At 73.1% G+C, this 57,671-nt stretch carries 39 protein-coding genes (1 of these 39 running past the window's edge); 15 read left to right on the top strand and 24 right to left on the bottom strand.

Annotated elements, in window-relative coordinates:
- The coding region (locus tag AB0I91_RS11105) for a hypothetical protein (protein WP_499636554.1) at positions 1–685 on the bottom strand (685 nt) is incomplete at its 3' end.
- Between the two features lie 66 nt (positions 686–751).
- On the opposite strand from AB0I91_RS11105, the gene AB0I91_RS11110 reads away from it, so the two are divergent.
- The 4 genes from AB0I91_RS11110 (at position 752) to AB0I91_RS11125 (ending at position 4,087) form a co-directional block, all read left to right on the top strand.
- Positions 752–1,093: a hypothetical protein gene (locus AB0I91_RS11110; RefSeq protein ID WP_498776065.1), complete on the top strand. Its 342-nt coding sequence runs from the start codon at positions 752–754 to the stop codon at positions 1,091–1,093.
- Complete coding sequence (locus AB0I91_RS11115) at positions 1,090–1,887, top strand: hypothetical protein (RefSeq protein WP_499636556.1); 798 nt, start codon at positions 1,090–1,092, stop codon at positions 1,885–1,887. Before AB0I91_RS11110 ends, AB0I91_RS11115 begins: the two co-directional genes overlap by 4 nt.
- Before the next feature lie 192 nt (positions 1,888–2,079).
- Entirely contained in the window at positions 2,080–3,417 is a 1,338-nt protein-coding gene (locus AB0I91_RS11120) for a HEAT repeat domain-containing protein (protein WP_499636558.1), read from the top strand.
- Between the two features lie 271 nt (positions 3,418–3,688).
- Positions 3,689–4,087 carry a hypothetical protein gene (locus tag AB0I91_RS11125; RefSeq protein WP_498776059.1) on the top strand — a complete coding sequence of 133 codons (399 nt, stop codon included), beginning with the start codon at positions 3,689–3,691 and terminating at the stop codon, positions 4,085–4,087.
- Between the two features lie 100 nt (positions 4,088–4,187).
- Here the strand turns inward: AB0I91_RS11125 and AB0I91_RS11130 are convergent, their stop codons facing one another.
- The gene (locus tag AB0I91_RS11130; protein WP_498776139.1) at positions 4,188–4,337 is read right to left on the bottom strand and encodes a hypothetical protein; all 150 of its coding nucleotides are present in this window, start codon (positions 4,335–4,337) and stop codon (positions 4,188–4,190) included.
- Between the two features lie 593 nt (positions 4,338–4,930).
- Between AB0I91_RS11130 and AB0I91_RS11135 the strand changes: the two genes are divergently transcribed.
- Together AB0I91_RS11135 and AB0I91_RS11140 are read left to right on the top strand one after the other, a co-directional pair.
- On the top strand, positions 4,931–7,492 hold the full coding sequence (locus AB0I91_RS11135) for a glycosyltransferase 87 family protein (RefSeq protein ID WP_499636560.1): 2,562 nt from the start codon (positions 4,931–4,933) through the stop codon (positions 7,490–7,492).
- Between the two features lie 344 nt (positions 7,493–7,836).
- A complete protein-coding gene (locus AB0I91_RS11140) occupies positions 7,837–10,785 on the top strand; it encodes a tetratricopeptide repeat protein (protein WP_499636562.1) in 2,949 nt (982 codons plus the stop codon).
- Positions 10,786–10,901: 116 nt separating this feature from the next.
- On the opposite strand, the gene AB0I91_RS11145 is transcribed toward AB0I91_RS11140, so the two are convergent.
- Positions 10,902–11,444, bottom strand: a complete 543-nt coding sequence (locus AB0I91_RS11145) for a hypothetical protein (protein ID WP_499618813.1) — start codon at positions 11,442–11,444, stop codon at positions 10,902–10,904.
- Positions 11,444–12,400, bottom strand: a complete 957-nt coding sequence (locus AB0I91_RS11150; protein ID WP_499636564.1) for a hypothetical protein — start codon at positions 12,398–12,400, stop codon at positions 11,444–11,446. Before AB0I91_RS11150 ends, AB0I91_RS11145 begins: the two co-directional genes overlap by 1 nt.
- A gap of 682 nt (positions 12,401–13,082) precedes the next feature.
- Between AB0I91_RS11150 and AB0I91_RS11155 the strand changes: the two genes are divergently transcribed.
- From AB0I91_RS11155 to AB0I91_RS11165, 3 genes are all read left to right on the top strand, one after another.
- Entirely contained in the window at positions 13,083–13,586 is a 504-nt protein-coding gene (locus AB0I91_RS11155) for a SigE family RNA polymerase sigma factor (RefSeq protein ID WP_498776039.1), read from the top strand.
- The gene (locus AB0I91_RS11160; protein ID WP_499618816.1) at positions 13,583–14,659 is read left to right on the top strand and encodes an LCP family protein; all 1,077 of its coding nucleotides are present in this window, start codon (positions 13,583–13,585) and stop codon (positions 14,657–14,659) included. Before AB0I91_RS11155 ends, AB0I91_RS11160 begins: the two co-directional genes overlap by 4 nt.
- 235 nt (positions 14,660–14,894) lie before the next feature.
- Positions 14,895–15,800 (top strand): hypothetical protein, encoded by a 906-nt coding sequence (locus tag AB0I91_RS11165; protein WP_499636566.1) that lies wholly within the window; start codon positions 14,895–14,897, stop codon positions 15,798–15,800.
- 14 nt (positions 15,801–15,814) lie between these two features.
- Here the strand turns inward: AB0I91_RS11165 and AB0I91_RS11170 are convergent, their stop codons facing one another.
- The 11 genes from AB0I91_RS11170 to sbnB all read right to left on the bottom strand — a co-directional run bounded on the left by AB0I91_RS11170 (position 15,815) and on the right by sbnB (position 37,951).
- Positions 15,815–16,405, bottom strand: coding sequence for a hypothetical protein (locus AB0I91_RS11170; RefSeq protein ID WP_498776031.1), 591 nt, complete (start codon positions 16,403–16,405; stop codon positions 15,815–15,817).
- An 83-nt stretch (positions 16,406–16,488) separates the two neighbouring features.
- A complete protein-coding gene (locus AB0I91_RS11175; RefSeq protein WP_498776028.1) occupies positions 16,489–16,998 on the bottom strand; it encodes a flavin reductase family protein in 510 nt (169 codons plus the stop codon).
- The gene (locus tag AB0I91_RS11180) at positions 16,995–18,245 is read right to left on the bottom strand and encodes a cation:proton antiporter (RefSeq protein WP_499636568.1); all 1,251 of its coding nucleotides are present in this window, start codon (positions 18,243–18,245) and stop codon (positions 16,995–16,997) included. The genes AB0I91_RS11175 and AB0I91_RS11180 overlap by 4 nt, the downstream gene beginning before the upstream one ends.
- 344 nt (positions 18,246–18,589) lie before the next feature.
- The gene (locus AB0I91_RS11185; RefSeq protein WP_499636570.1) at positions 18,590–19,534 is read right to left on the bottom strand and encodes an ATP-binding cassette domain-containing protein; all 945 of its coding nucleotides are present in this window, start codon (positions 19,532–19,534) and stop codon (positions 18,590–18,592) included.
- Between the two features lies 1 nt (position 19,535).
- Positions 19,536–19,739, bottom strand: a complete 204-nt coding sequence (locus AB0I91_RS11190; RefSeq protein ID WP_498776019.1) for an MbtH family protein — start codon at positions 19,737–19,739, stop codon at positions 19,536–19,538.
- 192 nt (positions 19,740–19,931) lie between these two features.
- The gene (locus AB0I91_RS11195) at positions 19,932–22,112 is read right to left on the bottom strand and encodes an MMPL family transporter (protein ID WP_499636572.1); all 2,181 of its coding nucleotides are present in this window, start codon (positions 22,110–22,112) and stop codon (positions 19,932–19,934) included.
- Between the two features lie 213 nt (positions 22,113–22,325).
- Positions 22,326–23,537, bottom strand: coding sequence for a cytochrome P450 (locus tag AB0I91_RS11200; RefSeq protein ID WP_498776015.1), 1,212 nt, complete (start codon positions 23,535–23,537; stop codon positions 22,326–22,328).
- 13 nt (positions 23,538–23,550) lie between these two features.
- Positions 23,551–24,366, bottom strand: a complete 816-nt coding sequence (locus AB0I91_RS11205) for an ABC transporter permease (RefSeq protein ID WP_498776012.1) — start codon at positions 24,364–24,366, stop codon at positions 23,551–23,553.
- Positions 24,363–35,912 carry an amino acid adenylation domain-containing protein gene (locus AB0I91_RS11210; RefSeq protein WP_499636574.1) on the bottom strand — a complete coding sequence of 3,850 codons (11,550 nt, stop codon included), beginning with the start codon at positions 35,910–35,912 and terminating at the stop codon, positions 24,363–24,365. The genes AB0I91_RS11205 and AB0I91_RS11210 overlap by 4 nt, the downstream gene beginning before the upstream one ends.
- Positions 35,909–36,892, bottom strand: a complete 984-nt coding sequence (gene sbnA, locus AB0I91_RS11215) for a 2,3-diaminopropionate biosynthesis protein SbnA (RefSeq protein ID WP_498776008.1) — start codon at positions 36,890–36,892, stop codon at positions 35,909–35,911. The genes AB0I91_RS11210 and sbnA overlap by 4 nt, the downstream gene beginning before the upstream one ends.
- 36 nt (positions 36,893–36,928) lie before the next feature.
- Positions 36,929–37,951, bottom strand: coding sequence for a 2,3-diaminopropionate biosynthesis protein SbnB (gene sbnB / locus AB0I91_RS11220; protein ID WP_499636576.1), 1,023 nt, complete (start codon positions 37,949–37,951; stop codon positions 36,929–36,931).
- A gap of 261 nt (positions 37,952–38,212) precedes the next feature.
- Here sbnB and AB0I91_RS11225 point away from each other — a divergent pair, with 261 nt between their 5' ends.
- The 3 genes from AB0I91_RS11225 (at position 38,213) to AB0I91_RS11235 (ending at position 42,881) form a co-directional block, all read left to right on the top strand.
- Positions 38,213–39,805, top strand: coding sequence for a tryptophan halogenase family protein (locus tag AB0I91_RS11225; protein WP_498776004.1), 1,593 nt, complete (start codon positions 38,213–38,215; stop codon positions 39,803–39,805).
- Between the two features lie 179 nt (positions 39,806–39,984).
- A complete protein-coding gene (locus tag AB0I91_RS11230; RefSeq protein ID WP_499636578.1) occupies positions 39,985–42,270 on the top strand; it encodes an RCC1 domain-containing protein in 2,286 nt (761 codons plus the stop codon).
- 38 nt (positions 42,271–42,308) lie between these two features.
- Positions 42,309–42,881 (top strand): P-loop NTPase family protein, encoded by a 573-nt coding sequence (locus AB0I91_RS11235; protein WP_499612674.1) that lies wholly within the window; start codon positions 42,309–42,311, stop codon positions 42,879–42,881.
- Here the strand turns inward: AB0I91_RS11235 and AB0I91_RS11240 are convergent.
- The 8 genes from AB0I91_RS11240 to AB0I91_RS11275 all read right to left on the bottom strand — a co-directional run bounded on the left by AB0I91_RS11240 (position 42,823) and on the right by AB0I91_RS11275 (position 51,165).
- Positions 42,823–44,010: an acyl-CoA dehydrogenase family protein gene (locus AB0I91_RS11240; RefSeq protein WP_498775997.1), complete on the bottom strand. Its 1,188-nt coding sequence runs from the start codon at positions 44,008–44,010 to the stop codon at positions 42,823–42,825. The two genes, AB0I91_RS11235 and AB0I91_RS11240, sit on opposite strands and share 59 nt — an antisense overlap.
- The gene (locus AB0I91_RS11245; protein ID WP_499636580.1) at positions 44,007–45,224 is read right to left on the bottom strand and encodes a hypothetical protein; all 1,218 of its coding nucleotides are present in this window, start codon (positions 45,222–45,224) and stop codon (positions 44,007–44,009) included. The genes AB0I91_RS11240 and AB0I91_RS11245 overlap by 4 nt, the downstream gene beginning before the upstream one ends.
- Positions 45,221–46,051, bottom strand: a complete 831-nt coding sequence (locus AB0I91_RS11250; protein ID WP_498775993.1) for a hypothetical protein — start codon at positions 46,049–46,051, stop codon at positions 45,221–45,223. Before AB0I91_RS11250 ends, AB0I91_RS11245 begins: the two co-directional genes overlap by 4 nt.
- A 2-nt stretch (positions 46,052–46,053) precedes the next feature.
- On the bottom strand, positions 46,054–46,326 hold the full coding sequence (locus AB0I91_RS11255; RefSeq protein ID WP_498775991.1) for an acyl carrier protein: 273 nt from the start codon (positions 46,324–46,326) through the stop codon (positions 46,054–46,056).
- Positions 46,323–47,624 carry a type III PLP-dependent enzyme gene (locus tag AB0I91_RS11260; protein ID WP_498775989.1) on the bottom strand — a complete coding sequence of 434 codons (1,302 nt, stop codon included), beginning with the start codon at positions 47,622–47,624 and terminating at the stop codon, positions 46,323–46,325. The genes AB0I91_RS11255 and AB0I91_RS11260 overlap by 4 nt, the downstream gene beginning before the upstream one ends.
- Positions 47,621–48,979 (bottom strand): preATP grasp domain-containing protein, encoded by a 1,359-nt coding sequence (locus tag AB0I91_RS11265; protein WP_499636582.1) that lies wholly within the window; start codon positions 48,977–48,979, stop codon positions 47,621–47,623. Before AB0I91_RS11265 ends, AB0I91_RS11260 begins: the two co-directional genes overlap by 4 nt.
- A 1-nt stretch (position 48,980) precedes the next feature.
- Complete coding sequence (locus tag AB0I91_RS11270; RefSeq protein ID WP_498775983.1) at positions 48,981–49,907, bottom strand: 3-oxoacyl-[acyl-carrier-protein] synthase III C-terminal domain-containing protein; 927 nt, start codon at positions 49,905–49,907, stop codon at positions 48,981–48,983.
- A 223-nt stretch (positions 49,908–50,130) separates the two neighbouring features.
- Positions 50,131–51,165 (bottom strand): LysR family transcriptional regulator, encoded by a 1,035-nt coding sequence (locus tag AB0I91_RS11275; protein ID WP_498775981.1) that lies wholly within the window; start codon positions 51,163–51,165, stop codon positions 50,131–50,133.
- Between the two features lie 357 nt (positions 51,166–51,522).
- On the opposite strand from AB0I91_RS11275, the gene AB0I91_RS11280 reads away from it, so the two are divergent.
- Both AB0I91_RS11280 and AB0I91_RS11285 read left to right on the top strand, forming a co-directional pair.
- Positions 51,523–52,329: an ABC transporter ATP-binding protein gene (locus tag AB0I91_RS11280; RefSeq protein ID WP_498775979.1), complete on the top strand. Its 807-nt coding sequence runs from the start codon at positions 51,523–51,525 to the stop codon at positions 52,327–52,329.
- Positions 52,329–54,767, top strand: a complete 2,439-nt coding sequence (locus tag AB0I91_RS11285; protein WP_499636584.1) for an FtsX-like permease family protein — start codon at positions 52,329–52,331, stop codon at positions 54,765–54,767. Before AB0I91_RS11280 ends, AB0I91_RS11285 begins: the two co-directional genes overlap by 1 nt.
- A 4-nt stretch (positions 54,768–54,771) precedes the next feature.
- Here AB0I91_RS11285 and AB0I91_RS11290 read toward each other — a convergent pair whose 3' ends face one another.
- Positions 54,772–55,758, bottom strand: coding sequence for a Gfo/Idh/MocA family protein (locus AB0I91_RS11290; protein WP_498775975.1), 987 nt, complete (start codon positions 55,756–55,758; stop codon positions 54,772–54,774).
- A 154-nt stretch (positions 55,759–55,912) separates the two neighbouring features.
- Here AB0I91_RS11290 and AB0I91_RS11295 point away from each other — a divergent pair, with 154 nt between their 5' ends.
- Positions 55,913–57,671: the 5' portion of a hypothetical protein gene (locus AB0I91_RS11295; protein WP_499636586.1), read on the top strand. It continues 992 nt past the right edge of the window; the window shows 1,759 of its 2,751 coding nt (coding positions 1–1,759); its start codon is at positions 55,913–55,915; its stop codon lies beyond the right edge, outside the window.

The following is a 57,671-nucleotide window of genomic DNA, read 5'->3' on the forward strand; positions in this document are numbered from 1 at the left end:
TCTGCGGGCGCTCGACCGGGCGCCGATCGCCGAACCGGCGGGTGAGCGGCTGGCGGAGCTGGCGATCAGCGCCACGAAGCGGACCTCCTGACGATAGTTCGGCACGGGCCGCCGGCGTGGCGTCGGTGGGCTCCGCGTCGAGGACGCGCTGCGCGGCGACCTGGGCGGTCGTCAACGCTTCGGCATCGCCGGTGTGCCAGGACAGCAGGCGTGCGGCGGCGGCGAGCACGACACCGCACCCGGCGGCGAACGGGTCGGCCGGATCGTTGGCCGTCGGGGCGAGGACGTCGACGGCGACGAGGAACGCGGTCGGGTTGCCGAGCACCATGCCGACCCGCACCAACGCGGACCCGAGGTCGCGCCGACGCCGGCCCTCCGGGGCCGCGGGGTCGCCCTCCCAGATCGGCGGCGCGAGGTCGGGGCGGAGCAGGAAGACCGGCGCGAGCAGAATCTCGGCTAGGGTGTGCGACTCGGTCGCCGCCGGTCCTTCCCGCCACATCGAACGCGCCAGGTGCAGGGTGCCGACGACGTGCAGCACCTCGAAGTCGAGCTTGCCCTCCGGGGACAGGAACGCCAACAACGCCTCTCCCGCCGCCTCCGCCTCCGCAGCGAGCACCGCCTCCGCGTCGCCGTCGTCGGCGCGCGCGATCCGGCCGAGAACGTCCTGGACCAGCTCGTCCCGCACCCATCCACCTCGATCTCCGTGTATTCCTGACAGGCTGGGGAGTCCCCGACGAAGAGGAGGAACGTCGTGCCGCACGCCGACGAACACCTCGCCGCCTTCTGCACCACCTTGCCCGAACTGCGCGCCGCCGTGACGCGCCAGGGGTTGGGGCGGGTGCTGGACGACGTACTGGCGAGGGTGCGCGCGGGTCACCCGCTGCAGGACGAGTTACCGCGCCTGGGCATCCCCGCCGACGTGCTGCGCGGCCGCGACCTGGTGCTGCCCGGGATGCGGGGTCGGCCGTTCGGCGAGGTGTACGCGTGCCCGTCGGACGCGTGCGCGCGGCAGGTGCCCCGGGAGCCGGGCGGTCCGGTGCCGGCGGAGCGGTGCTGGTTGCGCGACGAGCCGCTGAGGCGGCGACCGGCGTGAACGCGTTCTTCGGCGAGCTGGGCAAGCGGGTGGCCGAGCGGTGGGTGTCGCTGCTCGTGCTGCCCGGCGTGCTGTTCCTCGCCACCGCGGCGGTGGGCGCGCTGCTGGGGCACGCGCACGCGCTGGACGTGACGAGGTTGGTCGCCCGGGTGGACGGGGTCACCCGCGACCTCGGCACCCGGCCGCCGGCGGCCCAACTCCTCGCGCTGGCCGCCGTGCTGCTGGGATCGGTGGCGGCGGGGCTCGTGGTGCGGGCGCTGTGCCCGGTGACGTGGCGCTGCTTCCTCGGCACGCGCCCGCGTTGGGCGGCACGGAGCCGGCGGCGGCGATGGGTGCGGGCGCACGAACGGGGTGAGGCGGCGAAGCGCAACCGGATCGCGCTCGCCTCGCCGACCAGGGCGACGTGGACCGGCGACCGGCTGGCGGCCGTCGAGGACCGGGTGCACCACCAGTACGCCGTCGATCTCAAGTCGTGGTGGGCGCGGTTGTGGTTGGTGCTCGACGACTCCGGGCGGGCCGAGCTGCGGGCGGCACGTGCGGAGGCGGATGCAGCGGTCGCGACGACCACGTGGTGCGTGCCCTACGCGGTCGTCGGGGCGTTCTGGTGGCCGGCGGTGGTGGTGGCGGTGTGCGTCGCGGTCGTCGGATGGGTGCGGGTGCGCGGAGCGGTCGAGGTGTACGCGGACCTGCTGGAAGCGGTCGTCGACGTGCACGCGGGCCGCCTGGCGCGCGAGCTCGGCGCACCGTTGACCACCGGCGAGGAGGTCACGGCAGCGTTCCGCAAGGGAACCTGAGAGAACACGGCCAACACCGCCGATATCCGCCGGCGCAACGCTCGTTCACGTGATGACCGACATCCGCTCGTGCCGCGGACCGAGCGCCGCGACGGACGTCCGCTCCTGCCGATGAGCGGATGTCGGGCGGGGGTCGTCTGCCACGATGGCGGCGTGGCGGTGGACTTGGATTGGCCTGGGTTCGAACGGGCCGTGCACGAGGGCGTGGTGCGGTCCGTCATCTCGGCGATGGGTGATCATCCAGGCGAGCGGCTCTACGTGGCGGTGCTGGATCACCTCTACCGGGAGGAAGACGGTCCGATCGCACTCCCGCTACTCGGGATCAACAGCGTCGAGGCGTTGGCTCGAGAGCCCGCCGAGCACCAGGCGGACCTGCGCTGGAGTGCCCCGGACTGGGGCACCTACCACGACCGCTGGCTCCCGGAGGACTCGACCGGACGCTGGGAGAAGGCGCTCACCGCGGAGGCGCGCTCCGGAACGACCCGCCAGTGGCGGACGACCTTCGACCGGTACCTGACGATGCTGGTTCGCGTCTGCCGGCAAGCACGGACGACGCTGCGACAGAACGAGGACGTCCACCCGGACTTCGTGGTGCTGCTCCTCGACGACGAATACCACGAAACGCTGATCAGGCGCGTCTTGACGACCACCGAGGTGCGTCGCCACTTCCCTGAACTGGACGAGCGGTCGGCCGCGGCGGCCGCCATCGCCGCGCTCCCGCCCGCCGAGCGCGCCGCACACCTGGCTTCCCTGCTGGGAACGTTCGACGGTCTCCTCGACCCCGACACCGTCGAATCGACTCTGCGTGATCTCGGCCCGGCGGGCTTCCCGTCCCTGATCTCCCTGCTCGGCACGCCGGACCGCGCGTGGCAGGCGGCGAAGCTGTTGGCCGACATCGGCCGACCCGATGACGACGTCATCCGAGCGTTGCGAGCCGGCCTGAGGCAGACCGACGGGCCGAACCAGGAGTGGATCGCGGTGGCGCTGTCCCGCCTCGGTCGGCTCGACCTCGTTCTCGACCAGGTCGGAAGTCTCCCACCGGACGTGGTGGTGAGCGCTGTCGCCGCGCCGTACACCAGCTTCCGCGACGACGCGGTCACCCCGCCGTCGCTGGACTACCGGCCCCTGGCGGAGTTCATCGAGCGTTGGCCGGCATACCTGCCGGCGCTGAATCGGCGGCTCGAGCCCGGGCACGGATACTGCGACATCGCGGCGGACGAGGTGGACGCCGCGGTTGTCGGCTTGACCTCGCCGCACGTCATCGTCCGCCGGCACGCCGTGACCGTCCTCGGCCGACGCCGGCTCGGTCAGGACGTCGGCCGGCGGGTGTTGCCGCTGCTCTGCCAGAGCATTCGGCAGGACCCGGACGCCTCCGTACGGCGCCTGGCGATTCTGTCGCTGCTGTGGTGGCGCAGGGATTCCCGGCACGTGGCGGACGTCGTCCGCGAGGCATTGGAGGACCCGGTGGCGGAGGTACGTGAAGAAGCTGCGGCTTGGCTGCGCGAACAGGGCTCGGACGAGCCGGCCTGACGGTATGCGCTCATGCGGGGATCGGGACGACGCTCGCCGCGGATAGGCTCGAGGCGTCGGTTGGGCGGAGTTCGCTTGTCTCGCGGTTCGGTTCGGGCATGACGGGGGGCGCGTCGGTGTGCCAGGTGGATGGCGGGGCCGCCGCGGCGGCGATCGCGGCTCTGACAGCGGCGTGCCCGCACTTCGCACAGGAGGCTCTCCGCATCCGGCGTTGGCCGGTTGTGACGATGTGGCGTGGTCGGCGATCCCCGGCTGCCCGGAGGGGGTCCCGGTGTTGCTGCGCGGTCTGCTCGACCCCGATGCGGCCGAGGAAGCCGAACGGGTGTTGGGGTGGCTGGTGATGTCGGGGCCCATGCACATCAGCGCCGTGATGCCGGCGGTGGTGCCGTTCCTGTTGCGCTTGGCGGCCGATCCCTCGGTGCCCCGGCGGGGCGAGCTGTTCGGTCTGGTGCTGGTGGCCGCTGCCCTGTCCGAGCCGACCGACCCCGAGAACGCGGCGGCCCTGGCGATCAGCGGTCGTGAGGAAGACCACCCCGAACGAGCCCTGTGCCGGTCGGCGTTCGCCGCCGACGCGAACTGGGTGAGCCGGCTGCTGGCCGACACCAGCCTGCCGGGAGCCGAGTTGCGCGACTACGAACGCGCCTACCTGCTCAAGGCCGCCGGACTGTGACCCGAGCTACCTGTTGCCCTGAACTCCCGCGCTGACCGCTACTGCCGATGAGCGGTGGTTCCACGCCGGCGGCCGGTCCGTAGCCGCGAGGCGTGAGCGTTCACGACGATCTCGCGGTTCTCAGGCTTGACCGGATCGTCCTGGTCGTGGAGTGGTCGGGTCCCCGCACCCGCTCGCTGTCGGCGACGGCAGCCTCGTACAGCCGGATCGCCCGACCCAGGTCGCCGACCGACATGGAGGCGTGGGCCAGGTTGCCGCGTCGAGCTGGGGCACGAGAACGCTCGGATCACGGAGCGGGCCGCAAATCACTGCCGGCACCTGCGGTTCGTGGAGTTCGGCGGACGCAAGACGCTGGCCGAGATGATCGGGCTGCCGTTGAACGCGCGGCGGGTGAAGTGCCCAGACCACGTCTCACGTGGTGACTTCAGCGAGTCGTTTGAAGCAGGTCAGTGTTCGGCGAGGGCTCCGCACCGCAGCAGCAGCTGCGGATCCCCGCAGCGGTCAGACCGGTCTGGAACGCCATCGACCTTTGGGGCCGCGCACGGGCCCGATGGCGGAGGACTCCACGACCTGGTCCACGCTGGGCGTGATCAGCGAGCGCAGGAACTCCCCCAGCCGTGCGCCCAGGGCGGTGGCACGGGCGACCGCCGCGCGAGCGGGTGCGCCTGGTCGTGCTCCACGCCGCGACGGCGCGGGCGCCGAGCTCGCCGACCACGAGTACGCGGTGCGCCGCGCCCGGCTCGCGGCGTCGACGTGCGCTGCACATTCCGCACTCCAGAACAAGTTTCCCCACCGCGACCGGAGCTACGGTTGACGCCGCGGCATTTGCGGAGAGGTGCGGACATGGATGGTCCCCTGCCGGAGCAACTGCCCCTGTCCGGCGAAGAGCCGGCGCCGTCCGACGTCCCGTCGAGCGCTCCCCTCGTCACCACCACCGTCGAGATCATCATTCCGGTTTTCGACGAGGAGCGCGCGTTACCCGGTTGCGTCGCCACGTTGCACGATTTCCTGACCGCGCGGATGCCGTTCGACTGGACGATCACCATCGTCGACAACGCCAGCACCGACGGCACGCTGCTGGTCGCGAAGAGGCTGGCCAAGCAGTGGCCCCGGGTGCGCGTCATGTCCGTGGAGCTACGCGGCAAGGGAAACGCGGTGCGGGCCGCCTGGTCGGCCAGTCGGGCCGACGTCGTCGCCTACATGGACGTGGACCTGTCCACCGCCCTCGACGCGACCATTCCGCTGGTGGCCGCATTGGCCGTCGGCCATTCGGACATCGCCATCGGATCGCGACTGGCGCCGGGGGCCCGTGCGGTGCGGAGCATCAAACGGGAACTGGCCTCCCGCGGCTACAACACGCTTCTCCGACTCACCCACGGAGCCCAGTTCCGGGACGCGCAATGCGGTTTCAAGGCAGCCAGGGCCGAGGTGGTGCGCCCACTGCTCCAACGGGTCGAGGACAACACGTGGTTCTTCGACACCGAACTGCTCCTGCTGGCCGAGCACAACGGCCTGCGGGTGCTCGAAATACCCGTCGACTGGGTGGAGGACGTGGACAGTCGCGTGAACGTCACCGGCACCGCCGCGACGAACCTGCGCGGCCTGATCCGGATGGTGTGGACCAAGCTCTCCGGTGGCGCGGACATCGCGGAGCTGGCACCCCGGCCCGAGCCCAACGCGGTCCACCCCGACGCCGTGCTGGCCGTGCGGGACACCCCGCGGCTGCGCCACCTGGTGATGTTCTCCGTGATCGGCCTCATGGCCACCGTGACGACCCTGGTGCTGTACACCGTGTTCCGCACCTGGTGGCCGCCGTTGGCGGCGAACCTGGTCGCGATGACGCTGAGCCTGCTGCTGAACACCGAGGCGAACCGGCGGCTCACCTTCCGGGACCGGCCGCGTGGGCCGCTCGTGCTGGTGCACCTGCAGTCCCTGGTCGTGTTCGCCCTGTACTGCGGGTTTCACCTCCGGAGCGCTGCTGGTGCTCGACGCCGTCACCGACCGCCCGTCGAGGCTGGTCGAACTGGTGGTGCTCCTGGCCTCGTCGGCCCTGGGCACGCTCGGCCGGTTCGTCCTGCTCAACACGTGGATCTTCCGGCTGCGGCCGGTATCGATCCCCGCACCCAGGAAGGAACCCCGGACATGACCGCGGCAGGCGCACCAGCGCGTTCGGCGCGACCCCACCGGCCACCGCCCGGCATGGTGCTCGCGGCGGTCGCCATCGCGGCGATGGTGACCGCCGCCCTCGCGGCCACCATCCCGATCGGCGGCTCGATCTGGATGCTGGAGGTGGACTTCAAGGTCTACGACATCACCGGCTCGGCCGTGCTCGACGGCGTCTCGCCCTACGACATCGCCACCGACAACGGGTTCCAGTTCATCTACCCGCCGTTCGCCGCGCTGCTGTTCATCCCGCTCGCGCTGACCAGCCTGCACGTCGGGTTCGTCCTCTGGACGTTCCTCTCGGTGCTCGCGCTGGAAGCGGCGGCCTGGCTCGCGATGGGACTGGTGGAACGGGAGTCACCGCGCCGTCGGGCCAAGTACGCCCTGTTGGCCACGGTCGTCGCCCTGCCGTCAGGCGCGCTGGTGATGCACCTCAACGTCGGCCAGGTGAGCGTGTTCCTCATGCTCCTGGTCCTCGCCGACCTGGCCCGGCGGCCGGGGCGCTTCCGGGGCGTCGGCATCGGCATCGCGGCCGGGATCAAGCTGACCCCGCTCATCTTCATCGTCTACCTCGTGCTCACCCGCCGGTTCCGCGCCGCCGCGGTGTCCACGGCGTCGTTCCTGGGCACGGTGCTCGTCGGCTTCGTCGTGCTGCCCGGACCGTCCGTCGCCTGGTGGGGCGGGCTCATGCTGGCCACCGAGCGGACCGAGATGACCGGCCCGGCCGGCGCCTTCAACCAGTCGCTGAAGGGCGTGCTCGGGCAATTGCCAGGAGTGCTGTCCGCGCAGGGGCTGTGGCTCCTGCTGGCGGCCGTGGTGGGCGTCGCCGGGCTGGCGATCGCGACGTGGGCCAGTCGGCGTGGTGTGGAGGCCGCCGGTGTCCTGGCCTGTGCCGTGACCGGTTTGCTGGTGTCCCCGCTCTCGTGGCCGCAGCACTGGGTCTGGCTGGTCCCCGGGTTCGCGATGTGGATGTGGTGGGCCAGGCGGCGCGGCGTGGCGCACCGGGTGGGGTTGGCCGCCCTGTGGCTGACGTCGTCCGCCGCGGGCGTGCTGACGTACGTCATCGTGGTCGTCTCACCGGACCTGTCCGTGGCGAACACCGTGCTGCCGGGCAGCCTGACGACCATCGTGCTGCTGCACGCCGTGCAGTTGCTCGCCGCCATCGGCTTCCTCTGCGCGCTCGCCGTCGTCCTGCGACGGACCGGCCGATCCGTCGCGGAGGCGGCCACGCGGTCGGGCTGACCAGGTCTCAGCGGTCGGTGAGGCGGTCCAGACGCGTCCTGCGGTGCGCGCCGAGCCTGCCGGTCCGCCCACACGGCCTGTCGCGACCGGGCCGCGCCACGCGCCGGACGTCCCGCAAAGCACGACCTCGCCCCGCGCGGCACGGCGAGCCAAGAACGTCGACTTGCCGGATCTGCGCGGGTGCCTGACGACCCGAGGTCGCATCGGCGTCGGCGAGCGTCGTGGTCCTTCGGGTCCGGTGTCACATCACGAGGACTGGAGCGATGTGATCCAGGGCGGGTGTTCTCCGACGGCCGCGCCCGGGACAGGCCGGTTCGGGCGGTCGCGACGGCGAGGGGTGATCGGTGAGCACAGCGGACGGGTTCTACGGCAACCGGTTCTTCGGGGTGGCGCACTCGGTGGTGCAGGCCGGCGTGATCAGCGGTGACGTGAACATCTACGCCGCGCCGCGCGATCCCCTGCCGCTACCGCACCGCTGGGGTGCGTTCCCGCCTCTGGCGCACTGCTTCCAGCGCCGGCCGCTGTCGTGGCCGGACGACCGGATGGTGGTGCTGACCGGGCTCGGCGGCGTGGGCAAGACCCAGCTGGCCGTCGACTTGGCCATGGGTGTTTGGGGACGCCGGGAGGCGGACCTGGTGGCGTGGCTGCCCGCGCGGTCCCGAGCGGAAGTGGTCGCGGGGTTCGCGGCGCTGGCCGCCGACCTCGACGGCCGGCACGATCCCGACGCCGAGGCGGGCGCGCGCCGGCTGCTGGGGTGGCTGGCGGGTGACCGGCGGTGGCTGCTGGTCCTGGACGACGTGCGCGACCCGGCCGACCTCGCCGGGCTGTGGCCACCGGTCGACGCGGCCGGCACGACCGTCGTCACGACCCGGCGCCGCGACGCGGCGCTGTCCGGACCGGGCCGCAGGACCGTCGAGCTTGGCTGTTACACGGCGGAGGAGTCCCTCTCCTACCTCGTCGCGCGCCTGCCCGACCGGGTGACGACCGACGGGGTGGGCACGCTCTGGTCACTGGCGGCCGAGTTGGGCCACCTGCCGCTCGCACTGGCCCACGCCGCCGCGTACCTCGCCCACCAACCGCTGTTGACCTGCGAGGAGTACCTGAACCTGCTCGCCGACCGCCGGCGCGCCCTGGCCCGGTTGCTGCCCGCCGACCCGCCGCCGGACGACTACCACGCCGCCGTGGCCGTCACCTGGTCCCTGTCGGTGGAGCTGGCCGACCGGCTGACCCCGCCGGGCCTGGCCCGACCGACGCTGGAGCTGGCCGCGCTGCTCGACCCGGACGGGATGCCCAGGTCCGTGTTCACCCACCAGCTGAGCCGCGAGTTCCTCTCGGTGGCCGCCGGGTCGCCCGTGGACGAGCACGACGCCGTGACCGCGTTGGGCAACCTGAGCAGGCTGAGCCTGCTGGACCTGGACAGCACCGACCCGCACCGCGCGGTGCGCACGCACGTGCTCGTCCAGCGGGCGACGAGGGAGCACCTCGAGCGGGCGGACCAGACCCGGTTCGCCGCGTCGGCGATGAGCGCCGCGGGGGCGCTGCACGACCTCTGGCCCGCCGTCGAACGTGATCGCGACGAGTCCAGAGCCCTGCGCGCCAACGCGGAGCGCCTGCTGGGCAACGCGGGCCCCGCGCTGTGGGGAGGTGGCCTGCACCCCCTGCTGACCGACGTCGGTCCGAGCTACTTCGCCGCCGGCCAAGCGCGGGCCGCGGCGGAGTTCGCCGACCGGCTGCACTCCCTCTCCCTGGACCACCTCGGACCGCACCACCCCGACACCGACCGCGCGCACGTGGACGCCGTGACGGCGCGCGCGAACCTCGACCGGTCCGCCGCGGCCATGGCCCGGCTGCGCGACGTCCTGCTGGAGCGCTTGCGGCGGTTACCCGCCGACCACCCCGACACACTCCAGACCAGGTTCAACCTGGCCCAGGCGCGGGGCGCGCTCGGAGAAGCCGCCCAGGCGGCCCGGGAACTGGGCGAGGTGGTGGCCGAGCACGAGCGCCGCTTCGGCCCGCACCACCCGCTCTCCCTGACGTTGCGCGTCGGCCACGCCCACTGGGTCGGCAAGGCGGGCGACGTCGCGGGCGCGGTCCGCTTGCTCACCGAACTGCTAACGCAACACCCACGCGCGGCCGACCCGGGCGACCCCGACGTGCTGGGCGCTCGACACGAGTTGGCGACGTGGACGGCGTCCGCCGAGGACTCGGCCGCCGTGCTCGGTCGCCTCACCGAGGCACTCGGCGAGGAACACCCCCAGGTCCTCAGCGCGCGGAACAACCTCGCGTTGCAGCGATCGGAAGCCGGTGATCACGCCGGAGCGGTCGCGGAGTTCACCGACCTCGTCACCGACCTGACCCGCAGCCACGGTCCACGCCACCCCCACACCCTGATCACCCGGACCAACCTCGCGCAGGCACGCGGGCGCACCGACCCGGCGGCCGCCGCCCGGGAGATGACCGCGATCGCCGAGGACCTGGCCGAGGTCGTCGGTCCCGACCACCCGGACACCCTGACCGCGCGCAACAACGCGGCGTCGTTCCTCGGCGCCGCCGGCGACACGCGTGCCGCACGTGCTGCCTTCGAACGACTTGCCGCCGACCGCCTGCGGGTCCAGGGCGACGAGCACCCGGACACCATCGCCGCCTTCCACAACCTCGCCGACGCCCGGGGCGAGGACGGCGACCCGGCAGCCGCCGCGATGCTGTTCACCAAGGTCACCGCCGAGCGTGAACGCCTGTCCGGCGTCGACCACCCGCAGACGATCCAGGCCCGCGCCCAACTCGCCCGGTGGCTCGGTCGCGCCGGCGACGCACGCGCCGCTGCCGCCACCTGCAAAGCCCTCGCCGCAACCAGCCTCCGCGTCAACGGCCCTCACCACGAGGACACCCACCACTGGCACATGGAGCTCGCGCACTGGGCAGGCACGACGGGCGACCACACCACCGCGGTCGACGCCCTTGCCGTCGTCGCCGATTCCTTGTCGGCACACCGTCGCCCCGACAACCCGGAGCTCTTGGCCGTCCGCGCCAACCTGGCGTTCTGGCAAGGACGAACCGGCGATCCCGGCCACCTGCGCGCGCTGGTACCGGAACTGGCCCGAACTCTCGGCGCTGACCACCCCACGACACTGGCGTCGCGCCACAACCTGGCCACGGTGGTCGGCGAATCCGGAGACCGCGCGACGGCGACGACGATCCTGACCGCCCTGCTCCGCGACATGCGGGCCGTCCACGGCGACGACCACCCGGAAACCGCCCGCGTCCGCCGAAACCTCGACCTGTGGTCAAGCTGACGGCCTCGCTGCGGCGCCCACCTGTTGCTTCGCTCCTCACACACCGCCGCGCCCTGCGCACCGTGGGCGAGGTGTGCCGACGAACCAGGTAGGTGGTCAGCGGCCTGGACGTGCCGTCAGGCTGGGCAGAGTCCTTCGGTCATGCCAGTCGGCCGTGTGGTGAACGCTGTCAGGCCACCCGGGCGGTCATGGGTTCCGCGTCCGAAGACCGCAGCGGCGCCGGTTGGCGCGCAGTAGGTGTGGCCGCCCTGGTTCGTGCGTGGAGCCGTTTCCAAGGTGAGGGCGAGGGATGCCCTGGCCCCGGGGTCTGTCTGCAGTCGTTCGAGGGTCGGTTCGGGGAGCTCGTGGCCTGGTGAGGTGAGGATGTCGAGCAATGTGCGGGGGTCCGTTCGACACGCTGCCTCGTGAATCGCGCGGGCCTGGGCGAGCAGGGCCGCGGGCACTGGTCGGCCGTCCGCGTCCACGCTCTTGATCTCGCCGCACGTCCGGCCGGCGGGTGGGGTGGTCGTCGACGACGGTGTCGTGGTCGTTGGTGCTTGTCCTTGCCCGGTGTCCGGGGAGTCGAGCGAGGAACGGACGGCCAGGGCGGCCAGGATGATCAGCACGGCGGCAACGATGCTCACCACGAGCCGGTTGCGGTTGGCGTCGGGCGTGGTCATCAGCAGCGGATCGGGCCGAGATCGATGCGAGCGGGGTCGAACTCGGCGACCACGCTCAAGCCGGTGACCAACCCATAGGCGGCTTGGTAGCTCGCGACGTGTTCGCTGCTGCACGAGCGACCGGCGACCCGGAACGGTTGGCCGTTGTTGTCGACCACGGTCTCCCGGATCTCGGTCCCGGTCTGATAGGTGATCGTGAGGTCGTACTCGTAACTGCGGGACCGCGCAATGGTGGTCAGCACGACCTCATGCGTTTCACCGGCGGCGAGGTTGATCGTGTGCCCGGGGAAGTACGGGCCAGTGGGTATCCGACGGCCCGCCTCGCCCGGCGGGGGTGACGGCATCGGTTCGGAGCTCTGCAGCACCGGGAACCCCTCGTCCAGCAGCAGCAGTACTTCCGAGGACTCCTCACTGCCTTGGGGCGGCACGTGGACGAGGCTTCCGGAGGGCGGCGGTGCCGTCCGCCGGACGACCGGCCGGATGTCAGTCACCCTCGTGCCCCCGACGGGGCCCACCAGGTGCAGCCGGACCAGGTGGCGGTGGAGGCTGATCGCCCCGTCCGACGTGCGGATCTCCCGCACCAGGTCACGATCCACCGCGGCCATCGGTTCGGCCAGCCGGCGGACGATGGCGCGGCCGGGGAAGTCGGGGGACTCGGAGACGTACCCCCACGGGGCCTGGTCGTTGTGGGACATGTCGACCACTACGCCCAACTCCGCGGGCGCACCGGTCGCGGGCTCGTCCGACGACCTCGGCCAGGCGATGATCAACGCTCCGACGATCACCGCCACGGCGAGCACCGCGGCGGGCGCCCACGAACGCGGCAGTGAAGGCGTGTCCAGCCGGACGTCGCCGTGGATGTCCCGTGCCTGCACGACGTTGCCCGCCGCACCGCTCTGCGTGTTCGCCGTCGCGGCACGACTCTCAACCCCGTCGTCGGGTGAAGCATCGATCATCCAGACCCCCAAGCCGACGTCACGATAGCGACGACCTCGAAACCTCATGCGCACAAACCGGCAAACCACGCCGTCCCGATGATCGCCGACCCCGGTGCGGCGTAGCCACTGCGGAGTCACCCGGCTGTGACGATCGCCGTTCCGGCGAGGCCGGCCCGGCCGACCGCCCCAGCGCCGCGCCGGCGGCCCACCGCTGCTCCCGGAGGTCGTGGTCCGGATCGAGCGGGCCGCACGAGGACCGGGCCCGGCATGGCCACCACCGGCGGAAACGCCGCCCGACCACTTCCTGCGCGGAGCGGGCACCGACGGCGACCGAACCGCTCCAGGTTCTTCGGCGTGTCCGAAGTGTCGAAAGTGGGCGCCGTGACCGCCGGCAACTCGCAGGGTCGGGTCCGCGCTCAAAACGCTCATGCTGTGACTCGCCGGCACGAAGCGGCCCGACTCGTCACCGCCCACGCCAGGCGGATGTGAGCTTGGGACCCCGCCGCGTCCTGCGAGGCCGGTTCGCCCGGCAGGTGCACGTTGATCTTCGACAGGACGCCCGTCCCTCGATCCCGACCAACCCGAATGAGGGGCGATGGACGACATGTGTCGGAGATCACACCCAAGTGGCTCAACGTGAGACGTCCTCTGAAGGGTTTCCCGTCCGCAACGGAAACCGACAGCGGAGGAAAGGGGCGACGTGCCGGCCGACTACGACCAGTTCGTCACCGAGCGTCTTGATCGACTGCTGCGCTACGCCACGGCGTTGACGTGCGACAAGCACCTGGCCCAGGACATCGTCCAGGACGTGCTGCTGCGCGCGCGGCAGAAGTGGGCGCGGATCGGCGCGGTCGACGTGCCCTACCTGTACGTCAAGCGGATGGTGACCAACGAGTACCTGTCGTGGCGTCGCCGCCGGGCGGCCCGGGACGTGTCCTCGACCCACGTCGTGCTCGACGACCTCGCGCCCTCGGTCGCCGACCCGGCCGTGCGCCACGCCGAACGGGACGAGATGCGCGCCCGGATCGCCGTGCTGCCGCGCAAGCAGCGGGCCGCGCTGGTGCTGCGCTACTACGAGGACAGCACCGACGCCGAGATCGCCGAAATCCTGGGCTGCGCGGAGGGAACCGTCCGCAGCCACATCTCCCGCGCGCTGCACACGCTGCGGGTCAACGAGAACACGCCCTCGGAGGTGCTGCGATGACCGACACCCGGCAGGAAGCCCTCATCCGCGAGGCGATCGCGGCCGAGGCCGACCAGGCCGTCGACCACCGGACCGTGCTGGCGAACCTGCACGGCGCGCGGTCCCGGCGGCGTCCCCTCGCGTTGTTCGCCGCGACCGGGCTGACCGCCGTCGCCGCGGCCGTCGCGGTGATCGTGCCGCTGGCCGTGGACCGGAGCGCGGCGCCGTCGCAGGTCGACCCGGCCGCACCGCCGGCGACCGCGCAGACCGTGCTGCTGATCGGCCTGGACGGGTCGGCGAACACCGACTCCGTCGTGCTGGCGCGCGTCGGCGCCGACGGCGCGGTCAGCGCGGCGTCGCTGCCCCGCGACTCCCTGGTCGACATCCCCGGCGTCGGCCAGGGGAAGCTGAACTCGGCGTACGCGCGGGCCCACCAGGCGGCCGAGGCCGAGGGGCGTGACGGCGACGAGGCCGGCGTGGAGTCGCTCACCCGGACCGTCGAGGCGCTGACCGGCGTGGAGGTCGACCACTACGCGTCGGTCGACATGGCCGCGTTCAGCACGCTGTCCGAGGCGGTCGGCGGCGTCGAGGTCTGCCTCAAGCGCGCGTCGCGCGACCCGCTCTCCGGCGCCGACCTGCGCGCCGGGCCGCAGTCGCTCTCGGGCGCGCAGGCGCTGGCGTTCCTGCGGCAGCGCCACGGCCTCGAGAACGGCGAGCTGGACCGGATCGTGCGGCAGCAGACGTTCCTGCGCGCCTTGGCGAAGAAGGTGGTCGCGAGCGACCCCGCGCAGGTCGCCGACCTGGCCCGGGTGGCGGCGCGGCACCTGCGCGTCGACCCGGGGTGGAACCTGGTGGAGTTCGCCGCGCGGCTCACCCCGACCGTGCGGACCGCGATCGTCCCGCTCGGCGAGGTGGTCGACTCCGAGCAGGGCCAGGCCCTGTCGGTCGACCCGGCCGCGGTGCGGGAGTTCCTGGCGGGGTTCTTCGCCGACGGCGCCACCGGCGCTCCCACCGGCGGCTTCTCCGTGCCGCTGCCCGCCACGGAGACCCAGAAGCCCGGCCGGACGCCGCAGGACGGCGACTGCGTGCGCTAGCGCGTCCACCACGGACGTCCACCGGGTCGCGGGCGGGATCCCCGGAACCGGGTCGTCGTGATCCCGTGCTCGGCGGTGACGGTGGTCGCCGCCGAGCACGACGACAGGGCGACGACGCGCTCCTGCCGCTGAACGAGGACTCCGCTTCACTCGTTCCGAGGACGACACCCACCGACAGCTCTGGCAGAGTCACACGGGCGAATTCCGATTACCCCGGTAGCCCAAGGAGATCATCGTGGCCTGGACGGGCTGGGCAGTCGTGCCCGGAAATCAGCCGAACGGCGCGGGAAACAATGCGCTGGCCGCAGTGGACCACTTCAACAAAGTATATCTTTTCGCCGTGGACGGCGTCGCGAAGCAAGCGCACTGGACAAGATCGGGTGATGCCGGTTTATCGTGGGACGCCTGGCAGCCGGTGGCGGCCGGGCAGCAGGTCGTGTCGCTCAGCGCGGTCAGCTGGGAGGACGGCCTGCACCTGTTCGGCATGACCCCGAACTTCTCGATCTACAGCAACACCCGCTGGCAGGGGACCTTCCCGACGTGGAGCTTCGTGCCGGGCACCCAGAACAGCGGCCGGCCGTGCGCAGTGGACTTCCCGCAGGGCGGCCTGACCACCGATCACCTGTACGTCTTCTTCACCGCCGCCCTGGACGGGTCGATCGGCTGGCTGCGGGCCACGGGCAAGGGCGGCAACGGTTCGCCCACGTCGTGGACCGTCCCGAAATTCCTCAGCGCACCGGGCAAGAGCGATCAGCAGGTAGCCGCTTTCCGCCCCGGCCTCGGCGACGAGCTGAGCTTGGTCCGCCGGGGCGAGGACAGTCAGCTCTACCACATGCCGCATTTCATCGTGAACGGCACGGTGGACAATTCGGCCCCGTGGTCGGCGATACAGCCGGCACTGCTGTCGAAACGAGCACCGGCCGTGCCGCGCGGCAAATCGCTGGCGTTCGCCGCGGACCTGGCCGACAACCTGCGCTGCAAGTCGACCGCTTCGGGAGGCGATTGGACCCTCGTCTCCGGCGCCGTCAAGACGAACGGGTTGGCGGTCACCGATTACGCCACCGGCAACGGCACCGGGATCATGGCGTTCACGCGCCACCCGGACGGGAAGGTCTACTTCACCCGACGGGCGGATGCCTGATCGGACCGCGCCCGCTACAGCGGCAACGGCTCGGTGATCTGCAGGCCGGCGTCCACGCTCGCCACCAGGAGTTCCGCCTGGTGGGGTGAGTGGACGCCCGCCCAGCTGCGCAGCGGGCCGAGGAAGTCGACCAGGTCGCGCTGCGCGGCGCGCAGCATCGCGGGCAGCGCGGTCCGGGACAGGTCCACGTGCGGCACGTCGCGTCCTTCGTCCACCCACACGCGGACCACGTCCGCGCCGACGTACTCGACCCACGGCGCGGGCGGGTGGCCGAGGTCGACCGGCGCGCGGTGCAGCGCGTGCAGCCACGTGCGCCACTCGAACAGGTCTGTGCCACCGGGTTCGGCGCGCACGCCGCCACCGCCGTCGAGCAGCAGCCCGCCGCGCCCGTACAGGGTGTCGAAGCCGATCAGCTCGTGCACCGCCGCGGCCGCGGTGCGCGCGTCCCGGCCGCCGCTGTGCAGGTACATCGTGCAGAGCACCGCGCCGACCTCGTCCTGGCCCACGGTCCCGTCCAGGTGCAGCCAGCCGCCGTCGCCGGACACCGGCCACAGGTCGAAGTCCTCCGGTGCGGACCTGGTGATGACTGGCGATAACCGGACCACGTTCCCGAGGCTAATGCGCGATCGCCCCGGTGGCAGGGGCCGCCGGGGCGATCGCGGTTCTCCAACTGCCGGTAGGGCTGGCCCTACCTCTGGTCGGGCCGCCACACCTGGTACTCGCGCATCCCGTAGAGCAGCGGCAGCCGGCCCTGTTCGCGCGAGACCTGGAACGCCTGGCCGAACACCACCGTGTGGTCGCCGACGGCCTCGGTCCGGCTGACCTTGCAGTCGGCCACCGCGTGCGCGTCCCGCACCAGGTGCGGTCCGCCCGCGCTCGCTGGCAGGCGCCACGGGACCAGGTCGAACCGGTCCGGCGCGCCGGAGGCGAACAGCTCCGCCACCGGTTTCGCGTCGCCGTGCAGGAAGTTCACCGCGAACGCGCCGCGGGCCAGCACCGCGTCCAGGGTGGGACTGCCGTTGCGCAGGCAGACCAGCAGCGTCGGCGGCGACAACGTCACGCTGCACACCGACGAGACGGTCATGCCGCGCGGCGAGTCGTCCTGGCCGGTCGTGGTGACGATGGCGACACCGGTCGGGAAGTGCGACATCAGGGTGCGGAACTCCGCGATCTCGATCGCGGGCAGCGACTGGGTCATGACCTGCTCCCGGGCAACTCGGGTACCGGCACGGGCTTCGGGGCGCTGGTGCGTTCGATGAGCGAGAGCAGCGGACCGGTCATGCCGGTCGTCGCCAACGCCATCACCACGAGGGCCAGGAACAGCTGCACGGACAGCAGTCCGGCGCTGTACCCGGCCTGCAGCACGACGATCTCGGTCAGGCCGCGGGTGTTCACCAGCACGCCGACCGTCACCGCCGTGCGGCGGTCCTGACCGGCCAACCGCCCGCCGAGGTAGCCGCCGCCGACCTTGCCGACGACGGCCAGCGCGATGGCGACGGCGATGGCGGTCCACGGCACCGAGCCGCGCGGCGCGTTCGCCACGCCCATGCCCGCCACCACGAAGAACACCGGCACCAGCAGCCTGCCGAACGACATCACGGGCCGCACGGCCTTCGCCCACGCCCCGCCGGGGATCGCGAGGCCGACCACGAACGCGCCGAACACGGCGGTCAGGCCCCAGTGCTCGAACTGGAACGCCACCAGCAGCGCCAACCCGGCGACGCCGACGCCCGCGGCGCCCGGGAAGCGCTCGGCCGCCGACATGGGCACGCGGCCGCGCAGCAGGATGCGGCCGACGACGGTCACCGTGACGCCGAGGGCGACCAGGACCAGGGACACCACGAGGCCGCCGGAGATGCCGACGGCCACCACGAGCAGCACCCACGCCGCCGAGTCGGTGACCACGGCCGCGGCCATGGCGAGCTTGCCCGCGGGGCTGTCCACCAGGCCGCGGTCCTCCAGCACGCGGGCCAGCACGGGCACGGCGGTCACGCTCAACGCGACCGCGACCATCAGCACCAGCGCGGGCGCCGGCGCGTCGCCGCGCAGGTCCGGGTCGGCCACCCAGACCACCCACGCGGCCATCACCAGGCCGGTGAGCAGGGCGGGCAGGAACGAGCCCGCGGTCACCCAGCCGACCGCGCGGGCGCCGAGGCCGGAGCCGCCGTGCCGCAGTTCGTGGGCCACGCCGACCAGGAACAGCACCAGGCCGACCTGGCCGATCACCTTCAACGGGCTCACCACGCCGGTGGGCAGCACCGCGGCGAGGGTCGGCGCCCCGCCGACCGCGAGGACCGCCGGCACCACGAGGATGCCCGCCAGGATCTCGCCGACGACCTCGGGCTGCCGCGCGGCGCGTGCCGCGACCCGGCCCAGGTACGCCGCGACCAGGACGACCGCCAGGACGGCGACCACGTGCCCCACGCGCAACAGGAGGTCGGTCATGGTCGCGCCCCCGGCGACCCGTGGACGTCTTGCCTGGTCATCGACAGCGCGCGGCTGCCCGCGAAGTTGGGGATGCGCATGGTCACGGCAGGTTCCCTTCCCGATCGGTGAATGGCGCCTCTCGCGGTCGGGCCTCGGACGTCGGCGCCGCGGAGGTCGGTGCCCGGCGGCCGAGCGCTCGGCCGCCGCGACTCGGTGCCCGGTGCCCGGCTGTCAGTGCTCAGCCGTCCGGTGGTCGGCGGTCAGCCATCCGGTGCCCGGTGCTCGGCGGGTGGTGTGCTCAGCCGTCCGGTGCCCGGCGGTCAGTGCCCGGTGGTCGGCGGTCAGTGCTCGGCGGTCGGCGGTCAGCCCCGGGGCTGGTGACCGACGAGGTTGAAGAACACGTCGTCGAGGGTCGGGCGGCGCAGCGCGAAGTCCGCGACGTCCACCCCCGCGTCCCGGAGGGCGACGGCGGCGGCGGCGATGCCGTCCATGCCGTCGCGCAGTTGCAGCTTGACCAGTCCCTTGGCCGGGTCGGCGGCCGGTTCGTCCACGGCCAGCGGCGCGAGCACCGCCACCGCGGCGGCGACCCGGTCGGGCAGCGCGACGGCCACTTCCAGCCACTCCTGGCCGACCTTGCGCTTGAGCTCGTCCGGCGTGCCGTCGGCGATCACCTGGCCGTCGGCGATCACCACGACCTGGTCGGCCAGGTAGTCGGCCTCCTCCAGGTACTGGGTGGTCAGCAGCACGGTCATGCCGTCGGCGACCAGGCCGCGCACGGTGTTCCACAGCGACTGCCTGCTCGCCGGGTCCAGCCCGGTGGTCGGCTCGTCCAGGAACAGCACCTGCGGCCGGCCGACCAGGCAGCCGGCCAGGTCGAGCCGCCGGCGCATGCCGCCGGAGTAGGTGCCGACCGGCCGGTCGGCCGCCGCGACGAGGTCGAAGCGCTCCAGCAGCTCCGCGGCGCGGTCCCGGGCGCCCTTGCCGCCCAGGTGCAGGAGCTTGCCGACGAGGGTCAGGTTCTCCCGGCCGGTGAGCAGCTCGTCGACCGCCGCGTACTGCCCGGCCAGGCCGATCCGCCGGCGCACCTCCCCCGGCCGGCTCACCACGTCGTAGCCGGCGACCTCGACCAGCCCGCTGTCCGGCGCGAGCAGCGTCGCCATGACCCGCACGGCGGTCGTCTTGCCGGCGCCGTTGGGGCCCAGCAGGCCCAGCACCGATCCCGGCTTCACGGTCAGGTCGACACCGCGGAGGGCTTCGGTGCCCTTGTAGGTCTTCTTGAGTCCCTCAACGCGAATCGCGGCGTCCACGTCAGCCCGCCTCGCGCAGGCTCGCGGGCCGCATGTCGGTCCAGTTCCGCTCCACATAGGACAGCGCGGCGGCGCGCGGACCCGCGTCGAGCGCGATGGTCCAGCCCGCGGGCACGTCCGCGAAGGTCGGCCACAGGCTGTGCCGGCCCTCGTCGTTCACCAGCACCAGGAACGTGCCGTCCTCGTCGTCAAAGGGGTTCACCACGTCAGTACTCCGTCCGCGTCGCCGGCGTCGGCCTCGGGTGCTCCCGATACTGGTCAACACCGCTGACAGCGCACTGACGGATACCTGACCGGCCCCGCGCGGCACGTCCGGCCGACGACGCGCGGGACCTCCCGGGCCGTGCGCGCCGTCCGGCGACGTCACGACCCGGGAGGCCATCCCCGTCCACGAGGTTCAGCGCGGCAAGCGCGCCTCCTCGTGCGACTGCGCTCGCTGCTCGCCGACCGGGCCCACCGTCGAGTGGTCCGACCGGCGGGACAACGTCGAGGGCCACCACGCCGCCCGGCCCAGCAGGCGCATCGCCGAGGGCAGCACCAGCAGCCGGATCACGAACGCGTCCAGCACCACGGCCACCGCCAGCCCCAGGCCGAGCTGCTTCATCTCCAGCAGGCTGGTGAACACGAAGCTGACGAACACCGACATCATCACCACCGCCGCGCTGGTCACCACGCCGGCGGAGCTCGTGATGCCCTCGCGCACCGCCTGCCACGACGGCACGCCGGTCCGCGCGACCTCGCGGACCCGGCTCAGCACGAACACGTGGTAGTCCATCGACAGCCCGAACAGGATCACGAACAGGAACAGGGGCACCCGCGACACGATGAAGCCGCCGGAGGTGAAGTCCAGCAGGTCCTCGGCCCAGCCGAGCTGGAACACCAGCACCAGCACGCCGAACGTGGCCGCGGTGGCGAGCAGGTTGAGCGCGATCGTCAGCAGCGCCATGACCACCGAGCGGAACGCGACCACGATCATCACGAAGGTCAGCAGCAGCACGAACAGCACGACCCGCAGCAGCTTGTCGGACTGGTGCGCCACCGTGTCCACGTTGCGCGCGACGTCACCGGAGACCGCGTGCTCGAACCCGCCCACCGCCGCGGGCACCAGCTCGCCGCGCAGCTTCGCCAGCGACTCCTCGGCTCGCGGCGACTCGGGTGAGAACGGGATCGGCAGCTCCAGCACGGTCACCCGGCCGTCCTCCGACACCCGTTCGGCGGCCCCCGGCGCGAACAGCGGGTCGCCCTGCGTCCGCGCGGCCAGCCCGTCCAGCGCCGACGCCACCTCGGCGGCCCGCGCCGGGTCGGCCCGCACCACGACCACGTGCCGCGCGCCCTCACCGGGGAACAGAGCCACCATCCGGTCGTGGGTGCGGATCTCCTCGACCTGCTTGGGCAGCGTGTCGTTGCCGGGCAACCCCAGCTCCATGCCCAGCGCGGGCAGGGCGAGCAGCAGCATCGCGCCGGTGCTGATCAGGAGCGTCCGCCCCGGCCGCAGCATCGACGGCTCCAGCGCCCGGCGCCACACCCGGCCCTCGCCGCGCCCGGTGAGCCGCCACAGCAGCGGCACGCGCGGCCGGTCGACCCAGCGGCCGAACTTGGCCAGCAGCGCGGGCAGGACGGTCAGCGAGCTGACGACCGCCACCGCCACCACGATGATCGAGCCGGTGGCCAGGGACGAGAACACCACGTCCCCGACGAGGTAGAGACCGGCCATCGAGACCATGACGGCCAGCCCGGACACCACGATGGCCCGACCGGAGGTCGCCGCGGCCAGCTCCACCGCGGCCACGTGGTCGACCCGGCCACCGCCGCGCGCGCGTTCCTCGCGTTCCCGCTTGAGGTAGAACAGGGAGTAGTCCACGCCGACGGCCATGCCCAGCAGCAGGATCACGTTCTTCGTCGCGCCCGCGTCGGGGAACACGTGCGAGGCCACCGCCGACAGCGCCATCGCCGTCACCACGGACGACAACCCCAGCAGCACCGGCACGCCGGCCGCGATCAGGGCGCCGAACACGACCAGCAGGATCAGCAGGGTGACCGGCAGCGTCAGCCGCTCCGCGAACGCCAGGTCCTCGGCCAGCTGCTCGTCGATGCCGACGTCGATCGACACGCCGCCGGTCTGCTCGACCACCAGCTCCGGGTGGGCGCCGCGCACCGCGGCCGTCTGCTCCAGCAGCGCGGCCACCTGCTCCATCGCCGTGCGGTCCGCGGCCGTCATGGTCACCTCGACCAGCACCGCGTCGCCGTTCGGCGACCGCGTCGGCTCGCCGACCGAGGACACCTCGGGCAGGGCCCGCATCCGGTCGGCGACCTCGCGCGCCGCGGTGTCGGCGGCAGCCTGGTCGAGCGGCCCGGACGGCGAGGTGATGAGCACCCGTTCCACGATCGGATCCACCAGCCCGCCCTCGGCCGCCACGGTCTCGGCGCGACCCGCCTCGCCGACCCGGTAGTCCTCGCTGGAGGCGTCACGGACGCCGACGATGGCGCCCGCGGCGACGCACACCGCGACGAAGGCGAGCCATCCGATGATCGCGCGCCACGGATGAGTGGCGCTCCACTTGGCGATTGACACGGTCACCGGCGCGCTGCCCACGACCCTCAACTCCTCCGTTGTGGCACTGTGCCTCGAATCCTTCCGCCGCGTGACCGGGCGGACACTGGTGGTGCCCACCGGGTCGGGGTAGGGCTGTCCCCACCCCCTGGTGCGGATCCCCGCAGCGGACAAGCGAAAGCCCCGCCGCGGACGTCGGCCGAGGGGCGACGTCCGCGGCGGGGCGGTCGGGGAACGCGGTCAGCGCAACGTCACCGGCAGGCTGGAGTAGCCGTGGACGAAGTTGGAGAACAGCCGGCGCGGCTCACCGGCCAGCTCGATCTCGTCGACCAGGTCGCGCACCGCCTCCAGCACCGAGCGCACGTGGGCGCGCCCGAGGTAGGCGCCGAGGCAGAAGTGCGGTCCGTGGCCGAACGCGATGTGCCGGTTGGGCGTGCGCGACAGGTCGAACGACAGCGGGTCGGTGAACACCTCGTCGTCGAAGTTGGCCGAGCTGTTCCACAGCGTCACCACGTCGCCCGCCTTGATGACCCGCCCACCGAGCTCCACGTCCACGACGGCGCGGCGGCCGAAGTGCATGGCGGGCGTGGTCCAGCGCAGCACCTCTTCGGTCGCCGTGCCGATGTCGACCTTGCCGTCCTTGAGCGCGCGCCACTGCTCCGGGTGCTGGTGCAGCGCCAGGAGCCCGCCGATCGAGGACATGCGGCTGGACTCGTCCGCGCCCAGGATGAGGCTGTAGCAGTTGAAGACGATCTCGTCCTCGCTCAGCGGCGCGCCGTCCACCAGCCCGTTGGCCAGGGCGCTGACCACGTCGTCGCCGGGGTCGCGCCGGCGTTGCTCGGCCAGGCCCGAGAAGTACAGCAGGATCTCGTTGCGGGCCAGCCACTCCTCCAGCTCGGTGTCCTCGGAGCTGTACCGGCTCAGCGTCCGGTTGTTCCAGTCCACGAGCTTCGCCCGGTCCGCGACGGGCACGTCCATCAGGTCGCCGATCGTGTTGATCGGGATGTGGTCGGCGACGTCGGTGGCGAAGTCGAACGTCGGTCCGACCCGCTCGCCCACCAGCGCCAGGGTCCGCTGGTGCACCCGTTCGGCGACCTTCGCCAGCACGCGCGGCGAGAACGACTTGATCATCAGGTTGCGCACGTCGCGGTGCCGCGGGCCGTCGGTGACCGCGAGCATCTTGCCCGACGCCGAGTCCGTGCCGCGCAACAACGTGGACAGCACGTTGCCGTGCTCGGAGGTGAACCTCTTGTTGTCCTTGTACACCGCCACGACGTCGGCGTAGCGGGACAGCACCCAGAAGCCCGGCGTGCCGTCGCCCGGCGGGTTCCAGTGCACGGGGTCCTCTTCGCGCAGCCGCCGCCACATCGAGTGCAGGTCCACGTCCAGGAACGTCTGCGGGTCGGCCAGGTCCAGGTCGGCCAGGTCGACATCGGCCAGGTGGGCGGTCATGTCCGTGTTCTCCTCAGTTGGCGGTGCTCGCGTACCGGCGCAGGCTGACGAACGAGGTCAGCAGGAAGAGCAGGCCGAGGGTCACCACGACGACCACCTCCGGGTGGTCGGTCGGGAAGCCGCCGCCGGTGGTGACCGGGTTGCCCCACAGCTGGCGGCAGGCCGTGGCCACCGCGCTGATGGGGTTCCAGGCCGCGATCGGCGCCAGCCACGCGGGCAGGTTCTGCTCGGACAGGAACGCGTTCGACAGGAACGGGAACACGACCACGACCAGCGGCGCGATCGAGTCGATGGTCTCCAGGCTCTTGGACGACATGCCCAGCAGCACGCCGACCCACGTCACCACGTAGCAGAACACGACCAGCACGCCGAACGCGGCGAGCGTGGGCAGCAGCCCGGTGTGCGAGCGCCACCCCAGCAGCAGGCCGACGCCCACGACGACGGCCAGGCCCATCACCGCGACCACGAGGTCGGCGATCGTGTGTCCGATGAGGACGGACGACCGCGAGATCGGCAGCGACCGGAACCGGTCGATCAGCCCGCCCTTCAGGTCCGTCGCGACCGCGATGGCGGTCGGGCCGACGCCCGCGAGGCCGACCTGCAGCGCCGCGCCCGCGAACAGGTACTCCTGGTAGCTGCCGCCGCCGGGGATGGAGATCGACTGCTGGAACAGGTAGCCGAGCACCAGCATGGACACCAGCGGGTTGAGCGTGACCCCGATGAAGCGGCCGGGCGCCCGGCGCAGGTGCCGCAGCCGCCTGCCGGTCACGGCCAGGACTTCGACCAGGGTCGCCCCGGGCCCGGGTTTGACGTCGACCAGTGCGTTCACGATTCCCCATTCCCGGGCGGGCGGGACATCCCGGCCGCCACCGCCGCGCCGATCCGGGCCAGGTGGCCCGGGTTCATCATGTGGTCGTGCCCACCGGGCAGGTGGTGCACTCGGAGGGCGCCGACGTGCGGCGTCCACAGGTCGACCCGTTCGGCCAGCTCGTCCTCTGGCAGCTCGCCGGAGGCCGCGAACAGCAGCACCTCGCCGTCGTAGCGGGACGGCCGGTACCGCTCGGAGAACCGCGAGTGGACCTTCATCACCTCGATCATCGCCAGCACCCGCTCGTCGCCGAGCCCTGCCAGCGGGCTGCCGTCGCGGCGCAGCACCTCGACCACGTCCTCGGCGGTGATGTCGCGGCCCGCGAACTCCGACCGGTCGTGCCCGACCAGCTCCACCACCCAGCCGAGCATCGCCTGGTCGTCGCCGTGCGGGTCGTGCCTGCTCGGCGGGTAGGCGTCGAGGTTGGCCAGCACGCCGACCCGCTCGCCGTCGGCTTCCAGCCGCGCGGCCACCTCGTGGGCGAGGATGCCGCCGAACGACCAGCCGAGCAGGTGGTACGGGCCCTCGGGCTGGATCGACCTGATCAGGTCGAGGTAGTCCGACGCCAACTGCCCCAACGACGTCGGCAGCGCGGCCAGCTCGGTGATGGACGGCGACTGGATGCCCACCAGCGGTGTGTCCGGGCCGACGTGCGGCGCCAGGCCGATGTAGGGCAGGGCGAAGCCGACACCGCTGTGCAGGCAGAACAGCGCGGGACCGGAGCCCGGCTTCATCCGCAGCACGGTGTCGAACGGCGTGGTCTCCTCCAGGGCGGCGAACTCCTCGAACACGCTGGAGATCGCCGCGGCCCGCGACGGCGCGCGGTCGTCCGCCGCGGCCGCTAGGTCGGCGACAGTCTGGTGCACGAACACGTCCGCGATGGCGATCGGCAACCCCGCCTTGCGGGCGCGGGTGACGACCTGGATCGAGCTGATGCTGTCGCCGCCGACCGCGAAGAAGTTGTCGTCCACGCCGACCGACGGCACGCCGAGCACGTCCGCGACGATCCCGGCCAGCAGCTCCTCGGCCGGGGTGCGCGGGGCGCGAGTGGAGGGCAGGTGCGCGAAGTCCGCGGCGGGCAGGGCCTTGCGGTCCACCTTGCCGTTGGGCGTCAGGGGCAGGGCGTCGAGCACGACCAGCGCGGCGGGCACCATGTAGTCGGGCAGCGACTCGCCGAGCTCCTTGCGCAGCAACGCGATGTCGCCGCCCGCGTCGTCGGCCGGCACGACGTAGCCGACGAGCCGCTTGTGGCCCTTGGCGTCGCCGTCGACGACCACCACCGCGTCGCGCACGGCGGACAACGCCCGGGCCGCGGCCTCGACCTCGCCCAGCTCGATGCGGTGGCCGCGGATCTTGACCTGGTGGTCGCGCCGCTCCAGGAACTCCAGGTTGCCGTCAGCGCGCAGCACCACCCGGTCGCCCGTGCGGTACATCCGCGCGCCCGCGCCGAGACCGGACTCCGCGGCGAACGGGTCGGGCAGGAACGTCACCGACGTCCGCGCGGGGTCGCCGAGGTAGCCGCGCCCGACGCCGAGGCCGCCGACGTAGAGCTCGCCCGGCACGCCGACGGGCAGCGGCCGCAGGTCGTCGCCGAGCACGTACAGCGCGGTGTTGCGCACCGGTTGGCCGATCGGCACGCGCGTGCCGCGCACCGGCCCGGTGATCACCGCGTGCGTGACGTCGTCGGAGCACTCGGTCGGCCCGTAGGCGTTGACCAGCGGGATGGCCGGGAACCGCGCGAACCACCGCTCGCACAGGTCGGCGGGCAACGCCTCGCCGGTGACGACCAGCCGGCGCAGCGACGGCAGCTCCGGCGCCTCGCCCGTGGTGTCCCACACGTCCAGCGCGGCGCGCAGCAGCGACGGGACGACCTCCAGCACCGAGACGCGTTCACCGGCCGTGATGCCGAACAACGCCTCCGGGTCCGCGGCGACCTCGCGGCCGACGACCCGCACCCGGCCGCCGACCACCAACGGCGCCAGCATCTGCCACACCGAGATGTCGAACGTCACCGGCGCGTTGTGCACCACCGCGTCCTGTTCGGACAGCCGCAGGTCGTCCACCTTGGCGAGCAGGTGGTTGACCATGCCCGCCCGGTGCACCATCGCGCCCTTCGGCTTGCCCGTCGACCCGGACGTGAAGATCACGTACGCGAGGTCGTCCGCCGCACCCGACAACGGCGGCAGGTCGCCGTCCTCGGCGCCGTCCAGGACGACCACCCGGGCGGCGCCCGCCACCTGTTCGGCCAGGCGGCGGTGCGCGGCGTCGGTCAGCAGCACGCGCGCGCCGCTGTCGGCCAGCAACGCGGCCGTGCGCGACACCGGGGCCTGCACGTCCAGCGGCAGGTAGGCGCCACCCGCGCCGAGCGCGCCCAGCACCGCCGAGACGTAGCGCGCGCCCGGTGCGGCCAGCACCGCGGCCAGACCGCCGTCCAGCTCACGGGACACCGCGGCGGCACGGCGCACCAGCGTCGAGTAGGTGACCTCGCCGTCCTCGTCCACGACGGCCACGGCGTCGGGCGTGCGGGCGGCGAACTCGCGCACCCGCTCCACCACGCCCCGGTACGCGTCCGGGCGGCGCGGTCCGGCGCCCGCGCCCAGCACCCGCTCGCGCTCCTCCGGGTCCAGCACGTCGAGCCGGCTCAGCCGCGCGCCCGGGTCGGCCACCGCGGCGCGCAGCAACCGCAGCAGCCGGTCCGCGATCCGCTCGACCGTGGACCGGGTGAACAGGTCGGTCGTGTACTCCAGCGCGCCCCGGATGCCCGTGGGCGCGCCGTCGGCGACCAGCTCGTCGAGCTGGAAGGTGAGGTCGAACTTCGCGCGCGGCGCGGCCACCGGCTGCACGCGGGCGTTCAGGCCGGGCAGGACGGCCGGCCCGTCACCGTCGTTCTGCAGCACCAGCATGACCTGGAACAGCGGCTGGCGGGCCGGCGACCGCACCGGGTTCAGCTTCTCCACCAGGTACTCGAACGGCAGGTCCTGGTGCGCGTACGCGCCGAGGTTCGCCTCCCGCACGCGGTGCACCAGCTCCTGGAACGTCGGGTCGCCGGCGGTGTCGGTGCGCAGCACCACGGTGTTGACGAAGAACCCGACCAGCTCGTCGAGCGCCTCGTCGGCCCGGCCGGCCACCGGGGTGCCGAGCGGGATGTCCGTGCCCGCGCCGAGCTTGCCCAGCAGGGCCGACACGGCCGCCTGGAACACCATGAACACGCTCGCGCCGGACTCGCGCGCCAGTGCCACCAGCCCCGCGTACAGCGGGCCGTCGACCAGGAACTCGACCTCGCCGCCGTCGTGCGTGCTCACCGCCGGGCGCGGGAAGTCGGTCGGCAGGTCCAGTTCCTCGGGCAGGTCGGCGAGCGCCTCGGTCCAGTACGCGAGCTGGGCGCCGAGCAGGCTCTCCGGGTCGTCCTCGGAGCCGAGCAGCTCACGCTGCCACAGCGCGTAGTCCGCGTACTGCACCGGCAGCGGCGACCGGTCCGGGGCCACGCCCGCGCAACGGGCGCGGTAGGCGTCGGTCAGGTCGCGGGCGAACGGCGCGATCGACCAGCCGTCGAACGCGATGTGGTGGAAGACGACCAGCAGCACGTGCTCGTCCGGGCCGAGCCGGAACAGCGTGGCGCGCAACGCGGGTTCTGTCGCGAGGTCGAACCCGCGGTCCGTCTCGGCGGTCAGCACGCGGCCCAGCTCGGCCTCGGCGAGTTCGGCCACCTCCAGCGGCGGGTGGTCCGGCGGCAGGTCGGCCACCCGCTGGTGCGGCTTGCCGTCCTCGTCCGGGAACACCGAGCGCAGCACCTCGTGCCTGGCCACGACGTCGCGCAGGGCGGCGCGCAGCGCGTCGACCCTCAGCGCGCCGGTCAGGCGCATCGCCAGCGGCACGTTGTAGGTGCCGGTGGCGTTCTCCTCCAGGCGGTTGAGGAACCACAGCCGCCGCTGGGCGAACGACAGGGGCGTCCGCTCGCCGCGCGGCATCGGCGCCAGCGCCGGTCGGGCGCCCTGCGCGCCGCGCACCTGGTCGGCCAGCGCCGCCACGGTGCGCGCCTCGAACAACGCCCGGATGGGCAGCTCGACGCCCAGCGCGGACCGGGCCCGGCTGATGACCCGCGTGGCCAGCAGGGAGTGCCCGCCGAGCTCGAAGAAGTCCTCGTCGATCCCCACCTGCGGCAGGCCGAGCACGTCGGCGAACAGCCCGGTCAGGATGTCCTCGACCGGTGTGCGCGGTCCCCGGCCGCGAGCGGCGGGCGCGCCGGCCTCGGGCGCGGGCAGCGCCTTGCGGTCCAGCTTGCCCTGCGCGGTCAGCGGCAGCTCGTCCAGCGCGACCAGCGCCGCCGGGACCATGTACTCCGGCAGCGACTCGACCAGCAGTTCCCGCACGCCGTCGGGCACCGCGCCGGGTCGTTCGGGCGCGGGCGCGGCGGGCACCAGGTAGCCGACCAGCCTGCGGTCGCCGTCGTCCTCGCGGACCACGACCACGGCCTGGGCCACGCCGGGGTGCGACACCAGCGCCGACTCGATCTCGCCCAGCTCGATGCGGAAGCCGCGCAGCTGCACCTGGTCGTCCGCGCGGCCGACGTAGTCCAGCTGGCCGTCGGCGTGCCACCGGACCAGGTCGCCGGTGCGGTACATGAACCCGCCCGGCGCGTCGAACGGGTCGGCGACGAACCGCTCGGAGGTCAGGCCGGGCCGGTCGAGGTACCCGCGGGCGAGCCCGCCGGCGACGTACAGCTCGCCCGTCACGCCGACGGGCACCGGCCGCAGCAGCGGGTCGAGCACGTACACCCGGTGCGCCGCGGTCGGCGTGCCGATGGGCGGCCTGCCCTCGCCGGTCAGCGGGCCGCCGACGGTCGAGGCGAGCACCGCCTCGGTCGGCCCGTACCCGTTGAACATCCGGTGCCTGGGCGCCCAGCGCGCCACCACCTCCGGCGGGCACGCCTCGCCGGCGACGACCATCACCAGGTCGTCGGGCAGCCGGGCGTCCTCGGGCAGCCCGCCCGCGACCACCGGCGGCAGCGCCGCGAGGTTGACCCGCCTGGTCCGGATCAGGTCGAGCAGCGGTCGGCCCGGCGCGCGGGCGTCGTCGTCGGCGACCACCAGCGTGCCGCCGCCCAGCAGGGCCAGGCCCCACTCCCACACCGTCGCGTCGAAGCTGTAGGAGGCGAACTGGAGCACCCGCGTGTCGGGCGTGACGTCGAACTTCGCGATCAGGCTCCGGACCATGGCGACGAGCCCGGCGTGGTCGACCACGACGCCCTTGGGCCGCCCGGTGGACCCGGACGTGTAGATCACGTAGGCCGGGTGCCCCTGGCGCAGCGCCGGCGCCGGCGCGGTGGCGGGCAGGCCGTCCAGCTCGGCGAGCACCGCGGGGTCGTCCAGGAGCACCAGCGGCACGTCGAGCCCGGCCATCCCGCCGGCGGTGTCCACAGTGGACACCAGAGCGATCGGCCGGGCGTCGTCCACCATGTACGCGATCCGGTCCAGCGGCAGCTTGGCGTCGATCGGCAGGAACGCCGCGCCGGACTTCAGCACGGCGAGCACCACCACCGCCGCCTCCAGCGAGCGCGGCAGGGCGAAGGCGACCACGCCCTCCGGGCCCGCGCCCCGGGCGGCCAGCAGCCGGGCCAGCCGGTTCGCGCGGGCGTCCAGCCCGGCGTAGGTCAGCTCCTCGTCGCGGAACACGGCGGCGAGCGCGTCCGGCGCCTGCGCGACCCGGTCGGCGAACAGCTGCGGCGCGGTCACGTCCGGGATCGGCGCGATCCGCCCGCTCCACTCGCCCAGCAGCAGCTCCCGCTCACCCGCCGCCAGCACGTCGACCCGGCCCACCGGCGTGTCCGGCGCGTCGACCGCGGTCTCCAGCAACCGCACGAACCGGTCGACCAGCAGCCGCACGTCCTCGCGGGTGAACAGGCGACCCCGGTACTGGGCGTGCAGCCGCATCCGCTCGCCGGGGTACACGCCCAGCGCGAACGGGTACTCGGCCACCACGCGCGCCTCGCCGCCGAGCACGTCCAGGTCCGGCGCCAGGCCGCCCAGCTCGCGGGCGTCGGCCATCGGGTAGTTGTGGTAGCTGACCACGGTGTCGAACAGCTCGCCGATGCCGGCCTGCTGCTGCACCTCGGCCAGGCCGAGGTGCTGGTGCGGCTCCAGGTCGAACTGCCCGGCGCCGAGGTCCGCCAGCAGCCGCGCGAGCGTGTGCGCGGGGTCGAGCGCCACCCGCACCGGCAGCGTGCCGAGGAACGGGCCGATCATCGTCTCGACGCCCGGCAGCTCGGCGGGCCGGCCGGACCGCACCGCGCCGAACACGACGTCCCGGCTCCCGGTCAGGGCGCCCAGCAGCACCGCCCAGCAGCCCTGCACGACCGTGCTGAGGGTGAGGTCGTTGGCCCGCGCCCAGTCGGTCAGGCGGGCCGTCAGCGACTCGGGCAGGTCCACCAGCAGCTCGTCGGGCACCGCGGGCGTGCGGTCCGGGTCGACCGGCGCGAGGCGGGTCGCCTCCGTCAGCCCGGCCAACGCCGAGCGCCACGCGTCGCGCGCCGCCTCGACGTCCCGGTCGGCCAGCCACCGCAGGTAGTCGGCGTGGGGTGGCACCGGCGGCAGCGCGGAGGTGTCGACCCCGTTGGCGTACAGGGTGAACAGCTCCCGCGCGAAGATCGGGTTGGACCAGCCGTCCACCAGGGAGTGGTGCACGGTCCAGACGACGCGGAACGACTCGCCGGTCAGCCGCACCACGGTGAACCGCACCAGCGGCGGCGCCGTCAGGTCGAAGCGGCGCAGCCAGTCGGCGTCGGTGAGCCGGGCCAGCTCGCCGTCGCGGTCCGCCGGGTCCATCCCGCTCAGGTCGACCTCGTCCCACGACGGCTCGACCGCCGAGGGCACGACGAGCACGGCGTCACCGGACTCCCGGTGCCGGAAGGCGGCACGCAGCAGCGGGTGCCGCGCCAGGAGCGCCCGTGCGGCGGCGCGCAGCCGGGCCGGGTCGAGCGGACCGGCCACGTCCACGGTCACCTGCAACGTGTAGGCGTCCACGCCGTCGCGGTCGTAGTCGGCCTGGAACAGCAGGCCCTTCTGCGACGGCGACAGCGGCAGCACGTCGTCCACCGGGCCGACCGCCCGCTCGACGTCCTCGATCTCGCGCTGGGTCAGCGACACCAGCGGGAAGTCCGACGGCGTGCGGCCACCGGCCCGGTCCGCGTGCCGTTCCGCGTGCTCCACCAGCGCGCCCAGGACCGCGGTGAACGTCTCGGCGATGCCCCGGACGTCCTCTTCGGACAGCAGCGCGCCCGCGTACTGCCAGTCGGACACGAGCACCGGGCCGGTCGGCCGGTCCTCGGTGACCGCGGCGACCTCCAGCGCGTACCGCAGCGGCACGTCCCGGTGCGCGTGCAGGCCGACGTCGCCGCGCAAGGACCACTCCCCCCGGTCCACGCCGAAGCGCCCGAGGTAGTTGAAGCCGATCTGCGGCGGGGCGAACCGGGCCAGCGCGCCCTGCGTCTGGGGGTTGAGGTGGCGCAGCAGCCCGAAGCCGAGGCCGTGGTCGGGCAGGGCGCGCAACGCCTCCTTGACCCGCTTCACCACCCCCGGCACGTCCGAGGTGTCGCCGACGTCGAGGCGCACGGGGAACACGCTGGAGAACCAGCCGACCGTGCGCGCCAGGTCCACGTCCTCGGCGGCCTGCTCGCGCCCGTGGCCCTCCAGCTCGACCAGCACCGACCCGCCGCCGCGCCGCCGCGCCACCGCGACCGCGAGCGCGGCCAGCAGCACCTCGTTGGCCTCGGCGTGGAACGCGGCGGGCACCGTGGTCGTCAACGCCGCCGCGTCGGCCACCTCGAACCGGTGGTGGCCGGCGGTGCGCTCGACGTCCACGGCGGGGTCGAGCGGGCGCGCGCCCAGCAGCGGGTCGCCGCCGCGCAGCTGCCCCGTCCACAGCGGCAGCTCGGCGGTGCGGGCGGCGGTGCGCGCCTGCTCCGACAGCAGCCGGGTCCAGCGGCGGTAGGACGTGCCGACGGGTGGCAGGGGCCGCCCCTCGACGGCCGCGCGCAGGTCGGGCAGCAGGATCCGCCACGACACGCCGTCCACGGCCAGGTGGTGGGCCACCACGAGCAGCTCGCCGTCGTTCAGCACGAACCGGACGACCACGCCGTCCTTGGGCGCCAAGCGCTCGCGTGCCGCGTCGAGCGTGCCGCCGGCGCTGACCACGTCGGCCGCGCGGACCGCGCCGCGGGGCTGCACCTCCAGCGCCCACAGCCCTTCGACCGGCTCGGCGAGCCGCAGCCGCAGCGCGTCGTGGTGGTCCAGCAGCACCTGCACGGCGGCGGTGAGCCGGTCGACGTCCAGCCCGGCGGGCACGGACACCGCCACGTGCTGGCTGTAGTCACGGGTCAGCCCGGTGGGGACCTCGCGCAACTGGTGGGCGATCGGGGGTGGCTCGACCTCGCCGACACCGTCGTCCGCGACCACGGCGACGGCGGAGACGGGCTTGGCGACCGCCGCGATGGCGGCCGGTGTCCGCAGCCGGAACACGTCCGCCGAGGTGACGACCAGGCCCGCCGCGCGGGCGCGGCTGACCACCTGGATGGAGCTGATGCTGTCGCCGCCGAGGGCGAAGAAGCTGTCGTCCGCGCCGACCGAGGCCACGCCGAGCACCTCGGCGAGCACACCGCAGAGGATCTCCTCCTCGCGGGTGCGGGCCGCGCGCGTCGTCACGGGCGTGCCGAAGTCCACGGCGGGCAGCGCCTTGCGGTCCACCTTGCCGTGCGGGGTCAGCGGCAGCGCGTCCAGCACCACGAACGTCGACGGCACCATGTACTCGGGCAGCAGCCGTGCCACCTGCTCGCGGACCCCGGCCGCCTCGCCCACGACGTAGCCGACGAGCCGCTTGTGCCCGGCCGGGTCGGTGACGACGGCGACCGCGGCGTCACCGACGCCCGGCACCGCGCGGACGGCGGCCTCGACCTCGCCGAGCTCGATGCGGTGACCGCGGATCTTGACCTGGAAGTCCCGCCGCTCCAGGAACTCCAGCTGCCCGTCGGCGTGCCGCAGCACGCGGTCGCCGGTGCGGTACATGCGGTCGCCCGGCCCGCCGAACGGGTCGGGCAGGAACGTCGTCGCGGTGCGCCCGGGATCGCCGAGGTAGCCGTGGCCGACGCCGGCGCCCGCCACGTACAGCTCGCCGGGCACGCCCTGCGGCATCGGTCGCAGGTCGTCGCCCAGCACGTAGAGCCGGGTGTTGCGCACCGCGTGGCCGATCGGCGCGCGGGCGCCGTCGACCGGTCCGGTGATCAGCGCGTGCGTGACGTCGTCCGAGCACTCGGTCGGCCCGTAGGCGTTGACCAGCGGCAGCCCCGGGTAGCGGTCGAACCAGCGCGCGCACAGGTCGGCGGGCAGCACCTCGCCCGTGACGACCAGGTGCCGCAGGCCGGGCAGCGGCACGGCGTGGCCGGCGGCGTCCCAGGCGTCGAGCGCGGCGCGCAGCAGCGACGGCACGACCTCCAGCACGGTCACGCCCCCGGTCGCGGCGAGGCCGAACAGGGTGTCCGGGTCGGCGGCCTCCGCCGCGCCCACGACGAGCACCCGTCCGCCCACGACCAGCGGCGCGAGCATCTGCCAGACGGACACGTCGAAGGTCACCGGCGCGTTCTGCACGACGGTGTCGGCGGCGGTGAGCCCGAGGTCCTCGACCTTGGCCAGCAGGTGGTTGACGAGGCCGCCCCGGTGCACCATCGCGCCCTTCGGCCGGCCCGTCGACCCCGACGTGAAGATCACGTACGCGAGGTCGTCGGCCGAGTCGGACAACGGTGACAGCTCGTGGTCCTCGGCGTCGTCCAGCACGACCACGCGCGCGCTGCCGGCGAGTTCGTCCGCGAGCGCGCGGTGCGCCGGGTCCACGACCAGGTGCGTGGCGCCGCTGTCGGCCAGCAGGCCCGCGATCCGGGCGACCGGCGCGCGCACGTCCAGCGGCACGTAGGCGCCGCCCGCGCCGAGGGCGGCCAGCACCGCCGTGACGAAACCGGCGCCGGGCTCGGCGAGCACGGCGGTCAGCCCGGCGTCCAGCTCGCGCGACAGGGCGTTGGCGCGCGCGACGAGCTCGCCGTAGGTCACCGGTCCGGCCCTGTCCACCACCGCGACCGCGTCGGGCCGGGCCGCGGCGACGGCGCGCACGCGTTCCACGACGCCGGTGTAGTCGTCCTCGCGCACCGGGCCGACGACGGCGTCGGCCCCGGCGAAGTCCACCCGGCTCAGCGCGGCGTCCGGCGCCGCCCGCACGAACTCCTCCAGGTACGCGGCGAAGCGGGTGACGTGGCCCGCCACCTCGTCGTCCTCGTACAGGCCCGCGTTGCCGCTCAGGTGCAGTTCGAGGCCGCCGCCCGGCGCCTCCACGACCGTGGCCTCGAAGTCGTCCACCAGCCCGGTGGACAGGTTGTTGACCGTCATCGCGCACGGTCCGAGCTTCAGCTCGGTCTCCTGCGGCAGGATGTTGACCAGCGGGCCGAACGGCCTGCGGTCGTCGCTGCGCAGGCCCATCGCGCCGCGGATGCGGCTGACCCGGTGCCGCTGGTGGCGCAGCACCCTGGTGACCTCGCGCGAGGTGTCGGCCAGCAGCCCGGCGCGGGACGTCCCCGGGCCGACGGCCAGCCGCAGCGGCACGGTGTTGGCCACCATGCCGGGGATGGCGCGCATCCGGGCGCCCACCCTGGCGGTCACCGGCAACGTCAGCAGCACGTCGCGGACGCCTGTCATCCGCTGGGTGTAGGCCGCCATCGCGGCGGTCACCACGGTCGGCCACGTCACCTTGGCCCCGGCGGCGACCTCGCGGACCAGGCGCGCGGTCGACTCGGGCACCACGGCGCTGCGGCGCACGAAGCCCTGCGCCCGCGGGCCGTCCCGGTGCGACAGGCTGACCAGCTCGGGAGCGTCGGTGAACCGCCGGTCCCAGAACCTGCGGTCCCGCTCGGCCTGACCGGACCCGCCGTAGGCCGCCTCCGCCGCGATCAGCTCGGCCAACGGCGGCAACCGGCCGTCGTCGACCGACGCGCCCGCCAGCAGGGCCTCGTACAGCTCGCCGAGCCTGCGCCAGAACACCACCTGCGTGTAGCCGTCGCACAGGAAGTGGTGGATGCACAGGGAGAAGAACGCCCGCTCGTCGCCGACGCGCAGCAGCGCCAGGCGGAACAGCGGGAAGTCGCCGAGCGCGAACGGCACGTCCAGGTCGGCCCGCACCCAGTCGCGGCCGGCGCGTTCCGGGTCGGCCTCGCCGCGCAGGTCCAGCACCCGCAGACCGGGGTCCAGCAGGGGTTCGACCACCTGGCCCGGCTCGCCGTCGACCTCCGTGAACCGCGCCCGCATGCACTCTGACTCGAACACCAGCCGCGCCACGGCCGCGCGGAACACCTCGATGTCCAGCGGTCCGCGGATGTCCAGGTAGCCCGCGGTGTTGTACGCCGACGTGCCGCCGGAGAGCTTCTCGTCGAACCAGATGTCGAGCTGACCGGCGGACAGGGGAAGCCGGTGGGTCATGGCAGTCTCCTCGCAAGCATGGCGTCCTCGGCGAGCAGGTCCGCGCCGTAGATGTCGCTGATCCACTGGTCCCGGTAGACGGTGTCCAGGTAGCGGTCGCCGAGGTCGGGCGCGATCGCCACCGCGGTCACGTCGCCGTCGGGCCGGTTGCGGGTGAGCCAGTCGGCGGCGCCGGAGAGCACCGTGCCGGTCGAGCCGCCGAACAGGAAGCCGTGCCGCAGCAACGTCCGGCAGGCGCGCACCGTGTCCCGTTCCGCCACGTGCAGCACCTCGTCCACGAAGGACTCGTCCAGCAGCGGCGGGCGGACGCTGGTGCCCAGGCCCGGCAGCATCCGCGGCTGCGCGGGCGTGCCGAAGGTGACCGAGCCGACCGAGTCGACCGCGACGACCCGCACCGACGGCTTGTTCTCCTTGAAGTACCGCGCGCAGCCCATCAGCGTGCCGGTGCTGCCCGCGCCGATGAACACCACGTCGACCTCGGGGAAGCTCTTCAGGATCTCCGGGCCGGTGCTCTGGTAGTGCGCCATCCAGTTCGCCGGGTTGGCGTACTGGTTGAGCCACACGTAGCCCTCGTCCTCGCACACCTGCTTGACGTAGCGGATGCGGGCGCCGAGGTAGCCGTCCTGCGGGTCGGGCTCGGTGATGACGTGCACCCGCGCGCCCAACGCCTCCATCAGCTGTCTGGTGGCGAGGTTGCAGCGCGCGTCGGTGACGCACAGGAACCGGTAGCCGCGGCTCGCCGCCACCAGCGCCAGCGCCACCCCGAGGTTGCCCGACGAACTCTCCACCAGCGTGGCGCCCTCGCGCAGGGTGCCGGCGCGCACGGCGGCGGACACCATCTCGTTGGCGGCCTTGAGCTTGATGGACCCGGCGAAGTTGAACCCCTCGCACTTGAGGTACAGCGGGTGGCCCGAGAGCCGCCGGAGGTCCACGTAGAGGTCGTCCACGTTGAACTCCTGGGGCGTCGATATCACTGGCATGCGCCGACTCCTAGGCGAAGTGCACGGTCAGGCGGCTCAGCGCTTGCCGTAGCGGTCGAGGTCGAAGAAGAAGTCCGGGACCACGGCCAGCGCGCCCGCCCGCGACACCTCGTCGTAGACGTGCTTGCCGACCGCCAGGTCCAGCACGCCCAGGCCGAACGGGGAGAACACCAGCGGCCGGTCCGCCGGTGGCGTCACCGCGCCGGTCATGACGTCGTGCAACGTGCCGGACAGGAAGTCGCGGTTGCCGGTGAGCTGCTCGGCCAGGTGCGGCGAGGTGTTCGCCTTCAGGCAGTGCTCCACGTCGTCCACCACGTTGGTGGACGCGAGGATCACCTCCGGCGACAGGTCGCGCAGCGACACGTGCAGCACCAGCGGGTTGTGGTCGAACCACGTCGGGTCGGTGACGTGCGGCGTGCCCGCGACGGTGGCGAACACGACCAGGTCGCTCGACCGGATCAGGCTCTCCGCGCTGTCGTGGACCTCGACGGCGCCGTCGCCCGCGCCCTCGGCGTACTCGCGGAAGCCGTTCGCGGAGTCGGCGCTCAGGTCGTGCACGCCGACCTCGTCGAAGCTCCACCCGGTGGCGGTCAGGTAGGTGTGGATGTAGCGGGCGATCAGGCCGGTGCCGACGAACCCGACCCTGGTGGGCCTGCTCCGGTGCCGGCTGAGCCGGTCCGCGGCCAGCGCGGCGGACGCGGCGGTGCGCACCGCGCTGACGATGGAGCTCTCCAGGCACGCGATCGGGTAGCCGGTCTCGCGGTCGTTGAGGATCAGCACCGCGGACGCGCGCGGCAGGCCCGCGGCGACGTTCGCGGGGAAGCTGGAGATCCACTTCACGCCGTGCACGCCGACGTCGCCGCCGATGGACGCGGGCAGTGCGATGATCCGCGACGAGGGGTCTTCGGGGAACCGCAGGAAATAGGACGGTGGATTGACCGTGTCACCTTCGCCGTGCCACCGGTAAGCCGCCTCGATGAGTTCGACAACGTGCTTCTCGCGCCCTCGCAATACCTCGTCCACTTGAGCGCCGGAAATCACCGCGAAGGCAGGTGCCACGTTACCGTCCCTTTCTCGTCCAGGCCTGATGAGCAGCGCCGACCCGTCCGGGCAGCGGTCACGACCACATACTCGCGAACACGGCTGACAACCCGCTGACACGTCACTGACGGCGTCGGGTATAGAAAATCCATAGCCATTCGGGTTCAGGCTGGTCCCGACCCGGATATCTCGGGCACTCGCCCTTCGAACACCGGCAGCACTGCGGCGAACGTCGGTTCCGCGGCCTTTGTCGTGATCATGACGGGAGGACAAACCTCGATGGCAGATCGTAGGATCAAGAAGGTCGTGGTGCTCGGTGGCGGCACCGCGGGCTGGATGGCCGCGTCGTACCTCGGCAAGGCCCTCGGGCCGGCCGTGACCATCACCGTGCTCGAAGCGCCCGCCATCCCGAAGATCGGCGTCGGCGAGGCCACGGTGCCGAACCTGCACAAGACGTTCTTCGACTTCCTCGGCATCGCCGAGGAGGACTGGATGCGCGAGTGCAACGCCAGCTTCAAGATGGGCATCAAGTTCACCAACTGGCGCACGCCGGGCGTCGGTGAGGCGAACGGTCGCCCGTACCAGGGCACGAGCGACCACTACTACCACCTGTTCGGCCTGCTGCCGAACCACGAGAACCAGCCGCTGTCGCACTACTGGGCGCACAAGAAGCTCACCGGCCAGACCGACGAGCCGTTCGACTACGCCTGCTACCGCGAGCCGCCGATCATGGACCAGAACCTCTCGCCGAGGTTCATGGACGGCACCAAGTGGACCAACTACGCGTGGCACTTCGACGCGAACCTGGTCGCCGACTTCCTGCGCCGCTTCGCGACCACCAAGCAGGGCGCGATCCACGTCCAGGACAAGATGGTCGAGGCGGTCATCGACCAGCGCGGCCACGTCTCGGCGCTCAAGACCGAGGGCGGGCGCACCCTCGAGGGCGACCTGTTCATCGACTGCTCCGGCTTCCGCGGCCTGCTCATCAACCAGGCGATGAAGGAGCCGTTCCTGGACATGAGCGACCACCTGCTCAACGACAGCGCGGTCGCCGCCCAGATCCCGCACGACGACGCCGTCGACGGTGTCGAGCCCTACACCGGCGCCATCGCGATGTCGTCCGGCTGGACGTGGAAGATCCCGATGCTGGGCCGCTTCGGCAGCGGCTACGTGTTCTCCAGCCGGTTCCAGTCGCGTGACGAGGCGACGCTCGAGTTCTGCAACATGTGGGGACTCGACCCGGAGAACACCCCGCTGAACCAGGTCAAGTTCCGCGTCGGCCGCAACCGCCGGGCGTGGGTCAAGAACGTGGTCTCGATCGGCCTGGCGTCGTGCTTCCTGGAACCGCTGGAGTCGACCGGCATCTACTTCATCTACGCGGCGCTGTTCCAGCTGGCGAAGCACTTCCCGGACAAGGACTTCGACTCGATCCTGCAGGACCGCTTCAACGCGGAGATCGAGACGATGTTCGACGACTCCCGCGACTTCGTGCAGGGCCACTTCAGCTTCGCGCCCCGCAACGACACGCCGTTCTGGCAGGCGTGCAAGGACTTGGAGCTGGCGGACGACTTCAAGGAGAAGGTCCGCATGTACAAGGCCGGTCTCGCGGTCAACATGCCGATCACCGACGAGTCGACCTACTACGCCAACTTCGAGGCGGAGTTCCGCAACTTCTGGAACAACTCCAACTACTACTGCATCTTCGCCGGGCTCGAGTACCTGCCCGACCACACGCTGCCCGCGCTGGCCGCGCGGCCCGACGTGCTCGACTCGGCCGAGGCGGTGTTCGCGCAGATCAAGCAGACGCAGAAGGAACTGATGAGCACGCTGCCCACCACGTACGAGTACCTCAAGCAGCTGCACGGCAAGTAGGACTTCCCACCCCCCGGGAAAAGACGAGCCCACCGGTCCCCCGACCCGGTGGGCTCGTCGCCGTGCGCGCCCGCGCGAACGCACCGTTCGGCCCACATCACCACCTGTCAGCCGACTTGTGCGTGCTCGACCCGGGTTCCTACGCTCTGCCGACCATCGTGGTTCTTCGGGGGGAAGTCGTGATCAGACCGGTTCTCGCGGTGCTCGCCGTCCTGCTGCCGTCGGCGGCGCACGCGGTCGCCCTGCCCACCGGCGCGGTGGCGGAGCCGGCCGCGGCCTCCGCGCCCGCGTTGTCGAGGTACACCGCCGTCGCGCCGGTCCGGGTGCTCGACACCCGCGCGGGCGTCGGGGCGCCGGCCGGTCGGGTCGGCGCGGGCGGGACCGTGACGGTGGACCTGTCCGACCGGGTGCCGGCCACGGCGACCGCCGTCCTGCTCAACGTGACCGGGTTCGCCGCCGCCGCGGCGACCACCGTCACCGCCCACCAGGCCGGCTCGGCCCGTCCGGGCGCCGCGGCCGTGAGCCTGCACGCCGGGGAGAACAAGGCCGGCTCGGTCACCGTCCAGCTGGGGCCCGACCGCAGGGTCGACCTGCGCGCCGACGCGGGCGCCCTGGACCTCGTCGCCGACCTGACCGGCTACTACGCCACCGGCGGCGGCGCCAAGTACCGCCCCACGGCGTCGGCGGAGCTGTTCGACATCGCGGTCGGCGCGGCGGCCACGAGGACCGTCGACGTCTCGTCCCGCGTGCCGGCGGGCGTGACCGCGGTGGCCGTCGCCCTCACCGCCGGGCAGGCGACCGCGCCGACCTCGGTCACCGCGTGGCGGGCGGGCTCCGCGCGGCCGGGCACGTCGGTCGTGACCGTGGCGGCCCGGCGCACCGTGTCCAACCTGGCCGTCGTGGCGGTCGGCGCGGACCGCAGGATCGACTTGTTCAACGAGGCGGGCACGATCCGCGTGATCGGCCAGCTCGTGGGCTACTACGGCGCCGACGCCGCCGGGGAGTTCGTCCCGGTCACGCCGCGCCGCCTGTTCGACACGACCACCGGCCAAGGCGTGCGGGACGGCGCCGCCGGAGCGCTGGCCGCGGGCCGGTACCTCTCGTCGGAGGTGATCGCGACGCTGCCGGTCACCGGCGTGGTGTTCAACCTGACCGCCACCCAGGGCACCGGCACGGCGCGGATCAGCATGTCCCAGAACGTGGGCGGCGCCACGACGCGCACCCTCTACGCGGACGCCGCGCGGACCGCGACGACGCAGGTGTTCGGCGAGCTCGACACCTGGCAGCGGCTCGGCATGGTGAACCGGGGCGAGTCCGGCGCCGTCCACCTGCTCGGTGACGTCACCGGGTACTTCACGGACACCTGCGTGGGCAACGCCGGCTGCGTGTTCGTGTGGGGCGCGGGCGTGAACGGCCAGTTCGGCGACGGCACGAGCGGCTACCGCTCCCTGCCGGGTGCGATCCCCGGCTTCGGCGACGTCGTCGCCGTCGCGGGCGGCGCCTCGGAGAACATGGCGCTGCGCGCGGACGGCACCGTGTGGGTGTGGGGTCACAGCGAGGCGGTGCCGGGCCTGCTCGCGGATCGGCCCCAGCGGATGAGCGGGCTGTCCGGGATCACCGCGATCGCGGCCGGTCGCGGCAACGGGCTGGCGCTGGGGTCGGACGGCACCGTGTGGTCGTGGGGGCGCACCGCCTACGGCCAGCTCGGTGACGGCGTCGACCACGAGGTGGACTACCTGACCACCCCGGTCCGGGTCGCGGGGCTGACGGGCGTGGTCGCCATCGCCTCCGGCTACAACAACGGCTACGCCGTCAAGTCCGACGGCACCGTGTGGTCGTGGGGCGACAACACCTGGGGCAGGCTGGGTCACGGCGTGCTGTGCGACAAGGCCGTGCCGGGCACGTGCCAGTCCAACGTGCCGGTGCGGGTCGTCGGCATGACCGACGCGGTCGCCGTGGCCGACGAGGGCTTCGCGCTCAAGGCGGACGGCACGGCGTGGACGTGGGGCACCAACCACTTCGGCCTGCTGGGCAACGGCTCGACGGACACCGCGCCGAGCCCGGTGGCCGTCCAGGTGCCGGGGCTGACCGACGTCGTGGAGGTCAAGGGTGGCGTCGACAACCGCTACGCCCTCAAGGCCGACGGGACCGTCTTCGCGTGGGGCAGCAACGCGCACGGGCAGATCGGCAACGGCTCGACGAGCACCGAGCACGTCCGCTCGCCGGTGGCGGTGTCCGGGCTGACCGGCGCGGTGGCCATCGCGCTGGGCGAGGCGCACAACGGCTACGCGCTCACCTCGGACGGCTCGCTGTGGGCGTGGGGCGACAACCTGAACTACCAGCTGGGTCGGGGCGAACCGCGCACGTCGAACGTGCCGCTGCGGGTGGACCGGGTGAGCGGGATCGGCGTCACCCGGATCTCCGGGTACGCGTACGGGCTGCTCGCCCTGGTGCCGGCGGGCTGACCACCCGTCGCCGGCCGTTCCCTGGGAGGCTGGGGGGCATGACCGTGCGGCGGATCGTGGTGCTCGGCGTGAGCGGGGCGGGCAAGTCGACGTTGGCGCGCGAGGTGGCCCGCGTGGTCGACGCCCCGCACGTCGAGCTGGACGCGATCCAGCACGGCCCGGACTGGACGACGCCGCCGGACGACGAGTTCCGGGAGCGGCTGGCGGCGGCCACCGCGGGGCCCGCCTGGGTGGTCGACGGCAACCTCGCCGCCCTGACCGCCGACGTGCTGTGGCACCGGGCCGACCTGATCGTGTGGTTGGACCTGCCGCTGTGGGTCGCCTTGCCGCGGTTGGTGCGCCGCAGCACGGCCCGGATCGTGCGCCGGACCGTGCTGTGGAACGGCAACCGGGAACGGCCGGGTTTCCTGGTCGGCCGGAACTCGGTGCTCGTCTGGGCGGTGCGGGCCCGCCGCCGGCACCTCGCCGAGTACCCCGGCCGGTTGGCGCGGGCCGGGGTGCCGTGGGTCCGGCTGCGGTCCGCGGCCGGGGTGGCGCGGTGGCTGGCCGGGTTCAGCGCGGTGAGCCGACGCCCACCCGGAACGGGTCGTCCCGGTCCAGCTTCCCGGTGAACAGGCCCTGGAACAGGTTCAGCTTCTGCATGTTCGACGTGCCCTCGATGAACTCCAGGCCGCGCGCGTCGCGGACCAGCTTGTCCAGCTGCGGGTGGTCGAAGCGCGCGCCGACGCCGAAGAACTCGCAGGCCGCGCGGGTGGCGTCGAGCGCGAGCTGCGACGCGCGGGCCTTGGCCGCCGACGCGAGGTAGCCGTCGGACGTCCGGGCGTCGACCGCGCGGGCGGCCAGGTGCACGAGCGCGCGGGCCGCCGTGATCCGGCGGCCCAGCTCGTCGAGCCGGTCGCGCTCGTCGCGGCGCAGCGTCGTGCGGTGCTCGGCCACGTACTCGTGCGCCGCCCGCGCGATGCCGAGCGCGATCGCCGCCACGCCCGGCCGGAGCAGGTTGAACGTCTGCACGAACGCCCACATGCCGCGCCGTGACGGCGAGAGGTGCCGTCCGACGAAGCGGGACGCGGGCACGTGCACGTCGTCCAGCGTGATCGCGCTGATCCGCGCGCCGCGCAGGCCGATGGTCTCCAGCGCGGTCGCCGAGAACCCGGGCGTCGGCGTCTCCACCAGGACCGCGTTGATGCCGAGCGGGCCGGAGCCGACGCGCGCGAACACGACCCCGAGCTGCGCCCGGCAGGCGTTGCCGACGTACCGCTTCTCGCCGGAGAGCACGCCACCCCCGTCGACCGGGGTCAACGTCGACGTCAACCCGCCCGCGTCGGACCCGCGGTCCGGCTCGGTGAGCGCGAAGAACGTCCACAGCGGCTCGGCGAGCATCCGGCCGTAGAACCACTCCTTCTGCTCGGCGTCGGCGAGCAGGTCGACCAGCACGCCGGCCAGCAGCGGGCCGGGCGAGGCGACCAGCATGCCGACGTCCGCGCAGGCCAGCTCCTCCATGATGATCGCGCGTTCGAGGGCGAGCGTGCCGTAGAACCGGTTGCCCGCGATGGGGATGGGGACGTTCCCGTACTCCGGCGGGATGCCCATGGTCGACAGGTAGCGGACCGCCGGGAGGTCGAAGTGGGCGCGGATGAGCTCCGGATCGCGGTCCAACGCGAGCCCGAGGCGGCGGAAGTCCGCCCCCCACTCGCGCACCTGGTCGCGCAACGCAACGAGCCGCGCGTCCAACGCGCTCACGACTCGACACCCACGGACCGCACGCCACCGACGCCGCCGATGCCACGGGCACCGCCCGCACCCGCCGGCGCGCCACCCGCCCCACCCGCGCCAACGGATCCCGCACCGCCGAAACCGGCCGGAACGCCGTTGCCGGCGCCGATCGAGCCGTCGATCCCATGGGCCGCAGATCCCGCACCGGCCAACCCGTCCGCGACACCATCGGCGCCACCGACCGGGCCACCCGCGCCAACCGCGCCGGTTCCCGCATCAACCGAACCGGCCGCGGCACCGTCGCCGGCACCGGTCGAGCCGTCTGCGGCACGCGCGGCGGGGGCGGCGTTCGCCGTGCGCGCGGCCGACGCGTCGTCGTGCGTGGCGCGCGCGGCCGGGGCCGGGGCCGGTGTGGGCCTGGGCGTGGTGCGCGCGGCCGACGGGGTGTGGTCGTGCGAGTCCGATGCGGGGTCGGTGGTCGGGGCGGGCACGTAGGCCTCCGCCAGCAGCTCCGACAGGTGCGCCACCTGACCCGGGCCGCCGACCAGGTACCCGCTCGCGCCGAGCAGGTTCACCAGCCACCGGTCCGCCGCGGTGATCCTGGCGTGCAGGTGGGCCAGGATCACGCCGGGCAGCTCGCCCGCGTCCACGCCCGTCAGGACCGCGCGCACCTCCAGGTGCTCGATCAGCCCGTCGGCGACGGTCGACTTCACCATCTGCTGCTGGAGCAGCGTGGTGTTGCCGGTGCGCCTCCCGTTCAGGTAGCGCATGCACGTCTCGCGCAACGCCTCCGACAGCCCCAGCCTCAGCCACACCAGGCCCAGCGCCCAGGCGGCTCGCTGGTCTGACGTGCCGGGGTCGGACGTGCCGGGGTCGGTCTCGGGGTCCGCTGCTCTCAACCGAGGATCGAGAACACCGTTTCCGTACATTTTCGGGCCATCTTCACCCGATCGTGTACCCGCCATCCGCAGCAGCACCACCGCCCCGCCTGGCAGGTCGATCGTATCCACAGTGGACTCGTCCAGTCCAACCCGGTCCACCAGGACACCGTCCGCCCACACCCGGTCCGCCGACGCCGCGACCTCCTGCGACACGACCGCGTGCCCACCCGGGCCGCACGGCAGCGAACCCGGCGCCACGAGCGAACCCAGCACCGTCAACGCGGGCGCCAGCCCCTCCTCCCGCGCCACCAGGTGGCAGCGCGACAGCACAGCGGCGCCCCACCGCACGGACGTCGTCACCGGACCTCCCCCACCGCGGCCAGACCCAGGTCACCGGTCACCGGGTCGTGCTCGACGAGCACCACCCGGCCGAGCGAACCGGCCAACCCCTCCCACAACGACGTGCACGGGTACCCGGCCGCCGCGGACCGCACCGTCCCGCCGCGCCGCACCAGCTCCGGGTCGATCCCGGCGCCCGCGACCACGGCCACCCGCTCGTCCGGACCCACCACCGACGCCAGCCCGGCGGCCAGGGCGTCCGGCAGGTCGGCGACCGCGACCCCGGGCGTGTGCACCAGCGACAACGGCGCACCGCCGGGCTCCAGCAGCAACGCCACCCCGGCGTCACCCGCGGGCCGGTCGTGCGCGCCCACGTCGTAGGGCAACGTCGCCTGGTCGGCGATCACCACCAGCACCCGCGAGAAACCGTGCCGCGCCGCGTAGTCCGACGCGATCCGCAGCGCCGCGAACGGCGCGCACCGGCCCACGTCGGACACCGAGAACGACAACGGCGCGCCGGGCACCGCCTCGGCCAGGTACGTCGCCGCGGCCAGCCGGCAGTCGAGGTCCGGCGTGGCGTGGGCGACGATCGCCAGCTCCACCGGTCCCAACGGCTCCAGCCCGGCGTGCAGCGACCGGGTCAGCGCGGTGAACGTCGTGCCCGGCGAGGCGAGCACGTCCGGCCGCACGGCGACCCCGTAGAGGGACGTGAGGTCGGTGAAGTGGCGCAACGAGAACTCGTCGTCCAGCGAGCGGTCGGGGGCGACGCGGGTCCGCACGACCCGCGAGAGCCCCAGCGCCCGCACGCCCGACGACCGCGTCAACGTCGGCGCGGAGGTCCGGTACACGGCTAGCGGTCCATTTCCGCGGCGACGAAGTCGGCCAGCGACCGGACCGTCTCGAAGTGCGCCATCTCGAGGTTGTCGGTGTCGAACTCGACCTCCAGCGCCTCCTCCAGCTGCATCAGCAGCTCGAAGACGCCGGTCGAGTCGAGGCCGAGCTCGTCGAACAGCCGGGACTGCTCGGTCAGCTCCGGCAGCTCGTAGTCCAGCACCTGGGCCAGGACGGCGGTGATGGCGCCGACGATCCGCTCGTGGGTGGCGACGGTGGTGGATTCGCTCATGATGCGGTTCCTTCGGTGAGAGCCGTGGCGGCGGCGAGGTCGGGGAGGTGTTGGTGGCGCAGGAGGTCCTCGGTCTCGTCACGGGTGCGCACCAGGTGCGCGCGCCCGCCGTGGACGAGCACTTCCGCCGGGTAGCCGTGGCTGAGGAACAGCACCGGCGAGGCGGTCGGGCCGTACGCGCCGGAGCGCAGCACGCCGACGAGGTCGCCGGGCCGCACGGGCGGCAGCTCGACCTTCTTGCCGAGGGTGTCGTTGGGCGTGCACAGCGGTCCGGTGACGTGCCAGCTCTCGGTGGCGGGCTCGTCGACCCGGTTGAGCACCCGCATGGGGAAGTTCCGCTTGACGAACGACCCGATGCCCACCGCCGCCATGTGGTGGTTCGTGCCGCCGTCGGCGACCGCGAACTTCTCCCCCATCGACTCCTTCACGTATCTGACGCGCACGACGTACGTGCCGGACGTGGCGGTGAGGTAGCGGCCGAGCTCCATCACCAGCCGCGTGCCGGGGTGCCGGTCGGCGAACGCGTCGACGACGGGGTTGACGCGGGCGGCGAGCAGGCCGAGGTCGAGGTCGCGCTCGCCGTCGAAGTAGGCCACGCCGAGGCCGCCGCCGATGTCGACCAGCTCCAGCGGCATGCCGAGGTGCCCGGCCAGCCGGTCGGCCAGCTCGAAGATCCGCTCGGTGTTCTCGGCGACCGCCTCCTCGGACAGGATGCGGGTGCCCATGTAGACCTGCACGCCCATGAAGCGGACGTTCGGGTGCCGTGCCACGAGGTCGTCGGAGGCGAACAGCTGCGACTCGTCGATGCCGAACTGGCGCGGCTTGCCGCCCATGGTCAGGCCGGAGCCCTTGACCGAGAAGCTGGGGTTGACCCGCAGCGCGACCGGTGCGCGCACCCCGCGCAGGGCGGCGAACTCCTCGATCAGCGCCAGCTCGCCGAACGACTCGCACACGATCGCGTAGACGCCCTCGTCCAGGCAGGCGGCCAGCTCGTCGGCGCTCTTGCCCGGTCCGAGGAAGATGATGTCGGCCGGGTCGACGCCGGCGCGGCGCGCGGTGACCAGCTCGGCCATCGACGACACCTCGGCCCGCGCGCCCCGGGAGTGCAGCACGGACAGCACGCCGATGTTGGGGTTCGACTTGAGGGAGAAGAAGAACTCCAGCCGCGGGTGCAGCAGCTCCTTCAGCCCGTCGACCCGGGACTCCAGCTCCTCGCCGTCGTACAGGTACAGCGGTGTGCCGTACCGCTCGGCGATCTCGGTGATGCCGATGCCCTGCACCTCGAACTCAGCGCTCACGGTCGCGCCTCCAATCGGGCGGTGATGTCGTCGTCCACGCGTCGCAGCTCCTCGTCCGACGACGCGACGAGCAGGCCGTAGAGCCGCCCGTCGAACGCCGAGTCGGCGCGGTGACCCGCGTTGACCGTGGCGAAGTTGTTGACCAGCAGGCCGGTGCCGCCGGCCCGGTCGAGCAGCAGGCCGCGCAGCAGCTCGCGGACCTCGGCGAACGGGAGCCTGCGGCGCAGCCGCACGGGGTAGTGCCGCGCCAGCGCGAGCTGCCCGGGGCCGACGAACCGCTCCTGCACGCGTGCCTGGTAGGTGGACATGTTGTGGCGGGCGTTGATCTCGACGACGGGGTAGAGGCCGTCGTCGGGGTCGACCATGGCGTCCACGCCGACCACGCCGAAGTAGCCGTCCGCGGCGAGCTTCTTGCCCAGCCGGTGCGCGGTCTCGGTGAGCTCGGCGACCTGGCCCGCGGCCAGCCGCGCGGGCATCCGGTGTCCTTTGTGGACACCGCCTTCGGTGTGCAGCTCCTTGACGAAGTCGAACCGCACGTCGCCGCCGCGGGCCACGGTGAACTGGTAGTTGAGGTCGGCGCGCTTGGCGACCCACTCCTCGACCACGAACCCCAGCCGCGGCCGGCCGGTCTTCTCCACCTGCTTGGCGACCATCCCGAGCAGGCGGTCCATGCGGCGTTCGCTCTCCAGCACCGCGATGCCCTTGCCGGAGACGCCCAGCGCCTCCTTCACCACGACCTTGCGGCCGTCCGCGACCAGCTCGCGGGCCCGCCCGAACGCCTCGCGCAGCTCGTCCACGGTCTCGCAGGCCCACCCGGCGGGTTGGCGCAGGCCCAGCTCGTCGGCCGCACGCCGGCTGTAGACCTTGCTGTTGACCGCTTTGCACGTGACGGCGTCCGGCGCGGCCAACGCCATGCCGGTGCGCTCGGCCAGCTCGGCTTCGAGGTCGGACACGCCGTGCGCGGTCAGCCGGACGCCACGCCGGGCCAGGCCGGCCAACGCCTCGACGGTGGCCGGGTCGGCGAGGGCGTCGGCGGTGACCGTGCGGCGGGGGTCGGAGTCCGCGACGACGTGCACGGTGGGCAGGTCGATGCCCAGCTCGGTCAGGTAGGCCAGGTAGACGGGGTCGGGGGCGGCCTTGAGCACGACGTGGTCGTCGCCGCCGGCCAGCAGGAGCGCGAACTCGTCCATGTGGTTGACCACGGCCGCGCCGCTCTCGGCCGACAGCCGGGGCAACGTGTGCTCGCCGAGCGCCCACCGCTGTTCGACCTCGAAGTTGCCGAGGAACGCGAGCGAGGCGTCCGGCGTGCCGAGCAGCGCCGTCTTGAGCCTGCGGGTGAAGTCCGGTTCGTCCATGTCAGTGCTCCAGGACCATCGCGGCGAAGGTCTGACCGAGGCCGGCGGCCGTCATCAGGTACTTGTCGCCGGGCTTGAGCAGGCCGAGCTCCGTCACCGTCTGGTAGTTGATGAACGGGTCGGCGCAGAAGCAGTGGCCGGTGGCGCCGAGGTTGTCCAGGAAGAACCGGTCGTTGGGCAGGCCGAGGTTCTTCGCCGCGACCGTCCACGACACGCGGTTGACGTTGTGGGGCAGCACCAGGTCGATGTCGGCGACGCCGATGCCCGCCTCCTCGGTGGCCGCGCCGACGACCTCGGCCAGCGCGTCCTGGTAGATGCGACGGGCGTCCTTGGCGATCTCCGGGGTCAGGTCGATCACGCCGTCGTCGCGGCCGTGGATGCGGCTGGCGTAGCCGCGCACGTGGTCGCGGTCGCCGTCGGCGGCCACCAGGATCGCGGCCATGCCCTCGCCCATGATCGACGTGTCGCGGACCCACTGGGTGAACGGGGTGAACGTCTTGTCGCCGGCCAGGATCAGCGCCAGCGCGTCGGGGTCGCCGTCGGCGGCGAGCAGCGTGCCGGCGACGTCCATGGCGAGCAGGCCGGTGGCGCAGCCGTGGTCGGCGACCGAGAGGGTCTGCGCGTGCCGCAGGTTCAACGCCTCGCGGACCTCGTGCACCGGGCTGACCGGGTAGGGCGCGGTGGTGCGCATGCCCTTGGCGCGGATGAGGTAGCGGACCCGGTCCTCCTGGCCGCGCAGCCCGTCCAGCTTCTCGGCCGCCGCGATCAGCAGCTGCGCCTCGGAAAGGTCCGACTTGCAGATCCGGTCGAGGCCGTAGAGGCGGGTGAACCGGCGCACCTGCTGGTCGTCGAGGCCGAGCGGCTCCTTGAGGTCCGCGACGGCCACCGTCTCCGGCAGGTGACTCGAGACCGCCACCAACGCCGTCATGTGCGTCCTCCTCGCTCGCCCTGGTCCGTTGCCGGCTCAAGGTTCGCAAGGCCCACTGACACCGTGCTGACACTCCGCTGACCGCGTGTCGAACGTTCAGAACGCGCGTGTCCTACGTCCGGGACACCCGAGTTGAACGCTCAGCACACGCGACCGTTCTGAGCGTTCAACTCGGGGTGCGGGAACGTAGGACACGCGCGTTGCGGGTGCGGGACACGCGGGGTCAGGTGGCGGCGGTGCGGGAGGGTGGGGACGGGTGGTGGTCGCCGGTCGAGTCGCGCGGCCACCAGCGGGTCGGGCGGGGCAGGAACGCGGCCAGTTCCGGGAAGTCGGTCGGCCGCTCGGTCATCCAGTTCCAGTAGCGCGGGATCGTGCGGGCGTAGTCGCAGTAGTACCGGCGCAACGCGTCGATCAGCTGCCGCAACGTGTTCGGGTGGATCGAGCCGGGCCGCCACACGAGCAGCAGCCTGCTGCGCAACGGCTCCGTCATCGCCACCAGGCTCACGTCCGACGTGGACCCGGTCGGCGTGGCCAGCGCCGCCGCCCCCGCGTCACGCACCCAGCTCATCGCCTCGGCGTGCCCGCCCGCGTAGTGCATGACCTCCGGCGTGGGGTGGTCGAGCTTGCGGAACAGGTGCTCCTCGACGACGTGGAACCAGTGCCCCGGCACGTGGTGCACCCAGCTCAACGACAGCATGTGCCTTCGGCTCACCGTAGTCCTGCGCGCGAGCGCGTGGTCGCGCGGCAGCGCCAGCCAGATCGGCTCGCGCACGATGATCTCCTTGGCCAGCGCGGGATCCAGGTCCCGCACCCCGTCCACCGCCTCTGGGCTGGGCACGAGCGCCGCGGTGAGCTCGCCCCGGCTGACCGCGTCCACCCCCAGGGCCGGGTCCAGCGTCACCGTCTGCACCTCGACCGACGGCAGCGACGACTGCAACGCCCGCCGCAGCGTCACCGGGGTCCATTCGGCGTTGCCGATGCGGAGAATTCCGGACGACAGCGAGGACGCCTCCGCGACCACCGCGTCGGCCCGGGTGGCGAGATCGGCCAGCATCGGGATTAAACGCTCCCCCAGGGGCGTCGGAGTAATCCCGAAGGCCGAACGCACGAACAGATCGCCGCCAACCGCCTTCTCGATCCGTCTCAATTGGGCGGTGAGGCTCGGTTGGGGCAGGGACAGCTTCGCCGCGGCCTTCGAGATGCTGCCGGCCTCGGCAAGGGTGGTGACCACCCTGGCATGACGTATCTCTAAGTGCATGCATCCAACCCCTTCGCGTCGTTACTCGGGGTCCACCAACTCCGGCGGGTTCGGGGATTTCCCGGACCCACCTCGTTCGTGCCGGGCGGCCGTTCCAACCTACCCCACGGGCCATCCCGAGCGGAGGAGTTCACGCAACAGCCCACTATTCGTTGAGTTCTCAACAGAAATTATGGAAAGCGTCGCTACGATCCCGGCACGTACCTACTCAAAAGTCGGTCACGCCTTGTCTCCGCAACGATGCGGGGACGGGCCCCACCTGCCGGCCCCACGGGCGACGCGGGGGACAGCACCAGTGCCACCCGCGTGATCACGTCCGTATGGTCTGCGGCGCGTGCACACACCGATAGGTCCCACATGGGGAGCAAGAACGTGAATCTATCTCCGATTCAAGGCGTGGATGACGTCGTCCGACTGCATTCCGTCCGCAAGGTTTACGGCAATGAGCGGAACGGCGTAGTGGCCCTTGACGGAGTCACGCTCGGCATCGCGCGCGGCACCTTCACCGCGGTGATGGGCCCTTCCGGCTCCGGCAAGAGCACCGCGCTGCACTGCGCCGCCGGCCTCGACCGGCCGACGTCGGGCTCCGTGCTGCTCGACGGCCGGGAGATCACCGGCCTGGGCGAGCGCGAGCTGACCCGGTTGCGCCGCGAGCGCGTCGGCTTCGTCTTCCAGTCCTTCAACCTGCTGCCCGCGCTGTCCGTGGTGGAGAACGTCCAGCTGCCGCTGCGCCTGGCGGGCCGCCGCCCGAAGCGCTCCCGGGTGGACGACGTCATCGCCCGCGTCGGGCTCGCCGACCGCCGAGGGCACCGCCCCGGCGAGCTGTCCGGCGGTCAGCAGCAGCGGGTGGCCATCGCCCGCGCGCTCGTCACCGAACCCGCGGTGATCTTCGGCGACGAGCCGACCGGCGCGCTCGACACCCGCACCGCGCTCGAAGTCCTCGCCCTGCTGCGGCAGACCGTGCGCGACGGCGGCCAGACCGTGGTGATCGTGACGCACGACCCGGTGGCCGCCGCGCACGCCGACCGCGTCGTCTTCCTCGCCGACGGCCGGATCGCGGGCGAGCTCACGTCGCCGACCGCGCACGCCGTCAGCGCGCGCATGACCCAGCTGGGCGCGTGGGCCGACGAGCCCGCCGGCGACCTGGCCAACGGGGTGCGCTGATGCTGCGCCTCGCGTTGCGCACGCTGCGCCACCGCATCGGCGGGTTCACCGCCTCGTTCATCGCGCTGTTCATGGGCGCGGCGATCGTGATGGCGTGCGGCGGGCTGATGGAGACCGGCATCCGCAACGACGTCCCGGCGCAACGGCTCGCGGCGGCGCCGCTGGTCGTCACCGGCGATCCGTCGTACCTGGAGCGCTCCCCGATCGACGCCTCGCTGGCCGCGAAGGCGGCGGCCGTGGACGGTGTGGCCGAGGTCGTGGCCGACGTGGCGTTCCCGGTGGTCCTGCCCGGTGGCGAGGAGGCGACCGGCCACACGTGGTCCGGCGCACGCCTCGCGCCGTACGCGGTGGAGCAGGGCCGCGCCCCGCAAGGACCCGACGAGGTCGTGGTGGACGCGAACTCCGGCGTCGGCCTCGGCGGCACGGTCGCGTTGCGGATCGGCTCGGAGAGCGTCGACTACCGGGTGGTCGGCGTCGCCAGGGCGGCCGTCGAGGCCAAGGCCGTGTTCTTCACCGACGACGAGGCACGGCGCCGGTACGCGAAACCCGGCCAGGCCGACCTGCTCGGCGTGCTGCTCGAACCGGGCGCGACGGCGGACGGCGTGCGCGAGGGCCTGGCGGCCGCGGTCGCCGCCCGGGACGTGGTCGTGCTCGCGGGCGACGAACGCGGGCTCGCCGAGTTCTCCGACAGCCGGGGCGGCGGCGAGACGATCATCACGGTGTCCGCGGTCTTCGGCGGCCTGGCGATCATGGTCGCGATGTTCGTGGTGGCGGGCACGCTCGGCCTGTCCGTGCAGCAGCGGCACCGCGAGATGGCGCTGCTGCGGGCGATCGGCACCACGCCGGGCCAGCTGCGCCGGCTGGTGCTCGGCGAGACGGCGTTCGTGGCGGTGCTGGCGACCGCGCTGGGCTGGCCGGTGAGCGCGTACCTCGGCGAGTGGCTGCTGACGCAGCTGGCCGGCGCGGGCGTCGCGCCGCGGGCGATGGCGTACCGCCAGGGCTGGGTGCCCGTGGTGGCCGGCGTCGGCATCTCGTTGCTCAGCGCCACGATCGCGGCGTTCATCGCCGGACGGGCCGCGGCGGTGGCCCGGCCGACCGAGGCGTTGACGGCGGCCGGCCTGCAGACGCGCTGGTTCAGCGTGCCCCGCCTGGTGTTCGCGCTGCTGTGCCTGGGCGGCGGCACGGCGTTGAGCATCATCACCGCGGTGGTCATGTCCGGGCCGGTGGCGGCGAGCACGGCCGGTCCCACCGCGATGCTGTGGGCGTCGGGCATCGCGCTGCTCTCCCCCGCCGCGGCGAAGGTGCTGATCGCGGTCCTGCACTGGCCGGTGCGGGCCTTGTCCGGCATGTCCGGGTACCTCGCGGTGCTCAACGCCGGCGCCCGGCGGGTGCGCGTGGCCAGCGCCATCACGCCGGTCATGCTGGCCACGGGTCTGGCGACCGCGTTGCTCTACCTCCAGACCACGCAGGCGGGCGCGGCGACGGACGCGTTCGCGGCGAGCCTGCGCGCGGACGCCGTGGTGACCGGCTCGACCGGCGGCGTGCCGCTGGACGTGGTGGACGAGGTGCGCGCGCTGCCGGGCGTCGAGGCGGCGTCGGCCGTGGTCGACACCGAGGCGTTCTTCCCCGACCACGAGGACGGCGACGACGAGATCACCGTGCTGGGCGTGACGCCGAGCGGTGTCACGCGGACCATGGACGTCGACGTCACCGCCGGGTCGTTGGACGACCTGCGCGGCGACTCGGTCGCGCTGCCGACCGGCTGGGCGGAGGACCTCGGCGTCGCGGTCGGCGACCCGGTCCGGATGAAGCTCGGCGACGGCGCGGTGGTCGACCTGGAGGTCGCGGCCGTGCACACGGGCTCGTTCGACGCGGCGTTGCTGCCCGCGGAGCTGGTCGTCGCGCACACCACCGGCGGCTCGGCGTCGCAGGTGCTGGTCAAGGGGCCCGAGTCGGCGCTGGCGCCGTTGACCGAGCGCCACCCGGACCTGCGGGTCGCGGGCCGCGAGGAGGCGGTGGCGGCGGGCGGCGGTGGCGAGCAGACCGGCGCGTGGGTGAACTACCTGCTGGTCGGCATGATCCTGGCGTACACGGTGATCTCGCTGGTGAACACCCTGGTGATCGCGACCGGTGAACGGCGGCGCGAGTTCGCGCTGCAACGGCTCATCGGCGCCACGCACGGGCAGATCCTGCGGATGGTCGGCGTCGAGTCGGTGGTGATCGCGCTGGGCGGCATCATCCTGGGCGGGATCGTGTCCCTGGTGACGCTCGTGCCGTTCGCCATCGCGTTGAACGGCTCGTTCTGGCCGGAGGGTCCGATCGCGATCTACCTGGTCGTGGTGGGCGGGGCGACGGGGCTGACGCTGCTGTCGACCGTGCTGTCCACGGCGTACGTGCTGCGGACCCCTCCCGTGCAAGCCGCGGCGTCGGTGGACTGACGGGTCACGGCCGGCGCCGGAGGTCCACCTCGGCGCCGGTCGCGGCCGACCGCACGAGCGCCTGCCCCACCCGGGCGGTGCGCGCGGAGTGCGCGGGCGACACCAGCGGCGTGACCCGCTCCCGCACCGCCTCGGCGAACGCGGCGGCCTGGTGCTCGTAGGCGTCGGACGCGGGCACCACCTCGTCGCGCACGCCGTCGAGCGTGACGACCGTGATCAGCCCTTCCTCGTCGGGACGGGTCCACGCGTTGCGCACGGAGATCGAGCCGCGGGCGCCCTGGAACTCGTAGGCGGCGCGCGGGCCGTACTCGAGGCTGTAGTCCAGCACGGCCCAGCGGCCGTCGCCGAAGTCGAGCGTGGCCACCGCGCTCAGGTCGACCTCCCGCGAGTGGAACCGGGCCCGCACCGCGCGCGGCTCGGCGTCGAACGCCCACAGCGGCACGTCGAACGCGTAGCAGCCGACGTCCCACGTCGCGCCGCCGCCCAGCGCCGGGTCGAACCGGATGTTGCCCTCGACCGCGGTCGGGTACGCGAACGCCGACCGCACCACCCGCAGCTCGCCGATCTCGCCCGAGGCCAGCAGTTCCGCCGCACGCCGCTGCTGCGGGTGGAAGCGGTACATGTACGCCTCCATGACCACGAGGTCGGCGGCGGCGCGCTCGACGCGCACGCAGTCCTCTTCGGACAGCGCCATCGGCTTCTCGACCAGCACGTGCTTGCCCGCGTCGAGCGAGCGCAACGTCCACGGCACGTGCAGGGTGTTGGGCAGCGCGATGTACACGGCGTCGACGTCGGGGTCGGCCAGCAGCTCGTCGTACCCGTCGTGCACGCGGGCACCGAAGGGCCGCGCCACCTCCTCCGCCGCCGCCCGCCGCCCCGCCCGGCCGGCCACCGCCACCACGGCGTTGCCCGCCGCCCGGTGGATCGCGGGCAGCACCCGACCGGCGATGTGGGCGGTGGCCCCGAGGACACCCCAGCGCAGCGGCTTCACACCGCCGGAGCTTAATCGCTTCACCTCCCCGGCCGGCGGCCGAGGCCGTCGGCAGGCCACGCCGTGCGGGCACGTCCGTTCCCGGCGGTATCCGCACTGGTGCGTACCTCCTCCTGTCCAGTGGGCGGACCATCGGACGTGGACGACCGCGGGGGTGGAAGTGACGGGCCGGGCGGAGTACGACGCGTTCATCAGCTACAGCCACGCGCGTGACGGACGGGCGGGCCCCGCGCTGCGCGCCGGGCTCCAACGCCTGGCGAAGCCGTGGTACCGGCCGCGCGCGATGCGGGTGTTCCTGGACAACGCGAGCCTGTCGGCCGACCCGGACCTGTGGGGTTCGATCGAGCGGGCGCTGGCTTCCTCGCGGTGGCTGGTGCTGATGGCCTCGGTGCAGGCCGCGCGGTCGGTGTGGGTGGCCCGCGAGGTCGAGTGGTGGCTGGCCAACCGGTCCGCCGACCGCATCCTGCTGGTGCTGACCGACGGCGAACTGGACCCCGACCACGAGCGGACGGCGCTGCCGCCCCCGCTGCGGACCGCGATGGCCACCGAGCCGCGGTGGGTGGACCTGCGGTGGTTGCACGACACCGAGCACGTCGACCAGACCGACGCCCGCTTCCGCGACTGCGTCGCCGACGTCGCCGCGACCGTGCGCGGGGTGCCGAAGGACGAGCTGGTCGGCGAGGACATCCGGCGGCACCGCACGACCCTGCGGCTGGCGCGCGGCGCGGTGGTGGCGCTGGCGCTGCTCACGGTGCTGGCGGTGGTCGGCGCGGTGCTGGCAATCGTGCAGCGGGACAACGCCCGCGCCGAGGCGCGGATCGCGACCGCGCGAGGCCTGGCGTCCGCCGCCCTGGCCAACGTCGACACCCGGCTCGACCTGGCGCACCTGCTCGCGGTGGAGGCCTACCGGACCGACCCGCAGCCGGTGACCAGGTCGGTGCTGTTCCAGGTGCTGACCGCGAGCCCGCACCTGGAGCGCTACCTGCACGTGGGGTCGCGGGTCACGTCGGTCGCGGCGTCGCGCGACGGCCGCGTCGCCGTGGCGGGCACCGCGACCGGTCGCGTGGTGCGGTGGGACCTCGTCGGCGGCGCCAGGACCGAGATCGGGCTCGACCGCCCGGTGGTCGACCTCTCGGTCGACGCCGAGGGCGACGCGGTGGCCGTGCTCGCCGAGGGGCGCGCGTTGCGCTGGGACGGCCGCGACGCCGTCACCGAGGTCGGGGTGCCGGCGGAGCACAACCGCGGCAGCGCGGCGATCTCCCCGTCCGGCGAGGTCGTCGCCTTCCTCTCCCACCGCCTCGAACCGGGCGACACCCGCGACGACGAGGCCCGGCTGGTCGTGCACGACCGGCGCACCGGGCGGTCCGCCGAGTCCTCGACGTCGAACTGGCCGGAGAAGGTGGCGCTGCGGTCCGAGGACGAGCTCGCGGTGCTCGCCGCCACCGAGTGGCAGCTGCGCTCGGTGGACGACCTGGCCGTGCGGCGGTCCGTCCCGGTGTCCGTGCTGCCCGCCGACGGCGGGCACGCCGTGGGGTACTCCCCCGACGGAGGCCACTTCGGCTGGTCGCGGGCAGGCGAGACCTGGCTGTGGCGCACCGAGGGGGTCGCGACGGCGGACTACGACACGGCGGACGTCCGGCTGCCGATCGGCGAGCCCGACCCCGAGTCGCTCGCCGTCAGCGCGGACGGCGGCCGGATCGCGGTCGGCCACACCGGTGTCCTGCAGGTGCTGGACACCTCCGGCGCGGACCAGGGCAGGCGGTGGCGGCTGCCGGGCAACAACAGCCGGGCCGACGCGCTCGCGTTCGTCGGCGACTCCGACCACCTGGTGTCCGGCACCGACGACGCCCTCGTCCTGTGGGACCTGACCCGCAACACCCGCGTCGGCGAGCCCTTGCACGGCGACCTGCCCA

The organism is Actinosynnema sp. NPDC049800, assembly GCF_040656635.1.
Taxonomy (GTDB): Bacteria; Actinomycetota; Actinomycetes; order Mycobacteriales; family Pseudonocardiaceae; genus Actinosynnema.

What these genes read in the sequence shown, in the direction of transcription:
- AB0I91_RS11235 (WP_499612674.1), top strand. Translation starts at nt 42,309, where the DNA reads ATGACCGTGCGGCGGATCGTGGTGCTCGGCGTGAGCGGGGCGGGCAAG.
- AB0I91_RS11275 (WP_498775981.1), bottom strand. Translation starts at nt 51,165, where the DNA reads ATGCACTTAGAGATACGTCATGCCAGGGTGGTCACCACCCTTGCCGAG.
- AB0I91_RS11200 (WP_498776015.1), bottom strand. Translation starts at nt 23,537, where the DNA reads ATGACCGCCCACCTGGCCGATGTCGACCTGGCCGACCTGGACCTGGCC.
- AB0I91_RS11135 (WP_499636560.1), top strand. Translation starts at nt 4,931, where the DNA reads ATGGATGGTCCCCTGCCGGAGCAACTGCCCCTGTCCGGCGAAGAGCCG.
- AB0I91_RS11285 (WP_499636584.1), top strand. Translation starts at nt 52,329, where the DNA reads ATGCTGCGCCTCGCGTTGCGCACGCTGCGCCACCGCATCGGCGGGTTC.
- AB0I91_RS11255 (WP_498775991.1), bottom strand. Translation starts at nt 46,326, where the DNA reads ATGAGCGAATCCACCACCGTCGCCACCCACGAGCGGATCGTCGGCGCC.
- AB0I91_RS11145 (WP_499618813.1), bottom strand. Translation starts at nt 11,444, where the DNA reads ATGACCACGCCCGACGCCAACCGCAACCGGCTCGTGGTGAGCATCGTT.
- AB0I91_RS11265 (WP_499636582.1), bottom strand. Translation starts at nt 48,979, where the DNA reads ATGGACGAACCGGACTTCACCCGCAGGCTCAAGACGGCGCTGCTCGGC.
- AB0I91_RS11225 (WP_498776004.1), top strand. Translation starts at nt 38,213, where the DNA reads ATGGCAGATCGTAGGATCAAGAAGGTCGTGGTGCTCGGTGGCGGCACC.
- AB0I91_RS11160 (WP_499618816.1), top strand. Translation starts at nt 13,583, where the DNA reads ATGACCGACACCCGGCAGGAAGCCCTCATCCGCGAGGCGATCGCGGCC.
- AB0I91_RS11270 (WP_498775983.1), bottom strand. Translation starts at nt 49,907, where the DNA reads ATGACGGCGTTGGTGGCGGTCTCGAGTCACCTGCCGGAGACGGTGGCC.
- AB0I91_RS11180 (WP_499636568.1), bottom strand. Translation starts at nt 18,245, where the DNA reads ATGACCGACCTCCTGTTGCGCGTGGGGCACGTGGTCGCCGTCCTGGCG.
- AB0I91_RS11280 (WP_498775979.1), top strand. Translation starts at nt 51,523, where the DNA reads ATGGGGAGCAAGAACGTGAATCTATCTCCGATTCAAGGCGTGGATGAC.
- AB0I91_RS11210 (WP_499636574.1), bottom strand. Translation starts at nt 35,912, where the DNA reads ATGACCCACCGGCTTCCCCTGTCCGCCGGTCAGCTCGACATCTGGTTC.
- sbnA (WP_498776008.1), bottom strand. Translation starts at nt 36,892, where the DNA reads ATGCCAGTGATATCGACGCCCCAGGAGTTCAACGTGGACGACCTCTAC.
- AB0I91_RS11150 (WP_499636564.1), bottom strand. Translation starts at nt 12,400, where the DNA reads ATGATCGATGCTTCACCCGACGACGGGGTTGAGAGTCGTGCCGCGACG.
- AB0I91_RS11175 (WP_498776028.1), bottom strand. Translation starts at nt 16,998, where the DNA reads ATGACCCAGTCGCTGCCCGCGATCGAGATCGCGGAGTTCCGCACCCTG.